The organism is Lelliottia jeotgali, assembly GCF_977070485.1.
Genome location: NZ_CDRVFO010000020.1, coordinates 1 through 56,738 on the forward strand (window position 1 = coordinate 1; position 56,738 = coordinate 56,738).

Sequence of the window (56,738 nt, forward strand, 5' to 3'; positions counted from 1 at the left end):
GTTACCCAGCCGCTGGCGCCCAGTTCCAGGCCGATGTTCTTCTGCTGGCCCTGCTGCACGTAGGTGAGGCCGGACAGGCTGAGTCATTCTTTCTTCTGCAACCGCACCGCCAGTACATCGCACGGCGCGCCATGCAGCACGTCATTGGCCGTTGAGCCCAGCAGCAATGCCAGGCCATGGCGGCCATGGCTGCCAACCACGATCAGATCGCAGTTCTGCTCCTTGGCCAACTGGTGGATCTCTTGGCGCGGTTGGCCATAGGTCAGGTGAGAATCACCGCGGTTGATCTCGGGGTACTTGTTGAACAGGCGTTCCATGCGCTCCTTGGCCTGATCGAACTGTTGCTGTTGCAGCTGCGACAGGTCCATTGGCACGTCACCGCCAAATGCCATGGCCATGGGTTCGACGATATGCACCAGCGAGACCTTGGCGCCTGTGGGCTCGGCGAGCTTCATGGCACGCTTGATCACCGGGTCGCACTCTTCGGTGAGGTCGACGGCGACCAGAAGATGTTCGTAAGGCATGAGCTGTACTCCTGACAATCGCGATAGTAGAAGTATGGTCGCTTCGGGCGGGTCTTGCGTGAAACCGAGTAACCCGCTCATTTGCAACGCTTTATGGGATCTACAGATATGACGGTATTGCTGGTGGTGTCAATCCTTGCGCTGATTCTCAGCCCGTTTGCCTGGCTGCGCCAGTCGCGCAAACAGGGTGAGCAGATGAGCTTGCGCCTGGAGGCGCGGCGCATGGGGTTGGCCATGCAACTGGCGCCGCAGCAGTGGCCGCACTGGCTGGAAAAAGAGCCCCCCAGCCCCTGCCCGCAGTACCATCGGGCGCGTCGGCGTGGGCATGAAGACAGCTGGTGCTACTGGCAGGTCAGCCCTGGTGTGTGGTGGAACCAATGGCGTGAAGTGTGTGAGGAACCGCGTTTGAATGATGTTTTCTCGCGGCTGCCGGGGACCGTTTACAAGGTCGAAGCCGACAAGCGCATGATCGCGTTGTGCTGGAGCGAGCGGGGTGACAAATCTGTGTTGCAGGATATTGCCTACGCCTTCGAAACCCTAGCCTGACATCGTTCAACGACAAAGCGGCAACTTGGCAGCACCCCATCAGGGGCAGATGCCAGGTTGCCGCTTTGTCGTTTCTGCAGAGCAGAAAAGGCCAGGCAGGCCGGGAAATTCTTTAAGCCAGTCGCAGTGTAGCCAACCTGCAGCGGTGTGCATCGAAAAATGCAGCGGCCTTCTTTTTGTCGTCAATCGCTGACATGAATGATCAGTAATCACTGTCATCATGATTTATACCCAGACGCTAGAAAATGACCGGAAAGTCGCGTTTCCACCGTGCCTGTGAGCATTTGACAACGCCGACCTTTTCGGAGAATGTGTGCATACCCAAATCAAACGGGCGTATGAATTGAGCGTTTGTATGTCACAACGCTCATCCAGAATCCCGACTAGCGCGCTGACGGGTGTGCCTGGGCAAGAGCAGCGAAGCGCTGCTTTTCCACCAGCGATCGGCGTGTACAGTTCAGCTTCCATATCGTGGAGATCAGTTGATGATTTACGAAGGTAAAGCCATCACGGTTAAGGCTCTTGAAAGCGGCATCGTCGAACTGAAGTTCGACCTCAAGGGTGAGTCCGTCAACAAGTTCAATCGCCTGACCCTGGACGAGCTGCGCCAGGCTGTCGAAGCCATCAAGGCCGACGCCTCGGTGAAGGGCGTAATCGTCAGCAGTGGCAAGGACGTGTTCATCGTCGGCGCCGACATCACCGAGTTCGTCGACAACTTCAAGCTGCCCGAGGCCGAACTGGTTGCCGGCAATCTGGAAGCCAACCGCATCTTCAACGCGTTCGAAGACCTCGAAGTGCCGACCGTTGCCGCGATCAACGGCATCGCACTCGGCGGCGGCCTGGAAATGTGCCTGGCCGCCGACTATCGGGTCATGTCCACCTCTGCCAAGATCGGCCTGCCGGAAGTCAAGCTGGGTATCTACCCCGGCTTCGGCGGTACCGTGCGCCTGCCGCGTCTGATCGGCTCGGACAACGCCATCGAGTGGATTGCCGCCGGCAAGGAAAACCGCGCTGAAGACGCCCTGAAAGTTGGCGCCGTCGACGCCGTCGTCGCCCCAGAACTGTTGCAGGCCGGGGCCCTCGACCTGGTCAAGCGCGCCATCAGCGGTGAGCTGGACTACAAGGCCAAGCGCCAGCCCAAGCTGGAAAAGCTCAAGCTCAATGCCATCGAGCAGATGATGGCCTTCGAGACTGCCAAGGGCTTCGTCGCTGGCCAGGCCGGCCCGAACTATCCGGCCCCGGTCGAAGCGATCAAGTCGATCCAGAAGGCCGCCAACTTCGGTCGCGACAAGGCGCTGGAAGTCGAGGCAGCAGGCTTTGCCAAGCTGGCCAAGACTTCGGTTGCCCAAAGCCTGATCGGTCTGTTCCTAAATGATCAGGAGCTCAAGCGCAAAGCCAAGGCCCATGACGAAATCGCTCACGATGTTAAGCAGGCTGCCGTGCTCGGCGCCGGCATCATGGGTGGCGGCATCGCTTACCAGTCGGCGGTCAAGGGCACCCCGATCCTGATGAAGGACATCCGCGAGGAAGCCATCCAGCTGGGCCTGAACGAGGCGTCCAAGCTGCTCGGCAACCGCGTCGAAAAAGGCCGCCTGACTCCGGCGAAGATGGCCGAGGCACTCAATGCCATTCGCCCGACACTGTCCTACGGTGATTTTGCCAACGTCGACATCGTCGTCGAGGCCGTGGTCGAGAACCCGAAGGTCAAGCAGGCAGTGCTGGCTGAAGTGGAAGGCCAGGTGAAAGAGGATGCCATCCTTGCGTCCAACACCTCGACCATCTCCATCAACCTGCTGGCCAAGGCGCTCAAGCGCCCCGAGAACTTCGTCGGCATGCACTTCTTCAACCCGGTGCACATGATGCCGCTGGTCGAAGTCATTCGTGGCGAGAAGTCCAGTGAAGTGGCGGTCGCCACCACCGTGGCCTACGCCAAGAAGATGGGCAAGAACCCGATCGTGGTCAACGACTGCCCGGGCTTCTTGGTCAACCGTGTCCTGTTCCCGTACTTCGGCGGCTTTGCCAAGCTGGTCAGCGCCGGTGTCGACTTCGTGCGCATCGACAAGGTCATGGAGAAGTTCGGCTGGCCGATGGGCCCGGCCTACCTGATGGACGTGGTCGGCATCGACACCGGTCACCACGGCCGCGATGTGATGGCCGAAGGCTTCCCGGACCGCATGAAGGACGAACGCCGCTCGGCCGTCGACGCCCTGTATGAGGCCAATCGCCTGGGCCAGAAGAACGGCAAGGGTTTCTATGCCTACGAAACCGACAAGCGTGGCAAGCCGAAGAAGGTCTTCGACGCCACCGTGCTCGATGTGCTCAAGCCGATCGTCTTCGAGCAGCGTGAAGTCACCGACGAAGACATCATCAACTGGATGATGGTCCCGCTGTGCCTGGAGACCGTGCGCTGCCTGGAAGACGGCATCGTCGAAACCGCTGCTGAAGCGGACATGGGCCTGGTATACGGCATTGGTTTCCCTCCGTTCCGTGGCGGTGCGCTGCGTTACATCGATTCGATCGGTGTGGCCGAATTCGTTGCCCTGGCCGACCAGTACGCCGATCTGGGGCCGCTGTACCACCCGACCGCGAAGCTGCGCGAAATGGCCAAGAATGGCCAGCGCTTCTTCAGCTGAGCAGCCAACGCCTTTGAGAGAGTAGAGCGAGATTATTGATATGAGCCTCAATCCAAGAGACGTGGTGATTGTCGACTTCGGTCGCACCCCGATGGGCCGCTCCAAGGGTGGCATGCACCGCAACACCCGTGCTGAAGACATGTCTGCGCACCTGATCAGCAAGCTGCTGGAGCGCAACGGTAAGGTCGACCCGAAAGAAGTCGAAGACGTGATCTGGGGCTGCGTCAACCAGACCCTGGAGCAGGGCTGGAACATCGCCCGCATGGCGTCGCTGATGACCCAGATCCCGCACACCTCGGCCGCCCAGACCGTAAGCCGCCTGTGCGGTTCATCGATGAGCGCGCTGCACACCGCCGCCCAGGCGATCATGACAGGCAACGGCGACGTGTTCGTGGTCGGTGGCGTCGAGCACATGGGGCACGTCAGCATGATGCATGGCGTGGACCCCAACCCGCACCTGTCCTTGCACGCTGCCAAGGCTTCCGGGATGATGGGCCTGACTGCCGAGATGCTCGGCAAGATGCACGGCATCACCCGTGAGCAGCAGGACCTGTTCGGCCTGCGTTCGCACCAGCTCGCCCACAAGGCGACGGTCGAAGGCAAGTTCAAGGACGAGATCATCCCGATGCAGGGCTATGACGAGAACGGTTTCCTGAAGGTCTTCGACTTCGACGAGACCATTCGCCCGGAAACTACCCTTGAAGGTCTGGCATCGCTCAAGCCTGCGTTCAACCCTAAGGGTGGTACGGTCACAGCCGGTACTTCGTCGCAGATTACCGATGGCGCTTCGTGCATGATTGTCATGTCTGGCCAGCGTGCGATGGACCTAGGTATCCAGCCATTGGCGGTGATCCGCTCCATGGCTGTAGCTGGCGTGGACCCGGCAATCATGGGCTACGGCCCTGTGCCGTCGACCCAGAAAGCCCTGAAGCGCGCCGGGCTGACCATGGCCGATATCGACTTCATCGAGCTCAACGAAGCCTTTGCTGCACAGGCCCTGCCAGTGCTCAAAGATTTGAAAGTGCTCGACAAGATGGATGAGAAGGTTAACCTGCACGGCGGCGCCATTGCCTTGGGCCACCCGTTCGGTTGCTCCGGGGCACGTATTTCCGGCACCCTGCTCAACGTCATGAAGCAAAATGGCGGTACGTTGGGCGTGGCCACCATGTGCGTCGGCCTCGGTCAGGGCATCACCACTGTCTTCGAACGCGTCTGATCGCGTAGCGGGACAGCAGCCGGGGCCTTGTGCCCCGGCTTTTGTTTTTTTACAGAATTTGTTTCAAGAGGGAAGGCGACATGCAGATACAACCAGGCGTATACCGGCATTACAAAGGGCCTGAGTACCGTGTCTTCAGTGTCGCACGGCACTCCGAAAGCGAAGAGTGGATGGTTTTCTACCAATGCCTGTATGGTGACTGCAGCTTCTGGGTACGACCACTTTCGATGTTCCAGGAGTCAGTCGAGGTTGACGGCGAGCAGGTGCCACGCTTTGCTTTGGTCAAGGCCGAAGAAGGGTTGCCTGAGCTGCTTGGCAAGGCGTACGAGTGAACGACCGCGCTTGACCTCACTCTATTGCCACTATATATAGCGGTGCCGCGTCCGGCACCTGACGCGTTTTTCATCTTCAGATTCAGGAATACTCCGATCCATGGGCAAATCGCTGGTCATTGTGGAATCCCCGGCCAAGGCCAAGACCATCAACAAGTACCTGGGCAACCAGTACGTGGTGAAGTCGAGTATCGGCCACATCCGTGACCTCCCCACCAGCGGTTCGGCCAGCGCCAGCAAAGAGCCGGCCGCCAAGCGTGGCAAGGCTGCGGGTGAGGCTCCGGCCCTGTCGCCGAAAGAGAAGGCCCGTCGCCAGCTGGTGGCGCGCATGGGCGTCGACCCCGAGCACGGCTGGAAGGCCAAGTACGAGATCCTGCCCGGCAAGGAAAAGGTGATCGAAGAGTTGCGCCGCCTGGCCAAGGATGCTGACACCATCTATCTCGCAACCGACTTGGACCGCGAAGGGGAAGCCATCGCCTGGCACCTGCGCGAGGCCATCGGTGGCGACGACGCCCGCTACAAGCGCGTGGTGTTCAACGAAATCACCAAAAAGGCCATCCAGGATGCGTTCTCGCAGCCCGGTGAGCTGGATATCGACCGTGTCAATGCCCAGCAGGCGCGTCGCTTCCTGGACCGCGTGGTGGGCTACATGGTCTCGCCACTGCTGTGGGCCAAGATCGCCCGTGGCCTGTCTGCGGGGCGTGTCCAGTCGGTGGCCGTGAAGCTGGTTGTCGAGCGTGAGCGCGAGATCCGTGCCTTCATCCCGGAAGAGTACTGGGAAGTGCACGCCGACCTTGGCACCGCCAAGGACGCCAAGGTGCGTTTCGAGGTAACCCGCGAGAAGGGCGAGGCGTTCAAGCCGCTGAACGAAGCTCAAGCCATGGCTGCGCTGAGCAAACTCAAGGCGTCCAGCTACAGTGTGGTCAAGCGTGAAGACCGCCCGACCAGCAGCAAGCCGTCGGCACCGTTCATCACGTCCACCCTGCAACAGGCTGCAAGCAACCGCCTGGGCTTCGGGGTGAAGAAGACCATGATGATGGCTCAGCGGCTATACGAAGCGGGCTACATCACCTACATGCGTACCGACTCGACCAATCTGTCGGTGGACGCGCTGGACATGGCGCGCAGCTACATCGAGCGTGAGTTCGGCAAGCAGTACCTGCCTGAGGCACCGCTGGTGTACGGCAGCAAAGAAGGCGCTCAGGAGGCCCACGAAGCGATTCGTCCTTCCGACGTCAATACGCACCCAACCAAGCTCAGCGGCATGGAGCGTGACGCCGAGCGCCTGTATGAGCTGATCTGGCGCCAGTTCCTCGCCTGCCAGATGCCGCCTGCCCAGTACCTGTCCACCAGTGTGACCGTGGCTGCCGGTGACTTCGAGTTGCGCGCCAAAGGCCGCATCCTCAAGTTCGACGGTTACACCCGTGTGCTGCCTCAGCAGAGCAAGCCGGGCGAAGATGATGTGTTGCCGGAAATGGTCCAGGGTGAAGCGCTCAAGCTGATCCAGATCGACCCGAGCCAGCACTTCACCAAGCCGCCTGCGCGCTTTACTGAAGCGAGCCTGGTCAAGGAAATGGAAAAGCGCGGTATTGGTCGACCGTCGACCTACGCGGCCATCATTTCCACCATCCAGGACCGCGGCTACGTAACACTGCACAATCGTCGCTTCTACTCCGAGAAGATGGGCGACATCGTCACCGAGCGCTTGTCGGAAAGCTTCGCCAACCTCATGGACTACGGTTTCACCGCCGGCATGGAGGAAAACCTCGATGATGTGGCGCAGGGTGAGCGCGACTGGAAGAACGTGCTGGACGAGTTCTACGGCGACTTCAGCAAGAAACTGCTGACGGCCGAATCAGCCGAAGACGGCATGCGTGCCAACCAGCCGACCATGACTAACATCCCATGCAAGGAATGCGGCCGGCCGATGATGATTCGGACTGCTTCTACTGGCGTGTTCCTGGGTTGCTCGGGTTACAGTCTGCCGCCTAAAGAGCGCTGCAAGGCCACCGTCAACCTGGTGCCGGGCGATGAAATTGCTGCTGACGACGAAGGTGAATCGGAGTCGCGCGTGCTATTGGGCAAGCACCGCTGCCCGATCTGCGCCACGGCCATGGATGCCTACCTGCTCGACGAGAAGCACAAGCTGCATATCTGCGGTAACAACCCCGATTGCGTTGGCTACGAGATCGAAGAGGGCAGTTATCGCATCAAGGGTTACGAAGGGCCGAGCCTGGAGTGTGACAAGTGCGGTAGCGAGATGCAGCTCAAGACCGGCCGGTTCGGCAAGTTCTTCGGTTGCACCAACCCGGCGTGCAAGAACACCCGCAAGCTGCTCAAGAGCGGCGAGGCGGCGCCACCGAAGATGGACAAGGTGGACATGCCAGAGCTCAAGTGCGAGAAGGTCGACGACACCTATGTGCTGCGTGACGGTGCTTCTGGGCTGTTCCTGGCAGCCAGCCAGTTCCCCAAGAATCGCGAGACCCGTGCGCCGCTGGTGCTGGAGATCGTGCCGCACAAGCATGAGATCGACCCCAAGTACCACTTCCTGTGCGATGCGCCGCAGAAAGACCCGGAGGGTCGCCCGGCAGTGATCCGCTACAGCCGTAAGACCAAAGAGCAATACGTGCAGTCCGAGGTCGATGGCAAACCTACCGGGTGGAAGGCGTTCTACGACGGTAATGCCTGGAAGGTTGAAGACAAGCGGTGATTGTTTCGGTGATGTGATTGGGGCCGCTTAGCGGCCCCATTTCATTGGTGACAAGTACACACCCGATCCTTGAAACTGCAGGTATTCGCCTTTCAGCCTTAGGGAGGTCACTCGAGATGGCCCAAGAACTCTACACCCGCACCAACCAAAAGCTCTTCTTCGCCGGCCTTGCCCTTGAGTCCATGGCCAAGGCTGTCGACAGCCAGGCCATGAATGCACAAGGCCTGGTGCAGGCCGAGCGCGAATCTGCGCTATTCCACCTGTATGGCGCGCTACTGGGCTTGTGTCACGAGATTGGTGGCTTCTACCGCCTGCCTGCAGCGCCCAGCGTCGAGCAATTGCTCGCCGATGACGCCATGAATGACATTGCCATTCCCGAGGTGGCTGAGTTGCTGGAACTGGCCAGGCAGCGGGAAACCTGGCTGGCGCAATTGCTCACCGCTTATGCCGATTTGTTCCGACCACCGGTCGCGAAAAAAACGGCAAAAACCGATGTCACTCAGCCACTCATCCAGGCCGTCAATCTCGACGAACCCGAGCAGGTTGCGCTGTCGCGTGAAGAGCTGGAAACCTGGCGCAACAACCTCAAAGGCCTGGTGAGACGATTCCGTGATGCGTTGAGTGAGTGCTGATACTCGCCTTGGCTGGTACAATGGTGGCCTTTCGCGGAGATCAGCCCTTTATGTCTACGTCTTTTCTGGAAATTGTCGAGTTGCCTGATGGCCGAATCGAACTGCGTCGTGCCGAGGACGAAGGCTCCCTGGTAACCCTGGATTTCTCGGAAGACGCCAAGGTATTCCTGCAGGGGCAACACGTTGAAGTAGCCAAGGCCATGCTGAGCGTGGGCGTGCAGATGGCGGGGCGCCTCATGGATGGCGAACTCGAACGCGACGAAGGGCCGCGCGTACTGCACTGACACCCAGGTTGTTTCGGGTTACAGGCAAAGCCTGAACATCAGCCGAGGCGGATGTTCAGGCTTTGTGCGTTTCCGGCACTGGCTGCACGCAACAGTTGCTGTCGCGCGGTGGCATTTACGCTACCAAGCCAGCTGACAACGGTATGGCTACGGCCAAGGCGCAGCGCGTCACAGGCCAATTGCAGTGCGCTCTGATTGCCGCGTGGCTGCAGCAGCAGAATGCGCTCGCGGTTGAGGCCGGCATCGCGCAACCATGCCTGGGTCAGGCTGCCCGGTGGTGCAATAAGCGTCAGCCAGCGGGCCTCTTGTTCTTCGCTCAGTTCGCGTAGCACCGGTGCCAGCAAGGTCTGGCAATGCTCGGGTGCGCCACGCAGGGACAGTTCACTGAACAGGTCCGGTTCGCTGTTCTTGCGTGCCTGCTCGCTGGCCTTCAGGCCTGGCAGTACCGGTTGGGCGAGGAAGGCTTCGAACAATGGAAGCTGTACCTGCTGTTGTGCTTCGACGAACTGTTGCATGACGCCTCCTGGTTTAGCGGCGAATAACGCCGACACTCAAACCTTCGATCACCATTTCCTGCTCTTTCAGGTCGACTTCGATGGGGGCGAAATCGGGGTTTTCGGCGATCAGCCAGACCTTGCTGCCTTCGCGTTTGAAACGTTTGACGGTTACTTCGTCGCCGATACGGGCGACGACGATTTGCCCGTTACGGGCCTCGCGGCAGGTATGCACAGCCAGCAGGTCGCCGTCGAAGATGCCGACGTCCTTCATGCTCATGCCGTGTACGCGCAGAAGGTAGTCGGCGCGCGGGTGGAAGAAGGATGGATTGATGTTGCAAGATTGTTCGATGTGCTGCTCGGCAAGGATCGGTGCGCCGGCTGCGACCCGGCCGATGATCGGCAGGCCGTTTTCTTCGGCCTTGGCTTCGAAACCGGGGATGCGGATCCCGCGGGATGCACCTGGGGTCATCTCGATCGCGCCTTTGCGCGCGAGGGCCTTGAGGTGCTCCTCGGCGGCGTTGGGCGACTTGAAGCCCAGCTCCTGAGCGATCTCCGCGCGCGTCGGCGGGAAACCGTTGTCTTCAAGGCAACGTTTGATGAAGGCCAGGATTTCGGCTTGGCGGGGCGTCAATTTCAACATGGCGGGCGCTCTGTCTTTTTATACAGTGACTGGGATTATATACAGTACTGGGTGAGCTGCAAGCGCCACGCGACAAGAAAAAGCGGCGCGCCACCCCTCTTGCAGCTTGCAGCTGGCGGCTCGGGGCTTTCTAATGGCGACCGCACAGTCACCGAGCCTTGACATCCTCAGGTCTGAAACGTATGTTTCAAACACCTGTTTGTCTGTCTGGCGGAGTAGTCATGGCCCAATCGGAAACCGTTGAACGCATTCTCGATGCTGCCGAGCAGCTGTTCGCGGAAAGGGGGTTCGCGGAAACCTCATTGCGGCTGATTACCAGCAAGGCCGGGGTCAACCTGGCGGCGGTCAATTACCATTTCGGGTCCAAGAAGGCGCTGATCCAGGCGGTCTTTTCCCGTTTCCTCGGGCCGTTCTGCGCCAGCCTCGAACGTGAACTGGAGCGTCGTCAAGGTAAGCCTGAACAAAAGCCCAGCCTCGAAGAACTGCTGGAAATGCTCGTGGAACAGGCACTGGTGGTGCAGCCGCGCAGCAACAACGACCTGTCGATCTTCATGCGCCTGCTGGGCCTGGCCTTCAGCCAGAGCCAAGGGCACCTGCGGCGCTACCTGGAAGACATGTATGGCAAGGTGTTCCGCCGCTACATGTTGCTGGTCAATGAGGCCGCGCCACGCATTCCTCCGCTCGAACTGTTCTGGCGCGTGCACTTCATGCTCGGTGCTGCGGCGTTCAGCATGTCCGGCATCAAGGCATTGCGCGCCATTGCCGAAACCGACTTTGGTATAAACACCTCCATAGAGCAGGTCATGCGCCTGATGGTACCGTTCCTGGCCGCTGGCATGCGCGCCGACAGCGGTGTCACCGACGAGGCGATGGCCGCAGCACAGTTGCGCCCGCGCAGTAAAACCGGTAGCACCACCGCCAAGGCCTGAAGGCTGGGCGGGGCAGGGCGCTTGGGCTAAGCTAGCGCCCATGTCCGACCTAGATCTTCTGCACATCTCCCTCGCTGACCAGCGCCTCTATGGCTTTGCCAATGGGCAGTTGTGCCTGCGCCTGGCGGTGTCGACCGCACGCAATGGGGCCGGTGAGCGCAATGGCTCCGGCTGCACGCCGCGCGGCCTGCACCAGGTGCGAGCGAAGATTGGGGCGGGCTTGCCGCTCAATGCCGTGCTGCGTGGGCGGCGCTGGACCGGTGAGGTCTGGTCGCCGGCGTTGCACGCACAGTACCCCGGGCGTGACTGGGTCCTTACCCGCATCCTCTGGCTCAGCGGTTGCGAGGCCGGAGTCAATCGTCTTGGCGCCGTGGATACGTTCCGCCGCTATATCTATCTGCACGGCACGCCCGACACGGAACCCTTGGGCATACCGCTGTCCCATGGCTGCATTCGCCTGCGCAACACCGATCTGCTTGGCCTGTTCGAGCGCGTACCGGCGCATTGCCCGGTGCGTATCGAGGAGGCCGCATGCCCCCAGTGGGCTTCTTTAAGTCTGTAATGAAGGATTGCCTATGACCGTCAGCCTGCAAGGCTCCCTGATGGTGGATATCGCCGGTAAATGGCTGACCGCCGAAGACCGCCAACTCCTGCGCCAGCCGGAAGTGGCTGGCCTGATTATCTTTGCCCGCAACATCGACAGCCCGCGCCAGGTGCGTGAACTGTGCGCGTCCATCCGCGCCATTCGTCCCGATCTGATTCTGGCCGTCGACCAGGAAGGTGGGCGCGTGCAGCGTTTGCGTCAGGGCTTCGTGCGTCTGCCAGCCATGCGCGCGATCGCCGATAACGCCAATGCCGAGTACCTCGCCGAGCAGTGCGGTTGGTTGATGGCCACTGAAGTGCTGGCGGTTGGCCTGGACCTCAGCTTCGCCCCTGTGCTCGACCTGGATCACCAGCGTAGCGCTGTGGTCGGCAGCCGCGCGTTTGAAGGTGACCCGCAACGTGCCGCGCAGCTTGCTGGCGCCTTCATCCGCGGGATGAACGCAGCGGGTATGGCTGCCTGTGGCAAGCATTTCCCCGGGCATGGTTGGGCGGAGGCGGACTCCCACGTGGCCATTCCGACGGACGAGCGCAGCCTTGAGCAACTGCGCCAGGCAGATCTGGTACCGTTCACCCGTCTCAGCGGGCAGCTGGCGGCAGTCATGCCGGCGCATGTCATCTATCCGCAGGTAGACAATCAGCCGGCCGGGTTCTCGCGTCGTTGGTTGCAGGACATTCTGCGTGGCGAACTGGGCTTTGACGGGGTGATCTTCAGTGACGACCTGTCGATGGCTGGTGCGCATGTGGTTGGCGATGCGGCCAATCGGATCGAGGCAGCGCTGAGTGCGGGTTGTGACATGGGCCTGGTGTGCAATGACCGGGCGGCCGCAGAGCTGGCTTTGAGCGCGGCGCAGCGGCTGAAGGTCAAGCCATCGCCGCGGATTGCACGCATGCGCGGGCAGGGGTTTGCGCGGACCGATTATCGCCAGCAGCCGCGTTGGCTGGAGGCGCTGGGGGCGTTGCGCGAGGCGCAGTTGGTCGATTGACTGTGCCGGCCCCACAGGTATCTCGCTGCTGTTTAAGGCGGTGAAAGTCCTGTGGGGCTTGTCCGCGAAATAGCCGGGACTGACTGCTAGCGCCCCCGCTTTCCAGGCAGCGGGGCAAACAATGCCTCGATTTCCTCATCCCCCAGACGCCACTGCCCAGCTTCTGCCCCATCGAGCAGGCTTGCTGCCAGCGCTGCTTTTTCCTGCTGCAGCTGCTGTATCTTCTCTTCAACTGTGCCGCGCGTGATCAGCTTGAACACGAATACCGGCTTGTCCTGGCCGATGCGGTATGCGCGGTCGGTGGCCTGGTTCTCGCTGGCCGGGTTCCACCATGGGTCGAAGTGAATCACGGTGTCGGCAGCCGTCAGGTTCAGCCCCACGCCGCCGGCCTTGAGGCTGATCAGGAACACTTCGCTGTCGCCCTGCTGGAACTGCTGCACCGGTGTGCGCCGGTCACGGGTGTCACCAGTGAGCAGGCTGTAGCGGATCTTGCGCTTTTCCAGCTCTTGTTCGATCAGTGCCAGCATCGAGGTGAACTGCGAGAACAGCAGCACACGGCGCCCTTCGCTCAGCAGTTCTTCGAGCATGTCCAGCAGCGCGCCGAGCTTGCCCTTGTCAGCCTGATTGCCCTTGATCTCGACCCCTTTGACCAGGCGTAAATCGCAACATACCTGGCGCAGCTTGAGCAGGGCATCGAGGATCACGATCTGGCTGCGTGCCGCGCCATTGCGGGCGATTTCCTCGCGCACTTTCTTGTCCATCGCCACGCGCACGGCCTCGTAGGTATCACGCTGGGCGTCGCTGAGCTCGACCCAGTGGACCATTTCGGTCTTGGGCGGCAGTTCGGTTGCCACTTGCTCCTTGGTCCGGCGCAGCAGGAACGGGCGGATGCGGTGGACCAGGTGCGACAGGCGTTCGGCGTCGCCGTGGCGCTCGATCGGCGTACGGTAATCCTGGTTGAAACGTTTCACCTCGCCCAGCCAGCCTGGCATGAGGAAGTGGAAGATCGACCATAACTCGCCCAGGTTGTTTTCCATTGGTGTGCCGGTCAGGCATAGGCGCTGGTTGGCCTGCAGCTCGCAGACAGCCTGGGCGGCCTTGCTGGTGCTGCTCTTGATGTTCTGCGCCTCGTCAAGCACCAGCACGCTCCACTGCTGGGCGCGCAGGTGCTCGAGGTCGCGCGGCACCAGGGCGTAGGTGGTCAGTACCAGGTCGTATTCGTGCAGCTTGGCGAAATGCTTGCTGCGACCGGGGCCGTGCAGGGCCAGGACGCGCAGGTCGGGGGCGAAGCGTTGGGCTTCGTCGAGCCAGTTGGGCACCAGGCTGGTCGGCATCACTGCCAGGGCGGGGTGGGCGAGGCGCCCGTTCTGCTTTTCCAGCAGCAGGTGGGCCAGGGCCTGCAAGGTCTTGCCCAGGCCCATGTCGTCGCCAAGGATGCCGCCGGTGCCCATTTCGCGCAGTGCCTGCAACCAGTTCAGGCCTTGCTGCTGATAGGGGCGCAGGGTGGCGTTGAGCGCTGCGGGTGGCGCGACCTGCAGGTCGCGTGCATCGCGCAGTCGCCGGCCCAGGTCGCGAACATGGGCGCCACCTTCCCAGTGCAAGGGCAAATGTTCGATGTCGTTAAGACGTGCCGCGTCGGCGCGGTCCATGCGCAGGGTGGGGCCGACGTTGTCCTCGTGCAGGTACAGTTCACCGAGGGTGCCCATGACCGACTTGATTCGCCCGTAGGGCAGGGCGACGCGCAGCGCAGGGGCGTCCAGCCGGCCGCGGTTGAGGTCTATCAGCAGGTGTTCATCGTCGCTACGCCGGGCCAGCTCGCTGGGGCGCAGCAGCTCGGGGTTGCTGCGCAGCAGCTGCAGCACGATTGGCAGCAGGCTGTGGCGCTGGCCTTCGACGACGATGCCCAGCTCCAGGTCGAACCATTCGTGTCCTGGCGCTTCGTCGATGCTGGCGTACCAGTCATCCACCTCATGCAGGTTGAAGGCGAAGTCGCGGTGGATGTCGACTTCCCAGCCTGCCTTGCGCAGGCGCGGCAGGCCGTCGCGGGCGAAGCGCAGCCAGGCTTCGTCGTCGGGCAACTGAAGCATTTCTCCCGCGCTGTCTGGCAGTGCCTTGCTCTGCCGGGTGGCGGGTTTGAAGCCCAGTTCGCGCAGTGCCTTGCGCAGTGCCTGCTCGACCTGGGGCTGGCGGCGGATGCGCTGGCTGATGGTATCCACCAGTCGGGTCAATGGCTTGTCGTCGCTGCCACTGGCGCGTAGCCCATCGTAGTCGAACGATAGGGCGGCGCGGTGTTGCATCTGGCGCTGCATGCGCCCGGTCTTGGGCATATAGGCGCTGAATTCAAGGCTGCCAAGGGTCAGCCGGCCCTTGGGCTGGATGTTATCGATCTGCTCGGTGATCACGGCGGTGGGGGTAGGGACTTGCCGGTTCAAGGCGTTCAGTCGATGGCTCAAAGGTACTACCAGGTGTTCAGGTACGGTTGGTGCGCGTGCGAGCTGGCTGGCGATGAAGGGGTCGAGATCATGCTGCAGCTCGCCGGTCTGATGCGAATGCCGATCGATGTAGTGCAGCGGCTCGATGGGCAGTACCTGCAGCGGCAGGTGCTGGTCATGGTGCCAGGCGCCCCTGTAGCTGCCGTTGTCCAATCTGACCCAGCGGAACTCGGCATGCAGTTGCGGCCCGGCATGCAAAGGCGTGGGGTCGTCTTCATACAGCAGGCGCCCGGTTGCCAAGGCGTAGCTCAAAAGCTCCGCACCTTGCTTGCCTTCGAGTTCAGCCACGGGTGTCAGCGTTTTGCTGCGGGCGTCGATCAGGCGCAACAGCCGAGCGTCGTCCTCCGTGACGTAACGGGGGGTGTAGTAGATCATCTCGGGCATTGAGGTGATGCGAACGACTTTCAGCGTACCGTCAGGTTGTAGCGTGCCCTTGATCGGCTCGAGATGAAAATGTTCGCTATCCTTGTGAATGCGATAGTAGATGGCGGGACCTTTGCGTGCCGGTTCCTTTGTGGCTGCGATCGGCGATGGCGATTCGAGCCCTTGCACCCACTGGTTCAGGTCGGGCGGTAACGACAGTGCGGCTTGCCCCTGAGTTGCGCCTGCCTCAAGGTCTCTGTCTTCGAGCTCCAGTTGCAGCAACGCGGCGACGCAGTGCTTGCAATTCAATCCTACCGGGCAGGAGCAGCTCCCAAAGACGCGCAGGTCACCGTAATTCAACACCAGCTTGATATCCTGATGGTAAATCTGGCCCGCCGAGCCCCTGCACATCGCCTCGATGGAATGGCCCTGCAGCGAGAGGATGCGCGTTCGTTCCTGCGCTGCATATTTCCGGCCGCGGGCCAGTGCGCCAGCGTCGATAAAATCGACCCAATCGGGATGGGCTCTGAGCAGTTGCCGTGCGTCGCCCTCAGTCACATCACTGCTCCATCATCTCCGGATCCATCACCGGCATCTTCCGTGTGCCTGGTGGGGTGACCTTCAGCAGCACCGCCAGGTGGCCGCCATCGAGGAAGGTCAGTTGGCCGCCCTTGACGGTGCTGTTGCTCTGTTTGAACTGCTCGCTTTTGAGCACATTGCCGTTGCTGTCGAGCTGGTTGACCCAGAAATTGGCCTCCACGGCGATGAAGCGCCCTTCGGTGATGCTCAGGTTGCCTTCGATCGGGAAATGGCCGAACTGCTCCTGGCCATGACCCAGAGCGATGCGGCTTGGCGTGTCGCCGACCTGCTGCTGCCAGGCCTTGTGCAGCAGCACGGTGTAGTCGGCCGTGGCTTGCAGGCGGGTGGCTTCATCTTCCAGCGCCAGTGGGCGTTCTGCGCTCTTTTCCAGGCGCAGGGCGCCGGCGCTCCAGTCTTCAGGGGCGTACGGGCTGGTGAAGGCCGGCACGCTGTTCTGCCGCACAAGGATCATTTCCACCTGATAAAGACCTTCAGCGAAGGCGGCCGGCGCGAACAGCGCAAGCAACAAGGTCAGGCAACGGATGGCACGCATGGATCTTCCTTAGGCTGTCTGTGGGGTCAGGCGCTCGAACAGCGCCTCCAGAGTGTTGAAGCGTTCGTCGGGCCGTTCCATCGGTACCAGGAAGCGGAACTGGGTTGCGCCTTCGAACTTGTAGCGTTTTGGCTGGCCCTGGATCAGCTTGATCAGGGTCAGCGGGTCGACTGGGGTTTCGGCCTCGAACTCGAGCTTGCCGCCGTTCGGGCCGGCATCGACTTTCTTGATGCCGAGCTTTTCCGCCTGAAGCTTGAGCTGGGTCAGGCGCATCAGGTTCTTGGTCGGCTCGGGCAGCAGGCCGAAGCGGTCGATCATCTCCACCTGCAGGTCCTTGAGACCCTCCTCGTCAGCTGCCGAGGCGATGCGTTTGTAGAGGATCAGCCGCGCATGTACGTCGGGCAGGTAATCCTCGGGGATCAGTGCCGGCAGGCGCAGGTTGATTTCCGGGCCACCGCCCAGCGGCTGTTCCAGGTTCGGCTGTGTGCCCTTGCGAATGGCCTTGACCGCCCGTTCGAGCATTTCCATGTAAAGGGTAAAGCCCACGGCCTGGATCTGCCCGCTCTGGCCTTCGCCCAGCAGCTCGCCGGCGCCGCGGATTTCCAGGTCGTTGGTGGCCAGCACGAAGCCGGCGCCCAGGTCCTGGGTGTTGGCAATGGCTTCCAGGCGTTTCTCGGCGTCGGCGCTCACTTTCTGCCGCGCCGGTGTCAGCAGGTAGGCATAGGCCTGGTGGTGGCTGCGGCCGACCCGGCCACGCAACTGGTGCAATTGGGCCAGGCCGAACTTGTCCGCGCGCTCGATGACGATGGTGTTGGCGCTGGGCACGTCGATGCCGGTCTCGATGATGGTCGAGGCGATCAGCACGTTGAAGCGCTTGTGATAGAAGTCGCTCATCACCTGTTCCAGTTCGCGCTCGCGCATCTGCCCGTGGCCGATGCCGATACGCGCTTCAGGCACCAGTTCGGCAAGGTCTGCGGCGCATTTTTCGATGGTTTTCACATCGTTGTGCAGGTAGTACACCTGGCCGCCGCGTAGCAGTTCACGCAGTAGTGCTTCTTTTACCGTACTGTTGTTCTGCTCCATGACGAAGGTGCGCACCGACAGGCGCCGTGCCGGCGGTGTGGCGATGATGGACAGGTCACGCATGCCGGCCACGGCCATGTTCAGCGTTCGCGGAATCGGTGTGGCGGTCAGGGTGAGGATGTCCACCTCGCTGCGCAGGGCCTTGAGCTGTTCCTTCTGGCGTACGCCAAAGCGGTGCTCTTCGTCGATTACCACCAGGCCCAGGTCCTTGAAGCGCACATCGTCCTGCAGCAGTTTGTGCGTGCCGATCAGGATGTCGATCTTGCCTTCGGCCAGGTCCGCTGCGGCGCTGGCCACTTCCTTGGCCGATTTGAAGCGGCTCATCACCTCGACCGTTACCGGCCAGTCGGCGAAGCGGTCGCGGAAGCTGTTGTAGTGCTGCTGGGCAAGCAGGGTGGTAGGCACCAGCACCGCTACCTGGCGGCCGCTGTGCACGGCGATGAAAGCCGCGCGCATGGCGACCTCGGTCTTGCCGAAGCCGACGTCGCCGCACACCAGGCGGTCCATCGGCTTGGCGGCGAGCATGTCGGCGCGCACCGCTTCGATGGCGTTCTGCTGGTCGGGGGTTTCCTCGAAGGGGAAGCCGGCGCTGAAGGTGGCATAGTCGGCAGCCGGGTCGGCGAATGCGTAACCCTTGCGCGCGGCTCGGCGGGCGTAGATGTCGAGCAGCTCGGCGGCCACGTCGCGGACCTGTTCGGCGGCTTTGCGCTTGGCCTTCTGCCAGGCTTCCGAGCCGAGCCGGTGCAGCGGCGCCAGGGCGTCATCGCTGCCGGTGTAGCGGGCAATCAGGTGCAGGTTGGCCACCGGGACGTAAAGCTTGGCGCCCTCGGCGTATTCCAGGGTCAGGAACTCCGCGGCCTGGCCGTCGATCTCCAGCGTGGCCAGGCCCAGGTAGCGGCCCACGCCATGGTCGATGTGCACCACCGGCGCGCCTTCACGCAGTTCGGTAAGGTTTTTGATCACCGCATCATTGGCGGCCTCGCCGCGCTTGTCGCGGCGCCGGCGCTGCATCACGCGCTGCCCGAACAGCGGGCTTTCGGCGACCAGGGCGATGGCCGGGTCTTCGAGTAGCAGGCCTTCGTCCAGCGGGGCGATGGTGATCGCCAGGCGCTGGCTGCCAGTGATGAAGTCCGCCCAGCCCTCGACTGTGTGTGGCCTCAGCTTGAGGCGCTCGAGCAGCTCCAGCAGCACCTCGCGACGGCCCGCCGATTCGGCGGTGAACAGCACCCGGCCGCTGAACTGGTCGAGGAAGTCGGACAGCGCCGCCAGCGGCTGGTTGGCCTTGGCTTCGATGGCCAGGTTGGGCAGGGTGCGGGCGGGAAAGCGCTCGCGGCCGACGCCAGGCTCGACATCCTCGGCACTGACCACCACGCGCGGCCACTGTTTAAGCTGGGCGAAGCAGTCCTCCACTGGCAGGAACAGTTCAGAAGGCGGCAGCAGTGGACGGCTCAGGTCGCCGCGGCGGTCTTCGTAACGCCCGCGCACGTCGTTCCAGAAGTGCTCGGCAGCCTGCTCGACGCCCGGCAGCGAGAACACCTGGGTGTCGCTTGGCAGGTAGTCGAACAGTGTCGAGGTTTCTTCGAAGAACAGCGGCAGGTAGTACTCGATCCCGGCGGGGATGATGCCGCTGGCCAGGTCCTGGAAGATCGCGCTGCGGCGGAAGTCGACATCGAAACGTTCTCGGAAGCGTGCCTTGAAGCGCGTCACTTCCTCTTTCTGCATGGGGAATTCGCGTGCCGGCAGCAGACGGATCGAGTCGACCTTGTCGATCGAGCGCTGGGTCTCCGGGTCGAAGGTACGCAGGGTCTCGATCTCGTCGTCGAACAGGTCGATACGGTAGGGCAGCTTGCTGCCCATCGGGAACAGGTCGATCAGCGCGCCGCGCACGGCGAACTCGCCATGCTCGTAGACCGTGTCGACGCAGCGGTAGCCAGTGGCCTCCAGCCGTGAGCGCATCTGTTCTACGTCGATCGTCTGGCCGACATCCAGCACCAGGCTGCTGCCGAGCAGGAAGCGCGTTGGGGCCAGACGGTGTAAGGCCGTGGTGATCGGCACCACGAGGATGCCATGGCTCAACTCTGGCAGCCGGTAGAGGCTGGCGATGCGCTGGGAAATGATGTCCTGGTGTGGTGAGAACAGGTCGTAGGGCAGGGTTTCCCAGTCCGGGAACGGCAGCACCGGTAGGCCGGGTGCAAAGAAGCGCAGCTCCTGCTCCAGACGGTCGGCAGCCTGGCTGTCGGCGGTCAGCAGCAGGGTGAAGCGGCCAGCACTGCTGGCGGCCTCGGCGATGGCAAGGCTGAGGGCGGCACCGGGCAGGTTGCCCCAGGTTTGTTTGCCGGCCGTGGCCGACATTTGCGGTAGGCGCAGAACTGACACGGGAGATTGCACTCCAAGCGTTGCGGCAAAGAGACCGATTGTACCGGTGCCGGTGCGTGCTGTCAGGCTCGGAAAGGGCATGAGCACGGGCTTTGGCTCCCACGACAGGCGCTCATTGCCGGTTACGCGTTGGGGCGTCATAATGTAGCCCCTTTTTTCTCCCCCTACATGTGGAAGGTTCCCGTGACTCAGAAGCCCGACCAGTGTCTTGGTGAGTGGATCGATCGTGAAGCTCTGGCTGAAGCGATGATCCCGCTTATCGGTCAGCTCTACCGCAACAACAACGTGGTGAGCTCGATCTATGGCCGCAGCCTGATCAACCGTTCGGTTATCTCGATCCTCAAGGCCCACCGCTTTGCGCGTCACCGTCAAACCGACGAAACCGAACTGTCCGTCCACGAGACATTCCCCCTGCTCAAAGCCATGAGCGAGCTGAAACTGGGCGCCGCTTCGGTCGACCTGGGCAAGCTGGCCAACAAGTTCAAGCAGGAAGGCAACGGCAAGACCGCCGAGCAGTTCGTGCGTGAAGAACTGGCCGACGTGGTTGGCCAGCAGAACGCTTCGGCGCGCAAGGGCACCGACGTTGTCCTGTACGGTTTCGGCCGCATCGGCCGCCTGCTGGCGCGCATCTTGATCGAGAAGACCGGTGGTGGCGACGGCCTGCGCCTGCGTGCAATCGTTGTGCGCAAGGGTGCCGAAAACGACCTGGTCAAGCGCGCCAGCCTGCTGCGCCGTGACTCGGTGCACGGCCCGTTCGATGGCACCATCACCATCGACGAAGCCAACAACACCATCACTGCCAACGGCAACCTGATCCAGATCATTTACGCCAAGAGCCCGAGCGAAGTCGACTACACCCAGTACGGCATCGACAACGCCCTGATCGTCGACAACACCGGCGTATGGCGTGATGCCGACGGCCTGGGCCAGCACCTGGCCTGCCCGGGCGCTGCCCGCGTGATCCTCACCGCACCTGGCAAGGGCGCGCTGAAGAACATCGTGCACGGCATCAACCACGGTGACATCACCGCCGAGGACAAGATCATCTCGGCAGCTTCGTGCACCACCAACGCCATCGTGCCGGTGCTCAAGGCCATCAACGACCAGTACGGTATCGTCAATGGTCACGTTGAAACCGTTCACTCGTTCACCAACGACCAGAACCTGATCGACAACTTCCACAAGGGCAGCCGTCGTGGTCGCGCCGCGCCGCTTAACATGGTCATCACCGAAACCGGTGCTGCCACTGCTGCTGCCAAGGCGCTGCCAGTGCTCAAGGGCAAGCTGACCGGCAACGCCATTCGCGTACCGACGCCGAACGTGTCGATGGCCATCCTGAACCTTAACCTGGAAAAGCCCACCAACCGCGAAGAAATCAACGAGTACCTGCGCCAGACCGCCATGCACTCGGAGCTGCACAAGCAGATCGATTACGTCAGCTCGCAGGAAGTGGTTTCCACCGACTTCGTAGGCTCGCGCCACGCGGGTGTGGTCGACGCCGAAGCGACCATCGCCAACGATAACCGCGTTGTTCTGTACGTCTGGTACGACAACGAATTCGGTTACAGCTGCCAGGTGGTTCGCGTGATGGAAGACATGGCTGGTGTGAACCCGCCAGCGTTTCCACGCTAATTCGCTTGTAAGGCAATGAAAAAACGGGAACCTTCGGGTTCCCGTTTTTTATGGTCTGATGAACCGATCTGGCCGCTACTGTGTCTGTAATGGCCTCATCGCCGGCAAGCCGGCTCCCACAGGTGAAACAATGGCTCCAAGGTATGTGGTGACCCTGTGGGAGTCGGCTTGCCGGCGATGAGGCCGGTGCTGGCAACCGAGAACTCAACATTTGCGCACAGCCCTCCTGTTCATCCTCATGCTGCTGACCGCCTGCAACCAAGGCCCCGCCCTGGAGCGCCTCGGTGGCCCTGCCATGGGCAGCAGCTACAGCGTCCAGTACGTCCGCGAGCCAGGCGGGCCTGCGCCTGTCCAGGTACAGGCGGCAGTGGAAACGATCCTGCAGGGCATAGATCAGCACTACTCGACCTACCGCGGCGACTCTGCGGTGAGCCAGTTCAATCAGCTCCCCGGCAACCAGTGCCTGGCCTTGCCGTCAGACATGCTCGAACTGGTCACCTTCGGCCAACACCTGGCCGAACAAAGCGATGGCGCTTTCGACCTCACTGTCGAGCCGTTGCTTGACCTCTGGGGTTTCGGCCCCCAGGCTCGCCATGAGCAGGTGCCAGAACCGCAGGCGCTGGCCAATGCCCGCCTGCGTGTGGGCTACCAGCACTTGCGCATCGAGGGCCAGGCATTGTGCAAGGACGCCCCTGTGCAACTGGACTTCAACAGCATCGCCGCTGGCCACGCCGTGGACCTGATTGCTGCACGCCTGCGTGCCATGGGTATCGTCAACTTCATTGCCGAAGTTACCGGCGAGCTCAAGGCGGTGGGCCGCAAACCCGATGGTAGCCCATGGCGCATTGCCCTGGAGTTGCCCCGCGAAGACCGTCAGATCGCCCGCCAGGTAATGCCGGTCAATGGCCTGGGTGTATCGACCTCGGGTGACTATCGGCACTATTTCGAGCAGAATGGCCGGCGCTATTCGCACACCTTCGATGCCCGTATCGGGCGCCCGGTCGATCATGACCTGGCTGCCGTCACCGTGCTCGATGCCTCGGCGCTGCAGGCCGACGGCTACTCGACCCTGTTGCTGATCCTCGGGCCTGAGCGCGGCTGGGACTTTGCCCTCGCTCATGACCTGGCGGCGGTATTGGTGACTCGGGCAGAGGGTGGCTTCGTCTCCCGAGCTACGCCCGCTTTCGAGCGGGCGCTCAAAGGCAAGTGAAAGCGCAAGCAGGGACGGTAGCTGCCAGGGAATCGGTGGATGCACATGTAGTGCAGGCAAAATTGGCCTACGACGCGACCAAGGGTTAATGTGCGCGGCGTTCACGCTTGATTAGACTGCACCCGAATTTTCTCATGGCGCCCCGGCGGCATGATCGAGTCCCGCGGCGACCGTGGCCAGCGGGCCAGTTCTGAAGGAGTACGCATGGCTGTCTACAACTACGACGTAGTGGTGTTGGGTTCCGGCCCGGCCGGAGAAGGTGCGGCAATGAACGCCGCCAAAGCAGGGCGCAAGGTGGCGATGGTCGACAGCCGTCGCCAGGTCGGTGGCAACTGCACCCACCTGGGCACCATCCCGTCCAAGGCACTGCGTCACTCGGTGCGGCAGATCATGCAGTTCAACACCAACCCGATGTTCCGTGCCATCGGTGAGCCACGCTGGTTCTCCTTCCCAGACGTGCTCAAGAGCGCCGAGAAGGTGATTTCCAAGCAGGTCGCTTCGCGTACCGGCTACTACGCCCGTAACCGCGTCGACCTGTTCTTCGGCACCGGCAGCTTCGCCGATGAGCAGACCGTCGAAGTGGTCTGCCCCAATGGCGTGGTGGAAAAGCTCAACGCCAAGCACATCATCATCGCCACCGGCTCGCGTCCGTACCGCCCGGCCGACATCGACTTCCACCACCCGCGTGTCTATGACAGTGACACCATCCTGAGCCTCAGCCACACCCCGCGCAAACTGATCGTTTACGGCGCTGGCGTAATTGGCTGCGAATACGCCTCCATCTTCAGTGGCTTGGGTGTGCTGGTCGAACTGGTCGACAACCGCGGCCAGTTGCTGAGCTTCCTGGATTCGGAAATTTCCCAGGCGCTGAGCTACCACTTCAGCAACAACAACATCACCGTGCGCCACAACGAAGACTACGAGCGGGTCGAGGGCCTGGACAATGGTGTCATCCTGCACCTGAAGTCTGGCAAGAAGATCAAGGCCGACGCCTTGCTGTGGTGCAACGGCCGCACCGGCAACACCGACAAGCTGGGCCTTGAGAACATCGGCATCAAGGTCAACAGCCGTGGCCAGATCGAAGTCGACGAGGCCTACCGCACCAGCGTGCCGAACATCTATGGTGCCGGTGACGTGATCGGCTGGCCGAGCCTGGCCAGTGCCGCCCATGACCAGGGCCGCTCGGCGGCAGGCAGCATCGTCGACAACGGCAGCTGGCGTTTCGTCAACGACGTGCCGACCGGCATCTACACCATTCCGGAGATCAGCTCGATCGGCAAGAACGAGCAGGAGCTGACCCAGGCCAAGGTGCCGTACGAAGTGGGCAAGGCATTCTTCAAGAGCATGGCGCGTGCACAGATCGCCGGCGAGCCGCAAGGCATGCTGAAGATCCTGTTCCATCGCGAGACCCTGGAAATCCTCGGCGTGCACTGCTTCGGCTACCAGGCTTCGGAAATCGTCCACATCGGCCAGGCGGTGATGAACCAGCCGGGCGAGCTGAATAACCTGAAGTACTTCGTCAACACCACGTTCAACTACCCGACCATGGCCGAAGCCTATCGGGTAGCTGCCTATGACGGCCTGAACCGGCTTTTTTGAGCGGCTCCGGCCGGTGGCCTGAGCCGGTCGGGGAGACCGATTTCAGCCCTACCCGAGGGTGGTCTTGGCCAAACCGGGAAAGTCTGTAATCAGGCTGTCCACGCCAAAATCAGCGAGCCGGCGCATCAGTGCCGGCTCGTTGACCGTCCACACCGATACATGCAAACCCTGGCCCTGTGCTTTGAGCAGGCGTTCGGGGGTGCACAATGTCCAGTTCAATGCCAGCAGATCGCAGCCATAGTTCTGCGCGACTTTTAGCGGGTCGAGCCAGGCGTACTCGGCGACCAGGCCGCGCTTTACGTCAGGCACCAGCTCCAGCGCAGCACCCAGTACTTCCCGCGAGCTCGAGGTGATGGTCACCTTGTCCAGCAGGCCGTACTGCTGTGCCAGTTCCCGAATCGCCAGTACCGTGGTGGCGGCACGGGTCCGCGAGGCGCTCTTGACCTCCAGTTGCCAGTGCTCGAAGGGGCATTTTTCGAACAATTCTTCCAACCGTGGGATAGGGCAGGGCTGCACATGGCCCGGGCCGCCCCTGCGTGCGTCGTAGGTGACCAGGTCGGCTGCCGGGTGTTCGACCACCTTGCCGCGCCGGCCCGTGGTGCGCTTGAGGGTAGGGTCGTGGATGACCATCAGTTCATTGTCGGCCGACAGGTGCAGGTCCAGTTCGCAGCGGGTCACGCCGTGGGACAGGCACTGACGGAAACTGTGCAGAGTGTTCTCGGGCGCTTCGCCCTTGGCGCCGCGGTGGCCATAGATGAGGGTCACGTTCGTTCCTTCAGGTCAAAAATGAAAAGGCTCAGGAGGCAGGGTCGCCCTGTTCCAGCTGCTGGCGCCGTTGCTGTTGTTGGCGCTGCAGGATGTAGCGGGCCAGCAACTGGCGCTGGGCATCGGTCATGTCGGTGAATTCGGTGCCAAGTTCGAAGCTGCCATCGGCACGCGGGTCGCAGTGGGTGACCTTGCCGCGCAGCAGCAGGCCGTGGGCGCGGGGCATCAACACCATCTTCACTTTGACCCGGGTGCCTGGGGCGATTTGCTGAGTTTGTGCGAATTCGATGCCACCTTCGGAGATGATCACCCGTTGGGGCTGGCCGATCTCGCCGATCAGGGTTTGCGCGACCACCGCGCTGAGCAGGTCCAGGCGCTTGTTCTGCGCCCGCAGGAACGCCGCCAGGGTGCGGTCCTTTTCGCTCAGCTGACGCAACAGGTGCTGGGACTCGAAGTCGGACAGGTGCAGCTCGCTGAGCAGGTTGAACAGTGGTGAATCATCCTGCAACAGTTCTGGCTCAAGGGCTTCGGCCGCGCTCAGGGGGCTGATTTCCAGTGCGATCCGATCTTCGATGCGGTAGTATTCGCGGCGATCTTCTTCGTCTAATGTCGTCATGGCGAACCCATGGTAGCGGCGGTGGTCCGAGTGTAAAGCCGCCGCAGGCGCCTCGCCACAAGGACGTTCCCTTTCATCCGAACAAGCCCCGACATGTTCAGACCTCTTTTCGCATTCATTGGTACGCGCTACACCCGTGCCAAGCGCCGTAATCACTTCGTCTCGTTCATTTCCCTGACCTCGATGATCGGCCTCGCCCTGGGCGTGGTAGTGATGATCGTGGTGCTCTCGGTAATGAACGGTTTCGACCACGAGATGCGTACCCGCGTGCTGGGCATGGTCCCTCACGCCACGCTCGAGAGCGGCCAGCCGATCAACGACTGGCCTGCCCTTGCCCAACAAGTAAAGCAGAATCCGCAGGTGCTGGCGGTTGCGCCCTATACCCAGATGCAGGGCCTGCTGACCTTTGATGGCAAGGTGCAGAAGGTGCTGCTCAATGGCATCGACCCGGGCCGCGAGCGTGAGGTGTCGATCATCGACAACTTCATTCAGCAAGGCCGCCTCGACCAGCTGGCGCCGGGCGAGTGGGGCATCATGATCGGTGACAAGGCGGCCGCCAAGCTGGGGGTGGCCATCGGCGACAAGCTGACCTTCGTTGCCCCTGAAGTCAGCGTGACGCCGGCCGGCATGTTCCCGCGCATGAAGCGCTTCACCGTGGTTGGCACCTTCCACGTTGGTGCTGGCGAGATCGACGGTTACCTGGGCCTGACCAACATTGCTGACCTTTCACGGCTGCACCGCTGGAAAGCGGACCAGGTGCAGGGCCTGCGCCTGAAGTTCGACGACCTGTTCCAGGCGCCACGTGTGGCCTGGAGCATCGCCCAGCAGTTGGGTGACCAGGAGTACTACAGCCGCGATTGGACCCGTACCCACGGCAACCTGTACCAGGCGATCCGCATGGAAAAAGCCATGATCGGCCTGCTGCTGTTGCTGATCGTTGCGGTGGCGGCGTTCAACATCATTTCCACCCTGGTGATGGTGGTCAACGACAAGCGTGGTGACATCGCCATCCTCCGTACCCTGGGCGCCACGCCCGGGCAGATCATGGCCATCTTCATGGTTCAGGGTACGGTGATCGGGGTGATCGGCACCCTGATCGGTGCAGTGGTCGGTATCCTCGCTGCGCTCAACGTCAGTGCGGCGATCGCCGGCATCGAGAAACTGATCGGGCACAAGTTCCTCAACGCTGACGTGTATTTCATCGATTACCTGCCCTCGCAGATCCAGGCCCAGGACGTGTACATGGTCTGCGGTGCGGCGCTGGTCCTGAGTTTCTTCGCCACCCTGTACCCGGCCTGGCGTGCGGCCCGCACCCAGCCTGCAGAGGCGCTACGTTATGAGTGAGTCGCGCATGAGTGATAAAGCCGTTCTGAGTTGCCGCAACCTGGGCAAGTCCTACGACGAGGGGCCGGAGTCGGTGCAAGTGCTGGCCGGGCTCAACCTCGAACTGCACGCAGGGGAGCGGGTGGCCATCGTCGGCAGTTCCGGTTCGGGCAAGAGCACCTTGCTCAACCTGCTGGGCGGCCTCGATCGGCCGACCCAAGGCAGCGTCTGGCTGGCCGGCGAAGAGCTGTCGGCGCTTGGCGAGCGGGCCCGCGGCCTGCTGCGCAACCGCGAGCTGGGCTTTGTCTACCAGTTCCACCACCTGCTGCCCGAGTTCACCGCCATGGAGAACGTGTGCATGCCGCTGCTGATCGGCCGCACCGCTATCCCCGAGGCGCGTGAGCGCGCCGAGGCACTGCTCAAGCGTGTCGGTCTGGGCCACCGCCTGCACCACAAGCCGGCCGAGCTGTCCGGTGGTGAGCGCCAGCGGGTGGCCATTGCCCGGGCGCTGGTAAACCGGCCGGGCCTCGTGATGCTCGATGAGCCGACCGGCAACCTTGACCACCACACTGCCCAAGGCATCCAGGAATTGATGCAGGAGCTGTCCAGCGCCTCGCGCACGGCATTCCTGGTGGTGACCCACGACCTCAACCTGGCGCGCCAGATGGATCGCGTGCTGAAACTCGACGACGGTCATCTGGTGGCGATCTGAGCCGCTTGCACGGGGTGGCCTGAGCCGCCCCGCAACTTTTTCAGTGGGTGTTTTACATGTTCAGACCCTTGCCCTTGTTCATCGGTGCGCGCTACACCCGTGCCAAGCGCCGCAACCATTTCATCTCGTTCATCTCGATGACCTCGATGATCGGCCTGTCCCTGGGTGTGCTGGCGATGATCGTGGTGCTGTCGGTGATGAATGGCTTCCAGCGCGAAATGAGCTCGCGCATCCTCGGCCTGGTGCCACACGCCAGCATCCTCGGCGTGCAGCCGTTGGGCGACTGGCGCAAGGCTGCCGACGCGGCACTGCAGAACCCGGCAGTGATGGCCGCTGCGCCGATCACCGAGATGGAGGGCATGCTCTCCTACAAAGGTGCGATGCAGCCCATCCAGGTTAGCGGTATCGACCCGGCCGAAGAGGGCAAGGTCTCGATCGTCGGCCAGCACATCGTGCAGGGGCGCCTGCAGGCCCTGCAGCCGGGTGAGTATGGCGTGGTGATCGGCGAGCTGACTGCGCGCCGATTCCGTCTCAATACCGGCGACAAACTGACCCTGATCGTGCCGGAAATCAGCAAGGAGCCGGGCGGCATCACCCCGCGCATGCAGCGCCTGACGGTGGTCGGCATCTTCAAGGTGGGTGCCGAGCTCGACGGTTCGCAGGCTTACATGCACGTGGCCGATGCCGGCGAGATGCAGCGCTGGGCGCCAGGCCAGGTGCAGGGCGTGCGCCTGAAACTGCACGACCTGTATGCCGCACCGCAGGTGTCCAAGGCCATCGCTGCCAGCCTGGGTGATGCCTACCGCGCGGATGACTGGTCGCACACCCAGGGCAGCCTGTTCAGTGCCATGAAGATGGAAAAGACCATGATCGGCCTGCTGCTGATGATGATCATCGCTGTGGCAGCGTTCAACATCATCGCCACCCTGGTGATGGTGGTGAACGACAAGGGGCCGGACATCGCCATCCTGCGTACCCTGGGCGCCACCCCGGCACAGATCATGGGCACCTTCATGGTCCAGGGCAGCCTGATCGGTATCGTCGGCACATTGATCGGTGGTGTGCTTGGGGTGATTGCTGCGTTCAATGTCAGCCAGATCGTCGGCTGGCTGGAGCGCATGAGCGGGCAGCACATCTTTACCTCGGATGTGTATTTCATCAGCAGTTTGCCGTCGCAGTTGCAGTGGGGTGATGTGGCGATCATCTGCACCGCCGGGCTGGTGATGAGCTTCCTGGCGACCATCTACCCGGCATACCGGGCTTCGCAGGTGCAGCCGGCGATCGGGCTGGCTGGTTGATTGCACTGGGGGCGCTTTGCGCCCCTTTCGCGACACAAGGGCGCTCCTACAGCGATCACGTCAGCTTTGTGAGCGGCCTTGTGTCGCGAATGGGCTGCAAAACAGCCAGGGGATCTAAAGCGGCTCGCTGAACTTGATTACAAACCGCGTCCAGCCGTCCTTGCACTGTGCCCGGATGCTCCCGCCATGGGCCTGGATGATCGACCGGGTGATTGCCAGGCCCAGCCCCGCATGTTCGCTACTGCCCTCGCGCCGCGCTGGGTCCACCCGATAAAACCGGTCAAACAGCCTAGGCAATGATGCAGCTTCGATCGGCTTGCCGGTATTGGCCACGCAAACCTTACCCCCAGGCTCCAGCGTCACGCGTATTTGCCCGCCTGCCGGCGTAAACCGCAGTGCATTGTCGAGCAGGTTGGACAGTGCCCGGCGCAGCATATGCCGGTCGCCCTTCAACGTCGCCTCACCCTCACGCAGCAGCTGCACTTCGTTATCCTCGGCGAGGGGGGCGTAATACTCCAGCAGCGCGTCCACCTCTTCATGCAACGCCAGCATCGCCTGGCCTGGTGCCAGCAGCCCATGGTCGGCCTTGGCCAAGAAAAGCATGTCGTTGATCATCTGTGCCATCCACTGCAGCTCCTCAAGGTTGCCGTGCAGTGCTTCGCGATATTCCTCGAGGCTACGTGGGCGGGTGAGGGTGACCTGGGTGTGGGTCAGCAGGTTTGACAGCGGCGTGCGTAGCTCGTGGGCGATATCGGCCGAGAACGCCGACAGGCGCTGGAAGGCGTCATCCAGGCGCTGCAGCATGGCGTTCACGGTGCTGCCTAGTTCCGCCAGTTCTTCCGGCAGCTGCGCCACCGGCAGACGGGTGGTCAGCGAGCGCGCCGACACGCTGGCGGCCACCTGGCCCATCTGCCGTAAGGGCTTTAGCCCGCGGCGCGCGGCCCAGGCGCCGAGCAGTGCCGTGGCCAGCGCGGACAGGCCGACGGTGAGCCAGATGAGGCGTTGCATGCCCTGCAGGAAGTGCTGGTGATGGGTGATGTCGAGAAACAGCGTCAGTCGGGCGCTGTCGTTCAGTTGCACGGCCAGGCTGCGGTAATCGACACCGTCGGCATGCACCGTTGCCAGCCCTGGGTCGGCCGGCGCGTCTGGCAGCGCGGAGCGGCTGGCGTACCAAAGGCTGCCATCGCTGCCATTGATGCGCAAGGCCAGGTCGGCCTGGTGGCTGAGCTCGTTGCGCAGTGCTGCCAACTGCGCTTGCAGGTCGGCAGGGCGTTGCAGGCCGGAAAGCCGGGTGCGTAAAAGCGACACGCGTGATTCGAGCAGTTGCTGGTCCAGCTCGACGAAATGTTGCTCGCTGGCACGGTTGAACAGCAGGCCCGCCCCCAGCGAAACGGCAGCGGTACAGGCGGCGAACAACAGGGCCAGACGGCTGCCAAGGGAAAGCCTGCGCATCAGTCGTGGCGCTCCTCGAGCACATAGCCCATGCCGCGCACGGTGTGAATCAGCTTGTTGCGGTGCGGGTCATCGATTTTCAGGCGCAGGCGGCGGATTGCGACCTCGATGACGTTGGTGTCGCTGTCGAAATTCATGTCCCAAACCTGCGAGGCGATCAACGATTTGGGCAATACTTCGCCTTGGCGGCGCAGCAGCAATTCAAGCAGGGCGAACTCTTTGGCGGTCAGGTCGATGCGTTGGCCGGCACGCTCTGCCCGGCGGCGGAACAAGTCCAGGCGCAGGTCGGCCAAGGCCAGCTGCGTCTCTTGGCTGGGGCTGGCACCGCGGCGTAGCAGGCTGCGGACCCGAGCCAGTAGTTCGGAAAAGGCGAAAGGCTTGACCAGGTAATCGTCGGCACCTAGTTCCAGGCCGCGCACGCGGTCCTCCACCGCATCGCGAGCAGTGAGGAACAGCACCGGCGTGTCCAGGCCGGCCTGGCGCACAGCCTGGAGGATCTGCCAACCGTCGCGACCAGGGAGCATCACATCGAGGATCAGCAGGTCGTGATCGCCGCTCAGCGCCAGGTGCTGGCCGGTTTCGCCGTCAGCGACCAGCTCAGTGGCGAAGCCGGCTTCGCTGAGGCCTTGGCTCAGGTACTGGCCGGTGCGGGCCTGGTCTTCGACAATCAGCAGTTTCATGCGGTGTCCGGAATCGGCGGTGTAGTGGTTGAAATGATACGTGACTATCTCTGTCGCCGCCCAAACTGACAAAGTTGTAATCTTGCCGTCAGGTAGCTGCCAGTCAGCCCTTTCTAAAGTGGCCTCATATCCGCTGCAAGCACTGGAGTCATCATGAAACGCCTGTTCATCGCCGCTGCGCTTGCCCTGGTCAGCCTGCCCACCCTGGCAGGCACTGGCAAAAGCTTTTCCTTCGGCGAGCCGGCCCCGGCGGCCAAGGCCACGCGCACGGTCGAGGTAGTGCTCAAGGACATCGCCTTCGAACCCAGGAGCCTGCAGGTCGAGGCGGGCGAGACCGTACGGTTTGTCCTGATCAACGAAGGCAAGCTGCCCCATGAATTCAACCTGGGCGACAAGGCCATGCACGCCCAGCACCAGAAAGAAATGATTGCCATGCAAGGCAAGCTGTTCACCGCTGGCATGAACCACGAGGGTATGGACCATGGCCAGATGGACCACGGTGCCCACGGCCATGATGCTGCTAATACAGTGCTGCTGCAGCCCGGCCAGCGCGCCGAGTTGACCTGGACCTTCCGCCAGTCGGCGCCCATCGAATTCGCCTGCAACGTACCTGGGCACTACCAGGCTGGCATGGTCGGGCCATTGACCATCGAGTGACTGGCGCTCCAAGGCGGGATGTAAAACCGGTAGACTAAGGGTATTTCCGAACCTTCAGGTCAGTTTCCATGCATCCCGCCGCCGAACATTCCCCGCTGGGCAAATCCAGCGAATACATTGCCACCTACATGCCTTCGTTGCTATTCCCCATCCCGCGCACGGCCAAGTGGGCCGAACTGGGGGTAACCGCCCAGACTCTACCGTGGCACGGCGTGGATTACTGGAACTGCTTCGAGCTGTCGTGGCTGTTGCCGTCCGGCAAGCCCGTGGTGGCGATAGGGGAGTTCGCCATCCCTGCCGATTCGCCGAACATCATCGAGTCGAAGTCGTTCAAGCTTTACTTGAACTCACTGAACCAGACGGTGTTCGCCACCATTGGCGAGTTGCAGGCATGCCTTGAGAAAGACCTGTCGGCTGCCGCTGGCAAGCCTGTGAGCGTGCAGGTGCGCACGCTGGCAGAAGTGGAGGCGCAAGGTGTGCTTGCGCTGCCGGGGCAGTGCATTGATGCATTGGATGTGACCATCAGCAACTACGAGCAGCCGCAGCCAGAGTTGCTGCGCTGCAACCCCGAGCGTGTGGTGGAAGAAACCCTGCACAGTCACCTGCTCAAGTCGAACTGCCCGGTGACCGGCCAGCCGGACTGGGGGAGTGTTGTAGTTGAGTACAAGGGCAGGGCGCTGGACCATGCGAGTTTGCTGACCTACCTGATCAGCTTCCGCCAGCATGCGGACTTTCATGAGCAGTGCGTGGAGCGGATCTACCTGGATTTGAAGAACCTGCTGCAGCCGGAGCACCTGACCGTGTACGCGCGTTATGTGCGCCGGGGTGGGCTGGATATCAATCCGTACCGTAGTACTGGGGCGATCAGCCCTGAAAACGTGCGGCTGGTGCGTCAGTAAGGTTCGAATGATTGGGGCCGCTTCGCGCCCCTTTCGCGACACAAGGCCGCTCCTACAGAAGTACTCGCGCTTCTGTAGGAGCGGCCTTGTGTCGCGAAAGGGGCGCGAAGCGGCCCCAGCTATTACTAAATACCCATACTGTGCAGCGAGTTGGCAATGCTGCGCAGGGTGGCGGTAAGGTCGGGATGGTCGGCCTCGAAACGCTCTATGGCCAGGTTCACACCATCGACCAGGTTGTTGTCTGGCGTCGCTTCCTCAAGCTTGAGTTGCGCCTCGATCTGTCTGGCTTCCTCATGCAGCGCGGCCAACTCCTCATCCGTAAGCGGTATGTTTCGATCCAGTTGCTCGCGCAAGCTGTTCAGGCGCTCTTGCAATTCGCGGGCAGGCATTGGCTGTTCTCCATCAATGGCTTGGCAAGGCATGGACCTCAGCGAAGCGGCAAAGGTTCGCACCTGTCTTCTAGCGTAATCCACTCGCCGTTGCTTTGCATGATCCGTGTCAACGTTGCTGTGTCAGGGTTTTTCGCCCTTGCGGCGGCGCTGGGCGATGTCGGCCAGGCAGGTGTCCAGCGCTTCGAGGTGGTCGATCACCGAGTGCACGCCCAAGCGGAATAGTTCCAGCGTGGCCTTGCCCCGCGCCAGCTCCTGCTGCTGCGGGGTCATGGCTTGCCATTGCTGCGAGCCGAGGTCGCAGGATGGGCTGCAGGCGGCCAGGCCGATGGTCCACAGCCCGGCGTTGAGGCCTGATTGCAACAGCCGCGGCTCGCCGCTTACCAACACGCAGCCGTCCAGGCGTTGGCTGTCCAGCGCCATCAGTGCCTGCCAGCAGGCGTTGGGCGCGGGCAATCGCACGCCATTGGTCGCGTGCCCCGGCAACCAATCCGGCAGCACGCTGGCCAGGCGTTTGCCCTGAGGGCTGCTCAGGTCATCGAGCCAGATGCATGGCACCTGACGGCGGCGCAGGCCAGCCAGGGTGTCGAGGGCGCCGGGGGCGGGCAAGGGGCTACCATTGGCAGCCTGGACCAGGCAACCACGCAGGCCGAACAGCACGGCGGTGAAGGCAGGTGCATCATGCATGGCAACGTCCCTAAATACACCGCAGGCTATTGAGCGATTGTTACGTCTCTGTGACTCGTAATGGCTGCTCACAAATATTTAGGAAAAATGTGTAAAGGTGTTTATCAGCTCGCAAGCCTCTATACTGCCGCCTTACCTGCGGCGCATGCGTTGCGCCTGCGGCCGAGAAATTCGATGGAGAAACATCTATGCGTAGGATCGGTGCCGGTGTGATCGAGCGAGTCACCCAGGCCTGTGTCTGTGCCAGCTTGCTGCTGGCACCTGTGGCGGCTACCCAGGCGGCCACCGAGGATGATCCCTGGGAGGCGGTCAACCGGCCGATCTTCCGCTTCAACGATGTCCTCGACACCTATGCCCTCAAGCCATTGGCCCAGGGCTATCAGGCTGTCACCCCCCAGTTCCTCGAAGATGGCATACACAATATCTTCCGTAACCTGGGCGATGTCACCAACCTGGCCAACAACGTGCTGCAGCTCAAGCCGCATGCGGCGGGCGTTGATACGGCGCGGCTGATCGTCAACACCACCTTCGGCCTTGGCGGCTTCTTCGATGTGGGCACCAAGATGGGCCTGCAGCGCAGTGACGAAGACTTCGGCCAGACGCTCGGTTACTGGGGCTTGCCCAGTGGCCCGTACGTAGTCATTCCGCTGCTGGGGCCGAGCACCGTGCGCGATGGCCTGGCGAAATACCCGGACGGCTACACCAAGCCGTACCGCTACATCGATCATGTGCCGACCCGCAACTCTATCTTCGCTCTGGATGTGGTCGATACCCGGGCCAGCCTGTTGTCGGCAGAAAAGCTGATTCAGGGCGACAAATACATCTTCATTCGCAACGCCTACCTGCAGAACCGCGAGTTCAAGGTCAAGGATGGTGAGGTCGAAGACGACTTTTGATTCATGCGTGCATGAAAAAGGCGACCTTCGGGTCGCCTTTTTCGTAACAGATCAATGCATGGCCAGGATGCGCAGGCCAAATTTCTGCTGCCCGCCGGGTTGGTCGGCGATCCAGACCACTTCGGTGCTGGCATGCAGGCCTTTGAGGGCAGGGTGGTCGGAGTCGATGCGTACCTCCAGGGTGTCGCCCACCTCGAAGCGCTGCGGTGCGCGCACCTGCATGCCGCTACTGGACAGGTCCAGACATACCGCTGCGATCACTTGGCCGGCATGCAGCAGGCTGACTTCGGTGTCGATGCGCATGCGAATGAAGTCGCGTTTCTCACTGTGGTTGGAGGGCGTGTTTGGCATGCTGCATCCTTCTCATCGGGTTGCACAGGTCGCATTCTTATAACTCTCAGTGATTTAGCCTGTAAAGAGCACCAGACTCGACCCATGCATGCTTGAAACGCCTGGCGGATGGGAGTACCGTCTGCGCCTTACACAGTACCTCTGCCGGTTGCCTGGGCCGTGTTCTTGGCCTACAACTCAAGTAGAGTGTTACCACAGAGTATTCCAGCAGTTGGATGTCAGCCTTGCAGACGCCCCTGCACCAACCTAAATCGGCGCCGTTCGCCCACATGCAGAAAATCAGTGCAACGCTGCTGATCATCGATGATGACGACGTGGTCCGTGCGAGCCTCGCCGCCTATCTGGAAGACAGTGGCTTCAGCGTCCTCCAGGCCGGTAATGGCCAGCAGGGGCTCCAGGTCTTTGAAGAACACCAGCCCGACCTCGTGATCTGCGATCTGCGCATGCCGCAGATGGGCGGCCTGGAATTGATCCGCCAGGTCAGTGAGCGCGCGCCGCAGTTGCCGGTGATCGTGGTATCGGGTGCCGGCGTGATGAGCGACGCAGTCGAGGCCTTGCGCCTGGGCGCCGCCGATTACCTGATCAAGCCGCTGGAAGACCTAGCCGTGCTCGAACATTCGGTGCGCCGTGCGCTTGACCGTTCGCGCCTGGTGGTGGAAAACCAGCGCTACCGCGACAAGCTCGAGGCTGCGAACCGTGAACTGGAGGCCAGCCTGCACCTGTTGCAGGAGGACCAGACTGCCGGTCGCCAGGTGCAGATGAACATGCTGCCAGAGAGCCCCTGGGTTGCCGGGGAGTTTGCCTTCGAGCACCAGATCATCCCGTCGCTGTACCTGTCAGGCGACTTCGCCGACTATTTCCGCGTGGATGAGCGGCGCATCGCTTTCTACCTCGCCGATGTCTCCGGGCATGGCGCGTCGTCGGCTTTCGTCACGGTGCTGCTGAAGTTCATGACCACCCGGCTGATGTTCGAATTCAAGCGCAACAGCAAACTGCGCGAATTCAAGCCTTCCGAAGTGCTCGGTCACATCAACCGTGGCCTGATCAACTGCAAGCTGGGTAAACACGTGACCATGGTCGGTGGTGTGATCGATGAAGAAACCGGCCTGCTGACCTACGCCGTGGGCGGCCACTTGCCGCTGCCGGTGCTGTATACCCCAGGCCAGGCCCGCTACCTGGAAGGCCGTGGCCTGCCGGTAGGCCTGTTCGATGAGGCAACCTACCAGGACCTGGTGATGGAACTGCCACCGCAGTTCAGCCTGACCCTGATGTCAGACGGTATCCTGGATCTTTTGCCAGGGGACACGCTCAAAGATAAAGAGGCCGCCTTGCCGGACATCGTCAAGGCAGCGGGTGGTAGCCTGGATGGGCTGCGCCAACGATTTGGATTGGCTACGCTTGGGGAGATGCCGGATGATATCGCCCTATTGGTGTTAAGCAGGAACCTTCAATGAGTACCGGTAGAATCCAGTTCGCCGAGCAAAGCGGTACCTTCGTGCTGAAATTCGTCGGTGAAGTGCGCCTGACCTTGTGTTCGGCGCTGGATGCGACGATCGAGAAAATATTCACCGCGCTTAATTTCTCGGCGATCGTCATCGACCTCACCGAGACCGAGAGCATAGACAGCACCACGCTGGGCCTGCTGGCCAAGCTGTCGATCCTGTCGCGGCAAAAGGTCGGCCTGCTGCCGACCGTGGTCACCACCAACCCGGATATTTCGCGCCTGCTGCAGTCGATGGGCTTCGATCAGGTGTTCAACATCGTCGATCGCCCGGTGCCGTGCCCGGAATGCCTGACCGACCTGCCATCCCAGGACCAGAACGAAGATGTGGTGCGCTCCAAGGTGCTGGAGGCGCACAAGATTCTGATGGGCCTGAATGACTCCAACCGTGAAGCCTTCCATGACCTGGTGAATGCGCTGGAGCGATCCTGATCCGGCGCCTGCCTGCGTCCTTGGCGGTTGAACTCGCAAAGGGCCAGATCAGCTAGTTCGGCCGGGCAAACTCCGTAGCCTCACCCCCCTTGGCATCCAGCTGAAACACCCGTGCCGGGCGCCCCTGTTCATCGAAAAATACCTGCCCCAGCCCCGCACCATTCCATAGCCTTTCCCCGGCCTTGCTGTGGCTGGGTGTGCGCGGCACCACTTCCATCTCCCGCCGCCGGGTGAACCAGTTCAGCGGCGAGCGCGGCGAGTAGAGCCAGCGGTTGAGCCGGTCCAGCACGTCCAGCAAGCGGCGAGGGAACTCATTCTTGATCCCGCTGCTGGTGACCTGCCATAGGTGCGGGCTGCGCTGGCGATGGCGAATCAGCACCTCGTACACGAACGAATAATGCACGTCCCCTGACAGGATCACGTAGTGCCCCGGCGTGCGCGAGTGGCGGAAGATATTCAGGATCACCTGGGCGGCACCGCGGTGGGCCATCCAGTTCTCGGCATCTACCAGCAGCGGGTGGCCCAGCCAGCTGAACACTTTCTGCACCGTCTCGATCAGCTTGACACCAAAGATCGGCGCCGGTGACACGATGATCGCCGAAGGGTGGTCCAGCAAGGCTTGCTGCAGTTCGCTCAACGCCTCCCAGTCGAGCAGGCCGGAGGGTTTGGCCAAGTCGCTTTCGCTGCGCCAGCGGCGTGTGCGGGTGTCCAGCACCAGAAGGGGCGGGTTGCTGGGCAGGCTGAACTGCCAGCCCTGAAAGCGCAGCAGCTCACCGATCAGGTGGTCCTGTTGCTGGCTGTCCAGTTGTGGGCTAGCTAGTGCCTGGCATTGCCCGACCATTGCTTTGCAGCCTTGCGGGTCGTTGCCCCAGGCCTGGCACAGCAGGTAGCCGAGGAGGGCATTGCCGATGATTCGTCGCGAGAATGGGTGGCCGTAGGCTGTTTCCTCCCACTGCGCCGAGAGGTTCCAGTCATCGGTGATGTCGTGGTCGTCGAAGATCATCAGGCAAGGCAAATGCGCCATTACCCGGGCCACCTGGCCCAGGTTGTCGGCGAACGTCTGCACCAGCGGCAGTTCCTTGCGGTAGCGCGCCTGGTGCGGGTCGGCAAGGCCCGCAGGCATGTCGAGCGCTACCAGTTGCCAAGGTGTTGGTGACCAGACCAGCAGGTACATGGCCATGACCTCGGCGAACGTCACCAGATGGTTGTCGGCATTGCTTGAGGAGAAGATCGGTTTGCGCTTGCCGCCGAAGAATCGCTCGCGCAGGGTTTCGTTACGTTCCTGGGCCGGCAGCAAGTCGGCGCGGTGGTAATAGCTGGCCGGGTGGTCATAGAGCGACCTGCTGTCGGCCACGACCGCGCCGTCCAGGTGTTCATCGAACAGGCCAAGGCGCTCGATCAGCGAATGAATGGCCCGTAGCATCGGCCCTGCTACATCATCGGCGTAGACTTGGTCGCCGGTCATCAGCAGCACGGCCGGGCGCTCTTCGGGGCGCGTACAGGCCTGCAGCAGCCGGTCGGCGCAAAGCAGGCCATCGGCAGCGGGGTGGTGCGGCTTGCGGCAAGAGCCGTGCAGTAGCTGGTCCAGGCGGTCGCGCAGCACCAGGCTCGGGCGCCGGCGCCCTGGGTAGAGCAGGTGCGGCGCCCAGCCAGCGATACCTTGGCCGTTGATCAGCAGGTCGTATTCGAGTTCGACGTTGCTGGGCAGCGGTTGGGCAAAGTGGATGTCCAGCAGATGAATGAAGGCGTGCTGGCCGATCGGTACGACCTGGCAATCCACCTTGGCCGCGCCGTCCAGGGTGAACTCGGGCTGCAAGGGTTGGCTGCCGACCAGCCAGATGGCCAGGCGCTGAGGCTCCAGGCGGCGCAGTACAGGGCCGGCGAGAACAAGGGGCAAAGGGGAGGAAGTCATGGACAGCTCTGGTGGCTAATCGGCCCATTCGCGTCGAACCGTCGCGAAGGGGCCCTTGAATTCAAAACGCTTTTTGAACGGCTAAAGCAAAGCGGGCGGAAAATGCTGAACATTCACCGCCCGCCTGGCAAACCGGATATGTATCAGGCTTTGTCAGCCATCAGCTTTTCCAGCTTCTCCTGGTCACGGGCGAACTGGCGAATGCCCTCGGCCAGTTTCTCGGTGCCCATGGCGTCTTCGTTCATGGCCCAGCGGAACTGGCTTTCGCTGAGCACCTGCTTGGCCTCGCCGGCATCGCCCGGCTTTAGCACCTGCGGCAGCTCGCCCTGGTCATCGCTCAGTTGCTGCAGCAGCTCCGGGCTGATGGTCAGGCGATCGCAGCCAGCCAGTTGTTCGATCTGGCCAATGTTGCGGAAGCTGGCGCCCATGACCACGGTGTTGTAGCCGTTGGCCTTGTAGTAGTTGTAGATGCGTGTGACCGACTGTACGCCCGGGTCATTGGCACCCACGTACTCCTGGCCGGTGCTTTTCTTGTACCAATCGTAGATCCGGCCCACGAACGGCGAAATCAGGAACACACCGGCATCGGCGCAGGCCTGGGCCTGGGCGAAGGAGAACAGCAGGGTCAGGTTGGTCTGGATGCCTTCCTTCTCCAACTGCTCGGCGGCGCGGATGCCTTCCCAGGTGGAGGCCAGCTTGATCAGCACGCGGTCTTTGGGAATCCCGGCGGCCTGGTAAAGCTCGATCAGCTGGCGGGCCTTGCTCAGCAGTGCCGGTTCGTCGAACGACAGGCGCGCATCCACTTCGGTGGAGATGCGCCCAGGGATCACTTTCAGAATGCCAGCGCCCACCGCCACCGCGAACTTGTCGCACGCCAGGTCGACATTGCCCTTGGCATCGCTTTTTACCTGCTTGAGCAGGTCGGCATAACCCGGGATAGCGGCAGCCTTTAGCAGCAACGAGGGGTTGGTGGTGGCATCGACCGGCTTGAGGCGGGTGATGGCGTCCAGATCCCCGGTGTCGGCGACCACGGTGGTGAACTGCTTGAGTTGTTCCAGCTTGGAAGTCATGGCGTGCTCTGTCCTGTGCGATGTCTCGACATTACCCGAGCCCCGACGGCCGCTCAAGGGGCCAGTGGGGCGGTGGCGAATTGTCTGGGGTGATGATTCGAGTCACCAGCCAGCACGAGGTTCCCCACCACCTTGCAACACTGCAGCAAACCCCGCACAAGCAGGGCGATAGCTTCAAGAACAGCACCGTCCCTGTGGCCGGCTTGCCGGCGATAGGGCCCGCCCATTCACCTCATCGCCCCTGCAACAGCTCCGCGGCCTGGTCGAACACCACCAGTGGCTCCGGCGCCTTGTGAATGTCCGCCGAAAGCAACTGCCGGAACCGCCGCGCCCCCTTGAACCCCTGGCCCAGCCCCAGAATGTGCCGGGTGACGTGGTGCATTGCGCCCCCGCTTTCAATGTGCGCCACGATATAAGGCCGCAGCTTGGCCATCGCCTCGCTACGGCTGACCACCGGCGCATTACTGCCAAACAGCACCTGATCCACCTCAGCCAGCACATACGGATTGTGGTAAGCCTCGCGGCCCAGCATCACCCCATCGAAGGTCTCCAGGTGCGCCTTAGATTCCTCCAAGGTCTTGATCCCGCCATTGAGTACAATCTCAAGGTCCGGGAAATCTGCTTTCAACTGCGCAGCCACGTCGTACCGCAGCGGCGGGATCTCGCGGTTCTCTTTCGGCGACAGCCCTTCGAGAATCGCGATGCGCGCATGCACGGTGAAACTGCGGCACCCGGCGTCACGTACCTGCCCGACGAAGTCGCACAGCTCGGCATAGCTGTCACGGCCATTGATACCAATACGGTGCTTCACCGTCACCGGCGTCGACACCGCATCACGCATGGCCTTGACACAATCGGCCACCAGCGCCGGGTGGGCCATGAGGCAAGCGCCGATCATGTTGTTCTGCACCCGGTCGCTCGGGCAGCCGACGTTGAGGTTCACCTCGTCATAGCCCGCTTGTTCGGCCAGGCGCGCACAGGCCGCCAGGTCGGCCGGCACACTACCGCCCAGCTGCAGGGCAAGCGGATGCTCGGACACATCGTGGCGCAGGAAACGGTGCGCGTCGTTGTGCAGCAGGGCGCCAGTGGTGACCATTTCGGTGTAGAGCAGGGTGTGCTTGGAGAGCAGGCGCAGGAAGAACCGGCAGTGGCGGTCGGTCCAGTCCATCATCGGGGCTACACTAAATTTACGATTCATAAAGCCTTGTATTTAAAGGCCTCCAGCATGTGTTCGTGCTATCGAGCGTGTACATTTCCGGGCCAAAAAGAAGATTTTGGTATATCTGAGATACACGCCGTGTGCAAAAAAGTATGCGTCGGGTATGGGTTAATGAACATTGAGTGAACACAAGTATGGCTTCGATCCAGCGGCTCCCCAGTGGAAAATGGCGCGCCCTCATCCGGAAAAAGGGCATCACCCCTATCAGCGCAACGTTCGAGACCGAAAAGCTTGCGAAGGAGAGGGAGCGTCAGCTTGAAGAGATCAAGGCTGCAGCCAGGACGGCGGCCCCAAGGGTTCAGCTGTCGCTCATTATATCGATGACTAACTCGATTACATACAGCGCGGGGGCACCCTTCAGCGGAGCTTTCTGTTTATCTACAAGGCGGTGTAGAAGAGGGTTGGCAAATCGGCAGCGAGCGGCTTTGAAAAGCTCGGCAACTGGTATCTGAGGGTTTTGCCAAATCAGGAAGCTTTTTTCAGCGTTTTCCTGGAGCACCAATGATTGGCGCGCTGATGTCCATGCCTAAAGCAAAAGCTGCCACGAGGCCACTCTCCGCACAGAGCCCCTTGGGTTGATAGTTGTGCGGTCTGGTGTCAACGGAACAAACATCTTTTGAGCTCAGCGGACACAGCCTGCCACGACGGGGCGTTTGGTGAAATTTGCTCGGGTTGGGCAGGGCGCTTGTTCAAGTGCTCTGGGCAGCCTGATGAAGCTTTTTCAGAAACAGGATGAGGAAAACCGCAACAGCCAGAAAGCTATCGCGGTTGTACTGCGTTTCAGCGGTTAGCGTCGGCCAAGCCACCCTCAATGAAGCGAACGGAACTCTCCATAGCCTGCTGACCTTCTGGCAGCATGCTGGCGTAGAAATGCCAAGCGTGGAACATTGCTGGCCATACTTCTAGGTTGACGCGAACGCGGTTATCCGCGAGGTGAGTTGCAAGGCGCATTGCATCACTCAACATCAGCTCGTTCTCGCCGATCTGCACCAAGATTGGTGGAAGACCGGTGACGTCCGCGAACACAGGTGAGGCCAGTGGATGATTGGCCAATGTGTCGCCTAGGAATGCTCTGGCGAGAATGTCCAGGACAGGCTTGGAGTTCAGAGGATCCAGACCCTCACGGTTGCTCATGGAAGCCCCGGTGTGTTCAAGGTTCGCCCATGGCGAGATGGAAGAGCCAACCGCAGGCAATGGAAGCCCTTTCGATTTAGCCGCAACCATGACGCTGACAACCATTGCGCCGCCAGCCGACTCGCCAGAGAAAGCAATTTTGTTAGCCGGGATTTTCTGCTCAAGCAACCACTCGTAGGCGCGCAGTGTGTCGTCAAGAGAGGCTGGGAACTTGTGCTCAGGGGCAAGGCGATAGTCCGGCATGTACACGCGAGCACCGAGCATTTTCGCGTAGTTGCCGCCGATGCCGTGGTAGCCGTCTGGACGACCTACAATGTAAGCGCCGCCGTGGATGTACATCACTACTGCGTCAGTCTTGATCTCGTCCGGGGTAACCAGTGTGCCGGGTACGCCACCCATGTCGACTGCTTCGAATTTAACGCCAGCTGGCGCTGGATTTTGCGCGAGCATTTTTGCGTAAGAGTCGCGGATGTCGCTCATTTTTGTGGTGGTATCGATTCCCTTAAGAACGGGTACCAGATCGCTAAGGCTGTTGGCCCAGGTTTGGACGGCTGCTTGGACTTTGGTGTTCATAATGACCTCAATTGATCGTTGGGAGTGGATTAGCTAATTGAGATATTATGCTTAGTATTGGGGAATAGGGTTCCCCATAACTGGTGCTAAGCCGCCCGAACGTTGAGATCACTGAGGCCGTATGGAACTCCACAACCTGAACGATATCGCCGCGTTTGTAAGCTCGGTAAACGCTGGAAGCTTCACTGCGGCGGCAAAACAGCTTGGCCTTACGCGCTCTGCAGTGGGGAAGTCGATAGTCAGGCTCGAGGCTCGTTTACAGGTACGTTTACTGAATCGCACTACGCGCAGTTTAAGCATGACGGATGACGGCCAGGTTCTGTATGAGCGCTGTGTGGGCGTTCTTCAGGATCTGGACGACGTGGAGGATGCCCTTGCGTTTCGTCGTTCGACTCCCAGTGGGCGACTGCGGATGAGTTTGCCGGTTGCGCTTGGCAGACTTCATGTCCTTCAACACATTGAGTACTGCCTTAAGGATTGGCCCTCCCTGAGCGTGGATATCACCTTTTCTGACAGGCTGGTCGATTTGATTGATGAGGGATTTGATTTGGCCATGCGCATCGGGCCACCGAAGGAAGATTCTCGGTTGTTAACGCGCACTGTGGCCTACCAACAAATGATTACCTGCGCTTCCCCCACATATTTGGCTGAGCATGCCGAGCCTAAAACGCCTGAGGATTTAACCGGGCACCAGTGCCTGCATTTCGTGAGCGGTGGGAGATTGCTTCCTTGGAATTTTCGCGTGAATGGTAGCGCTGTGTCCGTTACTCATGGTGGAAGGCTACAGATGGACAGTGCTGAGTCATTACACCAGTCAGCTGTAGCTGGCCTGGGCATCGCGACTCTTCCTTCCTACGTGGTGAACGACGATTTGAGGAGCGGCAAGCTTGTTCAATTGCTCGCTGGGTATGCAGAGGCTGCAGAGCCTATTCGGGTGATCTACCCTAGCAAGCGGCACCTCTCTCCAAAAATTCGACTCTTCATCGATAAGCTCGTGGAGGCTTGGTCACCATGCCCACCATGGGAGCAGCATTCTGCGGAACGCATTCACTCTGTCTGACCCGTGAGCGAAGCCCGCGCGGCTAGTCGATACCTAACATATGCATCGCATATTCATTTCACTTGAGCATCGACTTCCAGGCGTGAGCACTGCGCCCGTGTTCAGCTCATCTGCCGAAGGGGCCAGTGCGTCAGGGGCTTAGTGCGCCGGTGTTTTTCGCATCCTCAATAGGATTGGCGCAGATGCTCATGAATGCGTTTCGTAGGAGCTACTGGCGCTCCTTGCTGGGGAAGTGACCGTGCAGACCGCTTGACAGCGGTCAAATATCAGACTAAAAATGAAGCGCTTCATAAATATCTCTTTCGAGAATAAATACAAAAATATAGTCGTGAAAAGATCGCATATTTTGTTGGCTGAAGTCCGCAGACTGCGAGAATGAAACGATTCATATTTGCCGTTTTCCTAGGCAAATCTGGAGATCATGATGGTCACTGCATCATTAGCCTGCGCTCGGTCAAGCACGTGGGCAGCCCTCGCCACTCTCTTATCTAGAGTCACCGACCGCTCCGGCGCGGGGGCACTGGCTTCGCCACGCAAATCTCCTAACACCACCCGCTTACATGAACCCGAAATTTTCGGTGAGCCAGTGCGGCATTGGACGCGTGTGAGCATCACCGCGTCTTGTTTCTGTTTGTTCAGCGCGGGGAATTTGGCATGACGAATCTTCGACACACAGGACGCACAGTTCTTATTACCGGGGCAGGAGGGGGCATCGGTGCCTCGATTGCCCGGCTGTACTGCGAGGAGGGCGCGCGGGTTGCCTTGGTAGACTTCGACGAACAGTCAGTTTCTGAGCTTTCCCAGCAACTCTGTACTGCCGGACATTTGGTGGCTTGGGCTAAAGCTGACGTCGCAAATTTTGATCAATGCAGTCGAGCCTGTGCTGAGTTTAGCGAGCAGCTCGGCCCTATCGACACCTTGATCAACAATGCAGGCGTGTCTCCCAAACATCAGGGGGCACCCGCACCGATTTGGGAGATGGATCCCCTGGAGTGGGATCGGGTCGTCGGCATCAACCTCACTGGCTCGTTCAACTTGGTTAGAGCACTCGCACCGGGGATGGTCGAGCGTCGCTTTGGGAGAATCGTGAACATGTCTTCCGTTGCTGGCAGCGCATTTCTCCCTATCGTTGCGGCGCATTACAGCGCCACCAAAGCCGCAATTATCGGTTTTACCCGTCATCTGGCAGGTGAGCTCGGGCCTTATGGGATTACGGCAAACGCGCTGGCCCCGGGACGCATCGAAACGCCGCTTCTGAAAACCGTTTCTGCGCAAGCGAACCAGGCTGTTGTTGATGAGACTCCGTTGGGCCGTCTTGGAACGCCACTTGAGGTAGCTAAAGCAGCATGCTTTTTGACTTCAAACGACAGCGACTTCATCACGGGCCAAGTCGTGGATGTGGCTGGTGGCTGGTTGATGCGCTGATCCAGCCGGGCTCGTATTCAACGTAACGATTTATCTCACAGTTTTTCAGCAGCGGGTGATGGCATGGTTCGAACAATGGGTTTTCCTGGCCGATACGAGCAAGGGCCAGGCGCACTAAAGCAGCTTGGCAGAATCCTTTCCGATATGGGGCAATCGCGCCCTTTGGTCTTGTGCGACGAGTTCGTCTCGAGGCATCTGTGGCCTGAGGTAGGAAAAGCATTGTCAGAGCATGGCTTCGAGGCGAACAGCATCGTTTTTCCTGGTGAATGCACTAAAGCTGCAATTGCGTCTCTCTGTGAGCGATCAGCAGATTACAAGCCAGACACCATCATCGCTTTGGGCGGGGGTAAGACAATTGACACGGCTAAAGGGATGGCTGCTCAGCTCAACGTCCCCATTGTCGTATGCCCGACCATCGCTTCCAGCGACGCCCCAACCAGCCGTTTGATTGTGCTTTACGACGAAGCGCACAAGGTCGTTGGTGTCGAGTACCTGAACATGAACCCCTCTGCAGTAGTCGTGGACACCGAAGTGATTGTCCGTGCGCCTGCAAGGTTTTTCGCCGCAGGCATCGGCGACGCCATCAGTAAAAAGTTTGAGGCGCAACAATGTCAGTCTGCCGGAGGCAATAACTCATTTGGTACTCCAGCGTTGAACACTGCATTGCTGCTAACAGAGGCAGTGTTTAAGACGCTTATGACCTACGGGTACAGCGCTTACCAAGCAGTAGGCCGGCACGAGGTTAATGATGATGTCGAGCGGGTTGTTGAAGGAACCGTCCTTATCAGTGGCGTTGGGTTCGAGAGTGGCGGCTTGTCGCTAGCTCATGCGCTTGTGCGAGGTCTTACGGCAATTCCTGCGATTACTTCCATGCTGCATGGTGAGCTTGTCGCATTCGGGACGCTGGTGCAGATGTCGGTCGAAGAGCGCCCAGACTCAGACATCCTAGAGGTCGCTCAGCTTCTGAATGATGTGAATCTTCCCGTCACCCTCGACGGCCTTGGCCAGACGTCTCCGTTTACCTCTGAGGAACTGGACATTGTTGTCCAGGCAACACTGGGTGCGGTTTACGCGAAAAATATGGCGCCAGCCCTTACCGCTGAACGACTCATCCGAGGACTCGCTCGTGCCGACGACCTGGGACAACGATTTGAACGTTTCAACTAACCGCTAATGCGGTACAGCTAATCCAATAATAAAAGAGGCTCAGAAAATGACAGACAAGACCGTTCCGCACATTCATGACTTGCTCAAAGACTCCCCTAAGAACTGGGGTAAGTGGGGGCCGGATGATGAGGTTGGCTCACTCAACTACCTCACAGGTGTCGAGGTGCTCCAAGGTGTCAAAGAGGTCACGCAAGGCAAGACATTTACTTTGCAGGTGCGGATGGCTGATCCTGCAGGTGACCCGGTCTGGCCTGGGCGCTCTCAGTCAAAGCGCATGAATATCATGGATCGTGGCCACTACAACTGCGGCAAGGGCCCACACTTTCCAGGCTCGTACGAGTTCGCCGACGATGTAATGTTTTTCCACCTTCAGGGTTCAACTCAATACGACGCGCTCGGCCACGTTTGGTACGACGACCAGATCTGGAATGGGTACAGCGCTGATACCACTATCGGCTCCCTGGCCAAGGCGAGCGTTGCTCCGCTGGGTGAAAAAGGCATCGTTGGCCGAGGCATTCTGATCGACATAGCGCGCCACCGTGGTAAAGACGTGCTGGATGCAGGTGAAACTTTCAACCATGAGGATCTAATGGCTGCGGCCCGGGCTCAAGGCGTCTCTATCAACAAGCGCGACATTCTCATCATCCGCACTGGATGGATTGGCTCGTTTTATAAACGCGATCCGGAAGAGTTTTACAAAGACTTTATCGAGCCTGGCCTGACTTACAGCCCTGAGCTGGTGAAGTGGTTTCAGGAGATGGAAATTCCGAACATTGTCACCGACACCATCGCTAACGAAGTCACCGTCGATCCCGTGTCAGGGGTTGCGTTGCCGTTGCACAACGCACTCATGAGGAACTTGGGTATCACTCTCACTGAGATCGCTCAGCTTGATCCCCTCGCTGAGGACTGCGCTGAGGACGGTCAGTGGACGTTCCTGTACACCGCAGCTCCTCTAAAGGTCGTAGGTGGAACCGGCGCTCCTGTGAATCCAATCGTCATTAAATAAGTGTCTTTGCCTGGGGGCAGCAGAAATGCTGCACTCAGGTTTTTCTCTCCAATTAACGGCTCCCGAACGGCAGGCTGTTGGCTTATCATCCTCTGTGAAAATCGAGGGCGTTCTTCTGATCGTCCTATCTCCGCGCTACGATCGAGGATGCTGAATCTCCAATGAAAAAAATCGAGAAACCGAAGCTCAAGGATGTGGCTGAATTGGCGGGCGTCTCGATGGGGAGTGCTTCAAGAGCATTGGCTGTCCCGCACTTAGTGAAACCTACAACGCTGGCCAAAGTACAAGCAGCTGTTCAAGAGCTAGGGTACGTGCGAGACGGGGCTGCGCGTGCTTTGGCATCGAGGCGCACGCACAGCATCGGAGCCGTGTTTCCTACTTTTAACAACCCTGCGTTCGCTGAAGCTGTCCAGGCCCTCCAGTTAAGGCTAACGGAGCTTGGGTATCACCTGATCATTTCTTCCCATGAATACGACCAGGCGCAAGAACTGGTGAACGTAAGGAACATGATTGAGCGGGGTGTCGAAGGCCTACTGTTGGTGGGTACTGAACATAGTCCTGAAATTTATGAAGCACTAACTGCCGCCCAATGCCCATTCATTCTCATGTGGTCGCTAGATGGTGCTCACGACCATCACTGCGTGGGGTTCAGCAATGAGGAGGGTGGTCGATTGATAGCCAAGCACTTGCTTAGCCTTGGTCATCAAAGTATCGCCATGATCAGTGGAGTTGTCTCTAACAACGAACGGGCAAAATACCGTCTGAAAGGAATCACCGCTCAGCTACTCGAGTCCGGGATAGAGCTTTCAAGTGAACGGATTATTGAGCAGCCATTCACGATTGAGGGAGGGCGCGCCGGGCTGCGGATTGCTATGGAGCTTAACCCCAAGCCTACAGCCATTGTCTGCAGCACTGACCTCACCTGTATCGGAGCGTTGGCGGAAGCGCGCTCCAATGGGATCGACGTCCCCAAAGAACTATCAGTCAGCGGGTTCGATGATATCGAGTTCGCGGCTGCCTACGTGCCAGCCCTGACGACCGTCCGGGTGCCGACTTCGAAAATTGGAATCAGCAGCGCCAACAACATCGTTGCGCTGATCGAGGGGAGCCAACTTGCACGCCGCGAGCGCATACAAATCGAACTCGTCGTCCGAGATAGTACGGCGCCACGGCCCTAGAGCGTTTTCAGGAAGAGACTAAACTCTTGGTGCTTCATTGGCATTGAACCAGCCTGGGCGGTACTCGCTCCAGGTCAGTTGCCAGAATCCCTCATGCTTGCGACGAAGTCGCATCCGGTAATGCGCGCCATAGAGAGGCGTGCCATCTTGCGTGTGTGAGTTTCCAGGAATGACTCTGCCGACAATCATTTCCGCTACACCCTTTTCCTCGTCGGACTTGATCTCCAGCACGTCCGCGAAATGCTGCATCCACGGCCAGGGCCTGCGAAATTCTTTGAAGGAGCCGATGATCGCGTGGCGCCCTTCAATAAGGCCCATCGGTTGGAAGTCGCCAGCGGCGTCGTTGGTAAAGCAATGAGCAAGCAGCTGCATGTCAGCTTGATCCAGCGCCCATGAGTAACGAGCGTAGGTTTCAGCAATACATTCCGCACTGGTCACCGAAGCCGTTGAGTTAGGGAAAGCAAGCCATGGCGAATTCAGCTCGCTAACGATGGTCGGGGCTGGGTCGCCAATCCTCCATCCGTCGTCACCTGGTGGAAGCTGCCAGTGAATTGCAAGCGAGTAGTCCCCGGTTATCCAATTCAAGGCAATCAGCACGCTGTCGAGGCGCCAGGTGCCTGCTGTCTTTTTCATAGAGCCTGTGACAGTCATTCCAAATCCGAGCGTGGCCGACTTTGTGGCTTTGCTGATATGGCCATATGCGTAGAAACTGAATTTGGCGTCGGTTTCTCCACCACCCACATAGTGATTGGTTGCCTTCACTGAAAAGCCATCAGCCTTGGCACGGTCTTGCTGGAAAGCTCTGACAATCTTGCGTCCACCCTCATGAGCGGACATGTGGCTTGTAACCAGCTGGCAATTGTCAGTGAACATATCCCCAGCAGATTCCCAATAACCGCTCTCCCAGGCTTCCAGAAAGGTGGCTATAACGCCCTTAATGTCGGTGCGATCACTTGAGCCGGTCACTGGGTCACCTGCGAGACAGGTTGGCCTATGGGAAAGTGTGGCAGGACATACTCAGCCATCTCCTCCAGGACATCAGCGGCTGGTCGCTGCAGAGGTTTGATATTCAGTGCGACGTGTGAAACACCTTCATCCTGTTGCCGTTTCCAGAGATCCACGAGAGCATTACGCCCGATCCTTATTCCGTTGTAGCCGCGTTCCAGCGGTGTGCTCGGATCCTTCGCCAGATCGAAAAACGTCGCGTAGCCGTATGGTTTTGCATTGCCGGTCTGACTGGCAGAACGGAACTCGCGGATGAGACCGGGCAAACGATTGAAGTCGCTCAGATGCCAAATCCAGGCATCGGCATTATTGGCGATCCACTCAAGCGTCTGACGGGCCCGGCCTACGACAATCATGGGGAGTCGAGGGCCAACTGGCTTGGGTACCATGTCTAGCAAGCCTTCCAGCTGGCCGAAAAGTTTGGTTGAGACGCTTGGGAAGCTGTTTTCAGTGATTGTCTTAATCAGCTCGAAGCCTTCCCGGTATCGTTCTTCTCTCGCTTCGAAATCAATCCCGAATGCTGGATATTCAATCGGGCGATCTCCGCTGGAGAGCCCTAACAAGAATCGTCCACCGGTGAGCTGGTCAACCGATACAGATTGTTTAGCAACGATCAACGGCTCGCGAAGTGGAAGAACGATTCCTGTCGTTCCCAAAGCAATTTTTTTAGTTACGGCTGCCAAATATCCAAGGTAGACGAAGGGGTCGATCATCTGCCCGGTGTCACCAAAGCTTGGATCGTAGAAGGGCACGTCCCTCATCCATAAACTTGCAAAACCAGCCTCATCTGCGATTCGAGCAAGGCGCTGATGATCCTGCAAAGTAGGGAACGGCGAATTTGGGTAGCCTTCAAGAGGCATGATGTATCCGAAGGTGAGGCCGTCGGGCTGGAACACTCGCGAATAGGCCGGGTGAGCTGCAAGCTCGGGACTGAGCTCAAGTGAAGGGCTGAGAGAAGTCATTGCTAAACCTCATTATTTTAAGCCGATTACTACTGTGTAAGCGGCTTTCAGATGAACAGGTCTGCATGGTAGTGAAGGTATTGGGGAAAATGTGTCCCCTCTGACGGGGCGCGATCCACGGGTGGCCGGTATCCACTCAATGAAAAATCTGCTGGGTCAATCGCTTGAACTCGTGCGCAGTAGGCGTCTTAGATAAGTCGCGGCCTTCAACGGGATGAGCCCTACGCGCTGTGACGAGTGGTCACAGATGGTGTGAATTTCTGAGTATTCTCCTGTGCGAGAGCATCACCTACTCTCACTCAGCGATTGAAATCCTGGCTCGCTCGCCAGTCACACGTTGAGAGAAAATATAATGAATACGCCCGTTAAACCTGATGAACTTGCCATTCCCTATGCTTTGCCGCAGGTGCCTTTCATGTCTCCAGACATGGTGCATCCAGGCGTTATGACCACTTGGCTCGAAGACGATAATCTCTGGGTGCCTGTCACCAAGTCAGTATCTTTCAAACCACTGCTGCTGAGCGTTAGCGGTGGGTACTACATCAACTTGCTTCGAGTGCGGCAGAGCGGGGTTTTGTCACGTCACCGCCACTCAGGTGCAGTGCATGCGATCGTGTTGAAGGGGCGTTGGTACTACCTCGAACACGATTGGGTTGCTGATGAAGGCTCCTTTGCGTTCGAGCCGCCAGGGGAGACTCACACCCTGTTCGTCCCTGAAGATGTCGAAGAAATGATTACTTGGTTCCACGTTCAGGGTGGCTACACTTACGTCGACCCGCAGGGTGTCGCGGTTGGCTATGAAGACGTTTTCACCAAGCTGGAAGCTGCCCGCAGCCATTACAAAAATTTGGGCTTGCCGGACGATTATATCGAGCAGTTCATTCGCTGATTCTGGTTCAAAAAAAACGCGCTACGGCGCGTTTTTTGTGTAGATAAACAGGTAGATTCAGTCGCGTAAGGAGCGTACCGAAATGGATCAATACTCTCAAATGCTAGCCTTCATCTGGTCAACAGAGTGCGGAAGTTTTTCTGCTGCCGCCAGGGCGCATGAGATGACTCCGTCGGCCATCAGTAAATTGATAGCGCGGCTGGAGGATCGGCTTCGGGTTCGACTTTTCCAGAGGGGTTCCCGAGTCCTCACCCTTACGGAGGAGGGGGCTGCTTATCTGCGCAGTGCGAAAGCTGTGGTTGAGGCGATGAGTGAAGCTGACTCTCTGGCAGAAGGGCTTCCTTCAAGGGTCAGTGGCACGCTTCGCATCCACACGATGACCTCTTTTGCGAAGCAGCAGATCGTGCCTTGGTTGCCGGAATTCCTCGACACTTATCCGGGTCTTGATGTCGAGATTCAGTTAGGCGCTCAGTTCATTGACCAGTTCGAGCAGGGATTGGACATAGCCATCCATAGCGGGATTCTTCCGAGCTCTTCCAGAATTGCAAAGAAGATAGGCGAATGTGAATGGTTGCTGTGTGCTTCACCTGACTATTTGGAAAAGTATGGAACACCGCAGCAGCCACAAGACCTGATGAATCATCGATGCTTTAACTTCAGTTTTGCCAGCCCTTGGAACAAATGGGCCTTTATCCAGGACGGTCTGGGTGTGACGACCCCTGTGAAGCCCCGAGGATCGTTTACCCAAGGCGAACTGCTGAGGGACATGGCCAAATCAGGCGCGGGTATAGTCCGCCTTGCAGATTTCCACATTGGAAAAGACATTCAGGACGGATCGCTGGTGCTCCTGCTTGACGAGTACAAAGCGGAGATCTTGGAGCCTATTTACCTGCTTTATTCAGACCGTAAGCATCTGAGTCCTCGCATCCGGGTGTTCATCGAGTTTTTTCAGGAAAAATGGATTGCTCACCCATGGAAAATCGTGAGACGACTGCCCGGAGCGGTTTGATAGCCACTACGGCTCGGCGCCTACTTTCACTCTACCTCCGCGCAAGCGTGCAACTGTGGCTCCTGCACAAGGGAGCCAATACTCCACCGCTCTGATAATTTTCCCTCTTGCTCTGTGCCCAACAGAGCTCTCAAAAATTTGAGACCTGTTCCCCAGTAATTACTTAGCCAAATGCTTCGCTGGCACCTCTCCCATTTTGTGCCACTGACCTGTTCCTGGCGGTCACAGCAGGTGTGCTTTGCCAGCTATATTCAGCCCTGAAATTGAGCCATAACCTCTGTCCATGGTGAGCGGTACGACAAGTGCTGGATCATCTCGGATGTTGAGGCGTATGTGTGCGAAACACCGATCCTCAGCCGGAGAATAAAAATAAATACCCGGAGATATCCCCATGGGATTTGCTCAAGACAAAATCGAAGCATTACCTGCGGTCAATCGTGTGCCAAAAGGAGCAGGTGCAGCCTCATGGGGCGCGATGGCCCTTTTGTGGCTCGTGTATGCCATGGATGCCAACTCCCGCCAGATGTTCTTCATGGTATTGCCCTCGATCACCAGCGAGTTCAAGACAAGCGCTGAGCTGACTGGACTGCTTGCCGCTTTCATCACGATCGCTACATCTTTGATAGCCGTGCCTTGCATGATTTGGGCTGATAAAGGCGGTCAGGGATGGATGCGAAAATACCGCCACCTGCCAATCGTGATTGCTTACACGCTTTTCACCTTTCTGACCGGCCTCAATTTCTTGACCGGCTCCCTTGGAGTGCTGGTCGCGCTGCAAGTGATCTCTCACGCATTTGGGGGGGCTGGCGAAGCCATCGAAGTCACCTCCTTGTCTGAGTGGTGGTCGAAGGAGCGCCGTGGTTTCGCCCTAGGACTTCATCACACCGGATACCCTTGGGGCACATTGATCGGTGGCTTGGCGATCAGTGCTCTACTCCACGCTTACGGCCCGGAAAATTGGCGTTTGGCATTCCTGCTGTTCCCTGTGCCGATGATCATCATCTTTTCGGTCTACTGGTGGTTCAGTACGAAGAAGCGTTACGAATCCTTTGTTGGACACGCTCAAGCCGTGGGTGAGACCCCTCCATCAATGGAAGCTGTAAAGGGTGTGGTGGAGGTGCCCAAAGGCGCGTTCAAGTCTGCAATGAAAAATCCGAACATCTCAGCTATCGCTCTAATCTCGATGTTCGCAATCGTTGGCTACTTCGGCATCAGCTTCTGGTTACCCCAGTACCTGGCATTTGTTGCCCATTACAACTTCGCAGAGGCGGCTGCTTACTCGGTGCTCTTCACGATCACCGGTGGTATCGGCCAGATCGTTTGGGGATGGATCTCAGACCGTGCAGGCCGAAAACTTTGCCTAGTGCTTGTTTTCGCGTGGCTTGCGGTGGGCATGTACCTCTTCAAATACTCATCCGTCAGCCTGACTTGGCTTATCGCGATTCAGTTGTTTGCTGGGTTCGCAATGAACGCGCCCTACACGTTGGTCTATGCCATTGCGTTTGACTCTGCGAAGCAAGGCACGACTGGCCTGGCGGGCTCAATCGTCAACGTCGGTATTTACGCCGGTGGTTTTGGGCCATTCGTGATCGGGATGTTCATCGGCGCAGGTGGTGGCTTTGAGCAGTCTGCGGGCTACAACTACGCGCTCTACTTTATTTCCGGCCTCATGGTACTGGCAGCCATCATTACCATTTTCTTCACCCGTGAAACTACCGGTTGGTTCCTTAAGTACGACAAGGCGCTGGTATCGAAGTCCTCTTGCAACATGGGTTTGTAACAAACCGATCGTACCTGCACTGACAAGAAAATCCCTTTGGGGATAGCTAAAGCTAGGAGAAAGTCATGACCCTTATTAATGATGCCAAATGGTTGAGCCAGTTCGCCGACGAGTTAAACGGTGATGCTGATTGGACTGCCGCAGCTCGCTATTTTGATGGGCGCATTCAATTCAAGCACAGCACAGGTTTCTCAACGCTTGCGGTTCTCGCCGGTAAAGTCGTTGCGGTTTACCCGGAAGGAAGCCCGTTGGGCGCTGACATCATCGTGTCTGGTGCTGATGATGAGTGGCAGCGCGTTCTTGACGGAAAGATCGACTGGTTTGAAGCGTTGTCCCCTGGATTGGGAAAACTTGAGCTTGAGGGAAACGTGGTCGCTGCATGGCAGTACGTAGATGTGATGGCTCGCGCGTTCGACGCAATGAAGCGTGTAGGGAAAACCGATACAAACCCTCCGCTCTCCTATTCTCCCGGGCCGAAGCCGTCGGGCAAAGAGACGGTAGGACGGTACATCACCGTGGATGGAATTCGCGTTTACTACGAAGAAGCAGGGGAGGGACGTCCACTCGTTTGCTTCCACGCGGCATCACAAGATTCTCTAATGTACAGGCACGTACTGGACGGTCTGTCAGATGAGTTCCGCGTCATTGCAATTGACGCTCCCGGGCATAGCAAATCAGAGCTACCCGAATCAGGCCCATTCCACAGCCTCACTCGCCATGCGGAGTTCAATGAGCACCTTATGGAGGCCTTGGGACTTGAGAAACCCGCCATCATGGGATGCTCGATGGGCGGCAATCTGGTGCTGGAATTGGGGGCACGTCGACCCGATGCGTACAGTGCAATCATCTCAGCCGAAGGGGCAGATTTCACCCCAACGGTTTCGGAGTTCTTCCTCGATATGTTGCTCATGAATGGGCCAGAGATCATCGGTGCCTGGTCTCGTTCGATGACGGGCAATCGCACTCCACCAGATCGTGCGAAGGAGGTGGTGTGGCAGATTTCGCGCACCACGCCGCAGGTGATGAAAGGTGACCTGACAGGTTATGCGAACTTTGATCAGCGGCAACAGGTTGGAAAGATCAAAGCGCCTGTTCTACTTCTGCGCGGTGACGCGGATTGGTTGGTGTACCAAGAGAAGGTTGAGGAAACAGCATCTCGCATTCCCGGCAGTAAGATCGCCGTGCTTGCAGGTACTGGCCACTATCCAATGACTGAAAACCCGCTGGAGTTCTGTGACACGGTACGCGCGTTCCTTCGTGAAGCGGGTCACGGCCACGCCGACTGAACGATGTGATTGAGGAGCCCGCTCGGCAAGCGGGCTTTTCTGCATTTATTGAACGCGAAGATTCGATCCCGAAAAGCCTATTCAATTCCCGCACAACGAACCTGAAGCGCGTCGAGCCACTGGGGCTCATGCCGTCTGAAGGTGCTCTCTCGACCTTCAAATTGCCTGCATAGCCGATCGTCTGACAATCGGAAATATTTCCTTGTGATCTGTGATCACAGTGGATAGCATCTGTCTCAGAGCGAGCATCTGTGCGTCAGCTTTGATCACCAACCGCTCAAACGATTACTCCTAAACATAAATACAAAATTTGGAGAACATCATGCGAACTACAGCTTCATCTGCGACCGAGCGTGGCCCCATTGCAATCGTTGGCGCGGGCTTGATTGGGCGAGCTTGGGCGATTGTTTTTGCTCGGGCAGGACATCCGGTGCGTTTGCACGACATGGATCTGCAGACAATGCAGAACAGCCATGCCTACATCGAAGCGAGACTTAATGAGCTCGCAGAATTCGATCTTCTTAATGACGCCCCTCTCACCGTACTGGCACGCATTACTTGCGTTCCCGACTTGGCTGATGCGCTACGTGACGTGGTGCTTGTACAGGAAAACGTTCGGGAAACGGTAGAGGCGAAAATCGACATCTTCAGTCGAATGGACGCGTTGGCGCCCAAGGACGCGATTCTTGCCAGTTCAACTTCATGGTTACCGGCCTCCGAGTTCACAAAAGATCTACCAGGTCGGGGGCGCTGCGTAGTTGCACACCCTACCAACCCGCCTTACTTAGTTCCTCTTGTAGAGCTATGCCCTGCGCCGTGGACAGAATCTGAGGTGATGGTTCGAGCGCATGAGATCTACACCGCAGCTGGGCAGAGCCCTGTCGTTCTATCCCGAGAGATCCATGGCTTCTTGTTGAACCGAGTTCAAGCCGCAGTCCTCAACGAATGCTTCAAATTGCATGAGGAAGGCTTTGCTAGCTCGGAGG

At 59.8% G+C, this 56,738-nt stretch carries 50 protein-coding genes (1 of these 50 running past the window's edge); 31 read left to right on the forward strand and 19 right to left on the reverse strand.

Features of this window, described 5'->3' with window-relative positions; genetic code table 11:
* Window positions 1-83: 83 nt before the first annotated feature.
* On the reverse strand, window positions 84-524 hold the full coding sequence (locus ACW4TB_RS23250) for a universal stress protein (RefSeq protein WP_012313557.1): 441 nt from the start codon (window positions 522-524) through the stop codon (window positions 84-86).
* Window positions 525-632: 108 nt separating this feature from the next.
* Between ACW4TB_RS23250 and ACW4TB_RS23255 the strand changes: the two genes are divergently transcribed.
* The 7 genes from ACW4TB_RS23255 (at window position 633) to ACW4TB_RS23285 (ending at window position 8,877) form a co-directional block, all read left to right on the forward strand.
* On the forward strand, window positions 633-1,070 hold the full coding sequence (locus tag ACW4TB_RS23255; RefSeq protein WP_012313558.1) for a hypothetical protein: 438 nt from the start codon (window positions 633-635) through the stop codon (window positions 1,068-1,070).
* A 485-nt stretch (window positions 1,071-1,555) separates the two neighbouring features.
* Window positions 1,556-3,703: a fatty acid oxidation complex subunit alpha FadB gene (gene fadB / locus ACW4TB_RS23260; protein WP_012313559.1), complete on the forward strand. Its 2,148-nt coding sequence runs from the start codon at window positions 1,556-1,558 to the stop codon at window positions 3,701-3,703.
* A gap of 40 nt (window positions 3,704-3,743) precedes the next feature.
* Window positions 3,744-4,919, forward strand: coding sequence for an acetyl-CoA C-acyltransferase FadA (fadA, locus tag ACW4TB_RS23265; RefSeq protein ID WP_003248768.1), 1,176 nt, complete (start codon window positions 3,744-3,746; stop codon window positions 4,917-4,919).
* Between the two features lie 80 nt (window positions 4,920-4,999).
* A complete protein-coding gene (locus ACW4TB_RS23270; protein WP_279930503.1) occupies window positions 5,000-5,251 on the forward strand; it encodes a DUF1653 domain-containing protein in 252 nt (83 codons plus the stop codon).
* A gap of 100 nt (window positions 5,252-5,351) precedes the next feature.
* A complete protein-coding gene (gene topA / locus ACW4TB_RS23275) occupies window positions 5,352-7,961 on the forward strand; it encodes a type I DNA topoisomerase (protein ID WP_254467419.1) in 2,610 nt (869 codons plus the stop codon).
* Between the two features lie 116 nt (window positions 7,962-8,077).
* A complete protein-coding gene (locus tag ACW4TB_RS23280; RefSeq protein ID WP_254467420.1) occupies window positions 8,078-8,593 on the forward strand; it encodes a DUF6586 family protein in 516 nt (171 codons plus the stop codon).
* A gap of 50 nt (window positions 8,594-8,643) precedes the next feature.
* Window positions 8,644-8,877 (forward strand): hypothetical protein, encoded by a 234-nt coding sequence (locus ACW4TB_RS23285; protein ID WP_003248777.1) that lies wholly within the window; start codon window positions 8,644-8,646, stop codon window positions 8,875-8,877.
* A 38-nt stretch (window positions 8,878-8,915) separates the two neighbouring features.
* Here ACW4TB_RS23285 and sulA read toward each other — a convergent pair whose 3' ends face one another.
* Both sulA and lexA read right to left on the reverse strand, forming a co-directional pair.
* The gene (sulA, locus tag ACW4TB_RS23290; protein WP_254467421.1) at window positions 8,916-9,392 is read right to left on the reverse strand and encodes an SOS-induced cell division inhibitor SulA; all 477 of its coding nucleotides are present in this window, start codon (window positions 9,390-9,392) and stop codon (window positions 8,916-8,918) included.
* Between the two features lie 13 nt (window positions 9,393-9,405).
* Window positions 9,406-10,014 (reverse strand): transcriptional repressor LexA, encoded by a 609-nt coding sequence (lexA, locus tag ACW4TB_RS23295; protein ID WP_012313564.1) that lies wholly within the window; start codon window positions 10,012-10,014, stop codon window positions 9,406-9,408.
* Between the two features lie 221 nt (window positions 10,015-10,235).
* Between lexA and ACW4TB_RS23300 the strand changes: the two genes are divergently transcribed.
* Genes ACW4TB_RS23300 through nagZ form a run of 3 tightly spaced genes read left to right on the forward strand, consistent with a single transcriptional unit; the run spans window position 10,236 to window position 12,529 of the window.
* Window positions 10,236-10,943 (forward strand): TetR/AcrR family transcriptional regulator, encoded by a 708-nt coding sequence (locus ACW4TB_RS23300; RefSeq protein WP_012313565.1) that lies wholly within the window; start codon window positions 10,236-10,238, stop codon window positions 10,941-10,943.
* Window positions 10,944-10,983: 40 nt separating this feature from the next.
* Window positions 10,984-11,505 (forward strand): L,D-transpeptidase, encoded by a 522-nt coding sequence (locus ACW4TB_RS23305; RefSeq protein ID WP_279930509.1) that lies wholly within the window; start codon window positions 10,984-10,986, stop codon window positions 11,503-11,505.
* Between the two features lie 13 nt (window positions 11,506-11,518).
* On the forward strand, window positions 11,519-12,529 hold the full coding sequence (gene nagZ / locus ACW4TB_RS23310) for a beta-N-acetylhexosaminidase (protein ID WP_012313567.1): 1,011 nt from the start codon (window positions 11,519-11,521) through the stop codon (window positions 12,527-12,529).
* An 86-nt stretch (window positions 12,530-12,615) separates the two neighbouring features.
* Here nagZ and ACW4TB_RS23315 read toward each other — a convergent pair whose 3' ends face one another.
* The 3 genes from ACW4TB_RS23315 to mfd are packed head-to-tail and all read right to left on the reverse strand — an operon-like array spanning window position 12,616 to window position 19,951.
* The gene (locus tag ACW4TB_RS23315) at window positions 12,616-15,942 is read right to left on the reverse strand and encodes a DEAD/DEAH box helicase (RefSeq protein ID WP_279930511.1); all 3,327 of its coding nucleotides are present in this window, start codon (window positions 15,940-15,942) and stop codon (window positions 12,616-12,618) included.
* 1 nt (window position 15,943) lies between these two features.
* Entirely contained in the window at window positions 15,944-16,516 is a 573-nt protein-coding gene (locus ACW4TB_RS23320; protein ID WP_012313569.1) for a CsiV family protein, read from the reverse strand.
* A gap of 9 nt (window positions 16,517-16,525) precedes the next feature.
* Entirely contained in the window at window positions 16,526-19,951 is a 3,426-nt protein-coding gene (gene mfd, locus ACW4TB_RS23325; RefSeq protein WP_455843089.1) for a transcription-repair coupling factor, read from the reverse strand.
* Window positions 19,952-20,158: 207 nt separating this feature from the next.
* Between mfd and ACW4TB_RS23330 the strand changes: the two genes are divergently transcribed.
* The 3 genes from ACW4TB_RS23330 to sthA all read left to right on the forward strand — a co-directional run bounded on the left by ACW4TB_RS23330 (window position 20,159) and on the right by sthA (window position 24,416).
* Window positions 20,159-21,607 (forward strand): glyceraldehyde-3-phosphate dehydrogenase, encoded by a 1,449-nt coding sequence (locus tag ACW4TB_RS23330; RefSeq protein WP_455843085.1) that lies wholly within the window; start codon window positions 20,159-20,161, stop codon window positions 21,605-21,607.
* 211 nt (window positions 21,608-21,818) lie between these two features.
* A complete protein-coding gene (locus ACW4TB_RS23335) occupies window positions 21,819-22,817 on the forward strand; it encodes an FAD:protein FMN transferase (RefSeq protein ID WP_012313572.1) in 999 nt (332 codons plus the stop codon).
* 204 nt (window positions 22,818-23,021) lie between these two features.
* Window positions 23,022-24,416: a Si-specific NAD(P)(+) transhydrogenase gene (sthA, locus tag ACW4TB_RS23340; protein ID WP_012313573.1), complete on the forward strand. Its 1,395-nt coding sequence runs from the start codon at window positions 23,022-23,024 to the stop codon at window positions 24,414-24,416.
* A 48-nt stretch (window positions 24,417-24,464) separates the two neighbouring features.
* On the opposite strand, the gene ACW4TB_RS23345 is transcribed toward sthA, so the two are convergent.
* The gene (locus tag ACW4TB_RS23345; RefSeq protein ID WP_039602806.1) at window positions 24,465-25,181 is read right to left on the reverse strand and encodes a glycerophosphodiester phosphodiesterase; all 717 of its coding nucleotides are present in this window, start codon (window positions 25,179-25,181) and stop codon (window positions 24,465-24,467) included.
* A gap of 31 nt (window positions 25,182-25,212) precedes the next feature.
* Entirely contained in the window at window positions 25,213-25,797 is a 585-nt protein-coding gene (locus tag ACW4TB_RS23350; RefSeq protein WP_012313575.1) for a PilZ domain-containing protein, read from the reverse strand.
* Between the two features lie 93 nt (window positions 25,798-25,890).
* On the opposite strand from ACW4TB_RS23350, the gene ACW4TB_RS23355 reads away from it, so the two are divergent.
* Genes ACW4TB_RS23355 through ACW4TB_RS23365 form a run of 3 tightly spaced genes read left to right on the forward strand, consistent with a single transcriptional unit; the run spans window position 25,891 to window position 29,130 of the window.
* Window positions 25,891-27,141: a lipoprotein-releasing ABC transporter permease subunit gene (locus ACW4TB_RS23355; RefSeq protein ID WP_012313576.1), complete on the forward strand. Its 1,251-nt coding sequence runs from the start codon at window positions 25,891-25,893 to the stop codon at window positions 27,139-27,141.
* Window positions 27,142-27,148: 7 nt separating this feature from the next.
* Window positions 27,149-27,832, forward strand: a complete 684-nt coding sequence (gene lolD, locus ACW4TB_RS23360; RefSeq protein ID WP_172655298.1) for a lipoprotein-releasing ABC transporter ATP-binding protein LolD — start codon at window positions 27,149-27,151, stop codon at window positions 27,830-27,832.
* Window positions 27,833-27,888: 56 nt separating this feature from the next.
* Window positions 27,889-29,130, forward strand: a complete 1,242-nt coding sequence (locus ACW4TB_RS23365) for a lipoprotein-releasing ABC transporter permease subunit (RefSeq protein WP_254467423.1) — start codon at window positions 27,889-27,891, stop codon at window positions 29,128-29,130.
* 114 nt (window positions 29,131-29,244) lie between these two features.
* On the opposite strand, the gene ACW4TB_RS23370 is transcribed toward ACW4TB_RS23365, so the two are convergent.
* Both ACW4TB_RS23370 and cinR read right to left on the reverse strand, forming a co-directional pair.
* A complete protein-coding gene (locus tag ACW4TB_RS23370; RefSeq protein ID WP_279930524.1) occupies window positions 29,245-30,582 on the reverse strand; it encodes a heavy metal sensor histidine kinase in 1,338 nt (445 codons plus the stop codon).
* Window positions 30,582-31,262 carry a two-component system response regulator CinR gene (gene cinR / locus ACW4TB_RS23375; protein ID WP_012313580.1) on the reverse strand — a complete coding sequence of 227 codons (681 nt, stop codon included), beginning with the start codon at window positions 31,260-31,262 and terminating at the stop codon, window positions 30,582-30,584. Before cinR ends, ACW4TB_RS23370 begins: the two co-directional genes overlap by 1 nt.
* A 153-nt stretch (window positions 31,263-31,415) precedes the next feature.
* On the opposite strand from cinR, the gene ACW4TB_RS23380 reads away from it, so the two are divergent.
* Window positions 31,416-31,919: a cupredoxin domain-containing protein gene (locus tag ACW4TB_RS23380; protein ID WP_254467424.1), complete on the forward strand. Its 504-nt coding sequence runs from the start codon at window positions 31,416-31,418 to the stop codon at window positions 31,917-31,919.
* A 68-nt stretch (window positions 31,920-31,987) separates the two neighbouring features.
* Window positions 31,988-32,818: an NADPH-dependent 7-cyano-7-deazaguanine reductase QueF gene (queF, locus tag ACW4TB_RS23385; RefSeq protein ID WP_279930527.1), complete on the forward strand. Its 831-nt coding sequence runs from the start codon at window positions 31,988-31,990 to the stop codon at window positions 32,816-32,818.
* A gap of 125 nt (window positions 32,819-32,943) precedes the next feature.
* Here the strand turns inward: queF and ACW4TB_RS23390 are convergent, their stop codons facing one another.
* Together ACW4TB_RS23390 and ACW4TB_RS23395 are read right to left on the reverse strand one after the other, a co-directional pair.
* On the reverse strand, window positions 32,944-33,207 hold the full coding sequence (locus tag ACW4TB_RS23390) for a DUF4404 family protein (RefSeq protein ID WP_012313583.1): 264 nt from the start codon (window positions 33,205-33,207) through the stop codon (window positions 32,944-32,946).
* 123 nt (window positions 33,208-33,330) lie between these two features.
* Window positions 33,331-33,894, reverse strand: a complete 564-nt coding sequence (locus ACW4TB_RS23395) for a hypothetical protein (protein ID WP_012313584.1) — start codon at window positions 33,892-33,894, stop codon at window positions 33,331-33,333.
* Between the two features lie 188 nt (window positions 33,895-34,082).
* On the opposite strand from ACW4TB_RS23395, the gene ACW4TB_RS23400 reads away from it, so the two are divergent.
* On the forward strand, window positions 34,083-34,790 hold the full coding sequence (locus ACW4TB_RS23400) for an MlaA family lipoprotein (RefSeq protein ID WP_012313585.1): 708 nt from the start codon (window positions 34,083-34,085) through the stop codon (window positions 34,788-34,790).
* Window positions 34,791-34,841: 51 nt separating this feature from the next.
* On the opposite strand, the gene ACW4TB_RS23405 is transcribed toward ACW4TB_RS23400, so the two are convergent.
* Window positions 34,842-35,141, reverse strand: coding sequence for a PilZ domain-containing protein (locus ACW4TB_RS23405; protein ID WP_012313586.1), 300 nt, complete (start codon window positions 35,139-35,141; stop codon window positions 34,842-34,844).
* A gap of 224 nt (window positions 35,142-35,365) precedes the next feature.
* Here ACW4TB_RS23405 and rssB point away from each other — a divergent pair, with 224 nt between their 5' ends.
* Together rssB and rssC are read left to right on the forward strand one after the other, a co-directional pair.
* On the forward strand, window positions 35,366-36,595 hold the full coding sequence (gene rssB, locus ACW4TB_RS23410; protein WP_455843086.1) for a two-component system response regulator RssB: 1,230 nt from the start codon (window positions 35,366-35,368) through the stop codon (window positions 36,593-36,595).
* Window positions 36,592-37,074: an anti-sigma factor antagonist RssC gene (gene rssC / locus ACW4TB_RS23415; RefSeq protein ID WP_012313588.1), complete on the forward strand. Its 483-nt coding sequence runs from the start codon at window positions 36,592-36,594 to the stop codon at window positions 37,072-37,074. Before rssB ends, rssC begins: the two co-directional genes overlap by 4 nt.
* Before the next feature lie 52 nt (window positions 37,075-37,126).
* Here the strand turns inward: rssC and ACW4TB_RS23420 are convergent, their stop codons facing one another.
* From ACW4TB_RS23420 to ACW4TB_RS23435, 4 genes are all read right to left on the reverse strand, one after another.
* On the reverse strand, window positions 37,127-38,986 hold the full coding sequence (locus ACW4TB_RS23420) for an alkaline phosphatase D family protein (RefSeq protein WP_254467426.1): 1,860 nt from the start codon (window positions 38,984-38,986) through the stop codon (window positions 37,127-37,129).
* A 143-nt stretch (window positions 38,987-39,129) separates the two neighbouring features.
* The gene (gene tal / locus ACW4TB_RS23425) at window positions 39,130-40,056 is read right to left on the reverse strand and encodes a transaldolase (RefSeq protein ID WP_012313590.1); all 927 of its coding nucleotides are present in this window, start codon (window positions 40,054-40,056) and stop codon (window positions 39,130-39,132) included.
* A 232-nt stretch (window positions 40,057-40,288) separates the two neighbouring features.
* Entirely contained in the window at window positions 40,289-41,254 is a 966-nt protein-coding gene (gene dusA, locus ACW4TB_RS23430; RefSeq protein ID WP_279933768.1) for a tRNA dihydrouridine(20/20a) synthase DusA, read from the reverse strand.
* 801 nt (window positions 41,255-42,055) lie between these two features.
* Window positions 42,056-42,982 (reverse strand): alpha/beta hydrolase, encoded by a 927-nt coding sequence (locus ACW4TB_RS23435; RefSeq protein WP_279933769.1) that lies wholly within the window; start codon window positions 42,980-42,982, stop codon window positions 42,056-42,058.
* A gap of 121 nt (window positions 42,983-43,103) precedes the next feature.
* Between ACW4TB_RS23435 and ACW4TB_RS23440 the strand changes: the two genes are divergently transcribed.
* The 5 genes from ACW4TB_RS23440 (at window position 43,104) to ACW4TB_RS23460 (ending at window position 48,821) form a co-directional block, all read left to right on the forward strand.
* Window positions 43,104-44,042: a LysR family transcriptional regulator gene (locus ACW4TB_RS23440; protein ID WP_012313593.1), complete on the forward strand. Its 939-nt coding sequence runs from the start codon at window positions 43,104-43,106 to the stop codon at window positions 44,040-44,042.
* 654 nt (window positions 44,043-44,696) lie between these two features.
* Window positions 44,697-45,467 (forward strand): SDR family oxidoreductase, encoded by a 771-nt coding sequence (locus tag ACW4TB_RS23445; protein WP_012313594.1) that lies wholly within the window; start codon window positions 44,697-44,699, stop codon window positions 45,465-45,467.
* A 63-nt stretch (window positions 45,468-45,530) separates the two neighbouring features.
* Complete coding sequence (locus ACW4TB_RS23450; RefSeq protein WP_279933635.1) at window positions 45,531-46,634, forward strand: glycerol dehydrogenase; 1,104 nt, start codon at window positions 45,531-45,533, stop codon at window positions 46,632-46,634.
* 46 nt (window positions 46,635-46,680) lie between these two features.
* Window positions 46,681-47,643: a cyclase family protein gene (locus ACW4TB_RS23455; RefSeq protein WP_012313596.1), complete on the forward strand. Its 963-nt coding sequence runs from the start codon at window positions 46,681-46,683 to the stop codon at window positions 47,641-47,643.
* Between the two features lie 161 nt (window positions 47,644-47,804).
* Window positions 47,805-48,821, forward strand: a complete 1,017-nt coding sequence (locus ACW4TB_RS23460) for a LacI family DNA-binding transcriptional regulator (RefSeq protein WP_279933634.1) — start codon at window positions 47,805-47,807, stop codon at window positions 48,819-48,821.
* Window positions 48,822-48,839: 18 nt separating this feature from the next.
* On the opposite strand, the gene ACW4TB_RS23465 is transcribed toward ACW4TB_RS23460, so the two are convergent.
* Entirely contained in the window at window positions 48,840-49,787 is a 948-nt protein-coding gene (locus ACW4TB_RS23465; protein WP_279933633.1) for a nuclear transport factor 2 family protein, read from the reverse strand.
* Window positions 49,784-50,788 (reverse strand): LLM class oxidoreductase, encoded by a 1,005-nt coding sequence (locus ACW4TB_RS23470; RefSeq protein ID WP_279933632.1) that lies wholly within the window; start codon window positions 50,786-50,788, stop codon window positions 49,784-49,786. Before ACW4TB_RS23470 ends, ACW4TB_RS23465 begins: the two co-directional genes overlap by 4 nt.
* Before the next feature lie 352 nt (window positions 50,789-51,140).
* Between ACW4TB_RS23470 and ACW4TB_RS23475 the strand changes: the two genes are divergently transcribed.
* The 5 genes from ACW4TB_RS23475 to ACW4TB_RS23495 form a co-directional block, all read left to right on the forward strand.
* Entirely contained in the window at window positions 51,141-51,677 is a 537-nt protein-coding gene (locus ACW4TB_RS23475; RefSeq protein ID WP_007913179.1) for a 2,4'-dihydroxyacetophenone dioxygenase family protein, read from the forward strand.
* Between the two features lie 82 nt (window positions 51,678-51,759).
* Window positions 51,760-52,686, forward strand: coding sequence for a LysR family transcriptional regulator (locus ACW4TB_RS23480; protein ID WP_012313601.1), 927 nt, complete (start codon window positions 51,760-51,762; stop codon window positions 52,684-52,686).
* A gap of 391 nt (window positions 52,687-53,077) precedes the next feature.
* Window positions 53,078-54,466 carry an MFS transporter gene (locus ACW4TB_RS23485; RefSeq protein WP_279933631.1) on the forward strand — a complete coding sequence of 463 codons (1,389 nt, stop codon included), beginning with the start codon at window positions 53,078-53,080 and terminating at the stop codon, window positions 54,464-54,466.
* A 65-nt stretch (window positions 54,467-54,531) separates the two neighbouring features.
* Complete coding sequence (locus ACW4TB_RS23490; protein ID WP_132844253.1) at window positions 54,532-55,752, forward strand: alpha/beta fold hydrolase; 1,221 nt, start codon at window positions 54,532-54,534, stop codon at window positions 55,750-55,752.
* Window positions 55,753-56,074: 322 nt separating this feature from the next.
* Window positions 56,075-56,738: the 5' portion of a 3-hydroxyacyl-CoA dehydrogenase gene (locus ACW4TB_RS23495; protein ID WP_012313604.1), read on the forward strand. The gene runs 299 nt beyond the window's last position; only the first 664 of its 963 coding nucleotides appear in the window; the start codon lies at window positions 56,075-56,077; the stop codon falls past the right edge of the window.

What these genes read in the sequence shown, in the direction of transcription:
- ACW4TB_RS23455 (WP_012313596.1), top strand. Translation starts at nt 46,681, where the DNA reads ATGACAGACAAGACCGTTCCGCACATTCATGACTTGCTCAAAGACTCC.
- ACW4TB_RS23490 (WP_132844253.1), top strand. Translation starts at nt 54,532, where the DNA reads ATGACCCTTATTAATGATGCCAAATGGTTGAGCCAGTTCGCCGACGAG.
- ACW4TB_RS23420 (WP_254467426.1), bottom strand. Translation starts at nt 38,986, where the DNA reads ATGACTTCCTCCCCTTTGCCCCTTGTTCTCGCCGGCCCTGTACTGCGC.
- ACW4TB_RS23440 (WP_012313593.1), top strand. Translation starts at nt 43,104, where the DNA reads ATGGAACTCCACAACCTGAACGATATCGCCGCGTTTGTAAGCTCGGTA.
- lolD (WP_172655298.1), top strand. Translation starts at nt 27,149, where the DNA reads ATGAGTGATAAAGCCGTTCTGAGTTGCCGCAACCTGGGCAAGTCCTAC.
- ACW4TB_RS23380 (WP_254467424.1), top strand. Translation starts at nt 31,416, where the DNA reads ATGAAACGCCTGTTCATCGCCGCTGCGCTTGCCCTGGTCAGCCTGCCC.
- cinR (WP_012313580.1), bottom strand. Translation starts at nt 31,262, where the DNA reads ATGAAACTGCTGATTGTCGAAGACCAGGCCCGCACCGGCCAGTACCTG.
- ACW4TB_RS23395 (WP_012313584.1), bottom strand. Translation starts at nt 33,894, where the DNA reads ATGCATGATGCACCTGCCTTCACCGCCGTGCTGTTCGGCCTGCGTGGT.
- ACW4TB_RS23285 (WP_003248777.1), top strand. Translation starts at nt 8,644, where the DNA reads ATGTCTACGTCTTTTCTGGAAATTGTCGAGTTGCCTGATGGCCGAATC.
- ACW4TB_RS23370 (WP_279930524.1), bottom strand. Translation starts at nt 30,582, where the DNA reads ATGCGCAGGCTTTCCCTTGGCAGCCGTCTGGCCCTGTTGTTCGCCGCC.
- ACW4TB_RS23475 (WP_007913179.1), top strand. Translation starts at nt 51,141, where the DNA reads ATGAATACGCCCGTTAAACCTGATGAACTTGCCATTCCCTATGCTTTG.
- sulA (WP_254467421.1), bottom strand. Translation starts at nt 9,392, where the DNA reads ATGCAACAGTTCGTCGAAGCACAACAGCAGGTACAGCTTCCATTGTTC.
- queF (WP_279930527.1), top strand. Translation starts at nt 31,988, where the DNA reads ATGCATCCCGCCGCCGAACATTCCCCGCTGGGCAAATCCAGCGAATAC.
- ACW4TB_RS23255 (WP_012313558.1), top strand. Translation starts at nt 633, where the DNA reads ATGACGGTATTGCTGGTGGTGTCAATCCTTGCGCTGATTCTCAGCCCG.
- ACW4TB_RS23350 (WP_012313575.1), bottom strand. Translation starts at nt 25,797, where the DNA reads ATGACGACATTAGACGAAGAAGATCGCCGCGAATACTACCGCATCGAA.
- ACW4TB_RS23355 (WP_012313576.1), top strand. Translation starts at nt 25,891, where the DNA reads ATGTTCAGACCTCTTTTCGCATTCATTGGTACGCGCTACACCCGTGCC.
- ACW4TB_RS23300 (WP_012313565.1), top strand. Translation starts at nt 10,236, where the DNA reads ATGGCCCAATCGGAAACCGTTGAACGCATTCTCGATGCTGCCGAGCAG.
- ACW4TB_RS23480 (WP_012313601.1), top strand. Translation starts at nt 51,760, where the DNA reads ATGGATCAATACTCTCAAATGCTAGCCTTCATCTGGTCAACAGAGTGC.
- sthA (WP_012313573.1), top strand. Translation starts at nt 23,022, where the DNA reads ATGGCTGTCTACAACTACGACGTAGTGGTGTTGGGTTCCGGCCCGGCC.
- ACW4TB_RS23405 (WP_012313586.1), bottom strand. Translation starts at nt 35,141, where the DNA reads ATGCCAAACACGCCCTCCAACCACAGTGAGAAACGCGACTTCATTCGC.
- fadB (WP_012313559.1), top strand. Translation starts at nt 1,556, where the DNA reads ATGATTTACGAAGGTAAAGCCATCACGGTTAAGGCTCTTGAAAGCGGC.
- ACW4TB_RS23250 (WP_012313557.1), bottom strand. Translation starts at nt 524, where the DNA reads ATGCCTTACGAACATCTTCTGGTCGCCGTCGACCTCACCGAAGAGTGC.
- ACW4TB_RS23305 (WP_279930509.1), top strand. Translation starts at nt 10,984, where the DNA reads ATGTCCGACCTAGATCTTCTGCACATCTCCCTCGCTGACCAGCGCCTC.
- rssC (WP_012313588.1), top strand. Translation starts at nt 36,592, where the DNA reads ATGAGTACCGGTAGAATCCAGTTCGCCGAGCAAAGCGGTACCTTCGTG.
- fadA (WP_003248768.1), top strand. Translation starts at nt 3,744, where the DNA reads ATGAGCCTCAATCCAAGAGACGTGGTGATTGTCGACTTCGGTCGCACC.
- ACW4TB_RS23470 (WP_279933632.1), bottom strand. Translation starts at nt 50,788, where the DNA reads ATGACTTCTCTCAGCCCTTCACTTGAGCTCAGTCCCGAGCTTGCAGCT.
- tal (WP_012313590.1), bottom strand. Translation starts at nt 40,056, where the DNA reads ATGACTTCCAAGCTGGAACAACTCAAGCAGTTCACCACCGTGGTCGCC.
- ACW4TB_RS23365 (WP_254467423.1), top strand. Translation starts at nt 27,889, where the DNA reads ATGTTCAGACCCTTGCCCTTGTTCATCGGTGCGCGCTACACCCGTGCC.
- ACW4TB_RS23445 (WP_012313594.1), top strand. Translation starts at nt 44,697, where the DNA reads ATGACGAATCTTCGACACACAGGACGCACAGTTCTTATTACCGGGGCA.
- ACW4TB_RS23280 (WP_254467420.1), top strand. Translation starts at nt 8,078, where the DNA reads ATGGCCCAAGAACTCTACACCCGCACCAACCAAAAGCTCTTCTTCGCC.
- ACW4TB_RS23270 (WP_279930503.1), top strand. Translation starts at nt 5,000, where the DNA reads ATGCAGATACAACCAGGCGTATACCGGCATTACAAAGGGCCTGAGTAC.
- ACW4TB_RS23450 (WP_279933635.1), top strand. Translation starts at nt 45,531, where the DNA reads ATGGTTCGAACAATGGGTTTTCCTGGCCGATACGAGCAAGGGCCAGGC.
- nagZ (WP_012313567.1), top strand. Translation starts at nt 11,519, where the DNA reads ATGACCGTCAGCCTGCAAGGCTCCCTGATGGTGGATATCGCCGGTAAA.
- ACW4TB_RS23435 (WP_279933769.1), bottom strand. Translation starts at nt 42,982, where the DNA reads ATGAACACCAAAGTCCAAGCAGCCGTCCAAACCTGGGCCAACAGCCTT.
- lexA (WP_012313564.1), bottom strand. Translation starts at nt 10,014, where the DNA reads ATGTTGAAATTGACGCCCCGCCAAGCCGAAATCCTGGCCTTCATCAAA.
- ACW4TB_RS23485 (WP_279933631.1), top strand. Translation starts at nt 53,078, where the DNA reads ATGGGATTTGCTCAAGACAAAATCGAAGCATTACCTGCGGTCAATCGT.
- dusA (WP_279933768.1), bottom strand. Translation starts at nt 41,254, where the DNA reads ATGAATCGTAAATTTAGTGTAGCCCCGATGATGGACTGGACCGACCGC.
- ACW4TB_RS23320 (WP_012313569.1), bottom strand. Translation starts at nt 16,516, where the DNA reads ATGCGTGCCATCCGTTGCCTGACCTTGTTGCTTGCGCTGTTCGCGCCG.
- ACW4TB_RS23460 (WP_279933634.1), top strand. Translation starts at nt 47,805, where the DNA reads ATGAAAAAAATCGAGAAACCGAAGCTCAAGGATGTGGCTGAATTGGCG.
- ACW4TB_RS23390 (WP_012313583.1), bottom strand. Translation starts at nt 33,207, where the DNA reads ATGCCTGCCCGCGAATTGCAAGAGCGCCTGAACAGCTTGCGCGAGCAA.
- topA (WP_254467419.1), top strand. Translation starts at nt 5,352, where the DNA reads ATGGGCAAATCGCTGGTCATTGTGGAATCCCCGGCCAAGGCCAAGACC.
- ACW4TB_RS23400 (WP_012313585.1), top strand. Translation starts at nt 34,083, where the DNA reads ATGCGTAGGATCGGTGCCGGTGTGATCGAGCGAGTCACCCAGGCCTGT.
- mfd (WP_455843089.1), bottom strand. Translation starts at nt 19,951, where the DNA reads ATGTCGGCCACGGCCGGCAAACAAACCTGGGGCAACCTGCCCGGTGCC.